This is a genomic window from Gilliamella sp. W8123, from assembly GCF_016101085.1.
Lineage (GTDB): Bacteria > Pseudomonadota > Gammaproteobacteria > Enterobacterales > Orbaceae > Gilliamella > Gilliamella apis.
Genome location: NZ_JACFRE010000005.1, coordinates 115344 through 172488, shown reverse-complemented (window position 1 = coordinate 172488; position 57145 = coordinate 115344). Strand labels below are relative to the sequence as shown.

The window sequence follows — 57145 nt, the reverse complement described above, 5'->3', positions numbered from 1 at the left end:
ACCTTTAATGACTTTAGCGCACAGTGGTGATTTAACGATAGAAGGACAAGAGAACGTTACCCATTTTAACTCATCACAATGGGCGGAAAGAGCATTTTGTAAAGAGTGTGGCTCTCATCTTTATTATCATTTAAAAGGTACGCAAAATTATTATATTGCTGCTTGGATCTTTGACGATATTAAGGATTTAAAATTCACGGCTGAAGTCTTTATTGATAAAAAACCAACTTGCTATGCGTTTGCTAATCAGACTCACAAATTAACTGAAGCAGATATTTTAGCAATGGCTGAAGGAAAGGCTTAAAAAATAAATTATAATTTAATCTATTTATAAAAAAAGACGAGCATTGCTCGTCTTTTTGGTTATTGATAAAGTGCCTGTAATGGTATCACACTGTGAGCAGGATCGTAATCCAGTGCTGATGTTGTGGCATAAGCAGCATTCATAGTGGTATCGTAATGGACTTTATATTGAATAGCACTACGGCGCAGGATTTTAGAGGCTTCAATGGCAGCTCGCCCTGAGGTTGTGTTAAGAATATAACTGTATTCACCATTTTTGATATGATCATGAATATTTGGCCGACCTTCATTTTCTTTCTTGACAATTTGACAGGCAATTCCTGCTTGTTGCAATGCTTTTGCTGTGCCAAGTGTAGCATCAATACTAAATCCATGAGCGATTAATCGTTTAGCAACTTCTAATAAACGTGGTTTATCTTGTTCACGAATAGAAAGTAATGCTTTGCCGGATTTTTTCATATTCGACAAGCTGCCAAGTTGTGCTTTGGCAAAGGCTTCGGCGAACGTTTTACCAATTCCCATGACTTCACCGGTTGAGCGCATTTCAGGGCCTAAAATAGGATCGACACCACTAAACTTATTAAATGGTAATACCACTTCTTTAACTGAGTAATAAGGAGGCAGCACTTCTTTAATCACATTCTGTTGTGCCAGCGATTTTCCTGTCATCACCCGAGCTGCAATTTTGGCCAATGGTAACCCTGTGGCTTTCGAAACAAATGGCACCGTACGGGCTGCACGCGGATTAATTTCAATTAGATAAACTTGATTATCTTTTACAGCAAATTGCCCATTCATTAAACCTTTTACATTAAGTTCAAACGCCAATTGTTTCGCTTGTTTTCGCAGTTCAGCTAAAATTTCAGGGCTTAAGGTATGAGTTGGCAGTGAACAAGCGGAATCGCCAGAGTGAATACCCGCTTGTTCAATATGTTCCATAATGCCACCAATAACGATTTGCTCGCCATCGGCAATCACATCAATATCCACCTCAATGGCATCATCTAAAAAGTGGTCAAGTAGTACTGGCGCATTATTGGATTCACTTACTGCGGTTTTAAAGTAGCGTCGTAAATCTTGTTCATTGTATACAATTTCCATTGCTCGTCCGCCTAATACATAAGATGGACGCACCACAAGTGGATAACCGATTTGCTCTGCCTTGATTACCGCTTCATCAATATCGGTTACGGTGGCATTAACAGGCTGTTTTAATTTTAATTTATCAACTACTTCTTGAAAGCGTTTGCGATCTTCGGCTCTGTCTATGGCATCAGGTGAAGTACCAATAATTGGAATTCCGGCAGCTTCAAGAGCCCGCGCCAATTTCAGCGGAGTTTGTCCACCATACTGCACTATCACGCCATCAGGTTTTTCAACGTGGGCAATTTCAAGCACATCTTCAAGGGTAACTGGCTCAAAATAGAGTCGATCGGAAGTATCATAATCGGTTGAAACCGTTTCGGGATTGCAATTTACCATAATGGTTTCAAAGCCGTCTTCGCGTAAAGCTAAAGCAGCATGTACACAGCAGTAATCAAATTCAATGCCTTGTCCAATACGATTAGGCCCACCGCCCAAAATCATAATCTTTTTACGATTAAATTGTGGGTTGGCCTCACACTCTTGTTCATATGTTGAGTAAAGATAGGCTGTATCGGTTGAAAACTCGGCTGCACAGGTATCCACACGTTTATAAACTGGGTGAATATCATATTGTACGCGCAGATCTCGCACGGCTTGTTCTTGAGTATTAAGCAGTTTAGCAATACGAAGATCCGAAAAGCCTTTACGTTTAAGTTGCCATAATGCCTCTTGATCAAGATCATTAATGGTTTGTTGCTTTAAGCGATTTTCTATTTGCACTAACTCTTCAATTTGTACTAAGAACCAACGATCAATATGGGTTAATAAAAAGATTTCATCCAGCGTGAAACCAGCACGAAACGCATCAGCTAGATACCAAATACGCTCACTACCAGCTTCCTGCAATTCATAACGAATTTTAGTTAGATTCTTTTCATCACTATAATCATCGATTTTTTCGTCCAACCCACTGGCGCCAACCTCTAGCCCTCGTAGTGCTTTTTGCATCGATTCTTGGAATGTTCGGCCAATGGCCATCACTTCACCCACCGATTTCATTTGCGTGGTTAAGCGATCATTACAACCAGCAAATTTTTCAAAATTAAAACGTGGTATTTTAGTAACGACATAATCAATAGACGGTTCGAAAGAAGCAGGCGTTTTACCGCCAGTAATATCATTGCAGAGTTCATCAAGTGTATAGCCAACCGCTAATTTAGCCGCGATTTTAGCAATAGGAAAACCAGTTGCTTTAGATGCTAACGCTGAAGAACGAGATACCCGAGGATTCATCTCAATGACAATTAATCGTCCCGTTTGTGGATCAACCGAAAATTGCACGTTTGAACCGCCAGTTTCAACGCCAATCTCACGTAATACCGCAATTGAAGCATTACGCATAATTTGATACTCTTTATCTGTTAAGGTTTGTGCCGGTGCAACCGTGATTGAATCGCCAGTATGGATCCCCATAGGATCGAAATTTTCAATCGAACAAACAATAATACAATTATCGTTTTTATCCCGCACGACCTCCATTTCATACTCTTTCCATCCAATCAATGATTCATCAATAAGTAATTCATTAGTCGGCGATAAATCAAGGCCTCGAGTACATATTTCCTCAAATTCTTCTTGATTGTATGCTATACCGCCACCGGTTCCCCCCATTGTAAAAGAAGGACGAATAATACAAGGAAATCCGACTTGTTCTAGTACCGCATAAGCCTCTGTTAATGAGTGAGCAATACCAGAACGAGCTGTATCAAGACCAATTTTTTTCATCGCCTGATCAAAGCGTTTGCGATCTTCCGCTTTATCAATCGCATCGGCAGTAGCACCGATCATTTCAACATTAAACTCTTTTAATACACCCTGTTTTTCAAGCTCTAATGCACAATTTAATGCCGTTTGCCCCCCCATTGTCGGTAAAATGGCATCAGGTCGCTCTTTCTCAATAATTTTACGCACACATGTCCAGTGGATAGGCTCAATATAGGTAGCATCAGCCATTTCTGAATCGGTCATAATGGTTGCCGGATTCGAGTTAACTAAAATAACTCGATAGCCCTCTTCACGTAATGCTTTACATGCCTGAGCACCGGAATAATCAAATTCACAAGCTTGACCGATAACGATTGGCCCTGCGCCAATAATTAGAATACTTTTAATATCTGTTCGCTTAGCCATGTTATTGCTCCTGCTTATAAATTTTAATTAATTCAATAAAGTGATCAAAAAGTGGCGCAGCATCATGAGGCCCAGGACTTGCCTCTGGATGGCCCTGAAAACTAAATGCTGGTTTTTGATTGTGATGGATACCTTGTAATGAACCATCGAATAACGATTTGTGTGTGGCGCGTAAATGTGCTGGCAAGGTGTTCTCATCGACAGCAAATCCGTGATTTTGCGCGGTAATCATGACACGATTATTTTCTAGATCCTTAACAGGATGATTACCACCATGATGACCAAATTTCATTTTGATCGTTTTAGCACCACAGGCTAGCGCTAACAATTGGTGCCCCAAACAGATACCAAAAACAGGAATATCGGTAGTCAGAAACTGCTTAATCGCTTCAATGGCATAAGTACAAGGCGCCGGATCTCCTGGACCATTTGATAAAAAGATACCATCCGGATTCAGTGCCAGCACTTCATTTGCTGGCGTTTTAGCGGGAACAACAGTTAACTTACATCCACGCGCAACTAACATCCGTAAAATATTTTGTTTAACACCAAAGTCATAAGCAACAACATGATAAGGTAATTCACTTTCTGCTTTTGGAGTTGGATGCTCTTGTTGAATTGTCCATATACTGCTGGTCCATGTATAACTTTTACTGCACGTCACATCTTGAGCCAGATCTAAACCACTTAAACCCTTATATTCTACTGCCTGCTGTTTGGCATTTTCTGCTTTATCAAGTAAAGTCTGTTTATCATTTGCGGTAATAATCACGCCATGTTGTGCCCCTTTTTCACGTAAAATACGTGTTAAACCACGTGTATCAATATCAGCAATAGCAATCACATTATGTTTTTTTAAATAACTTGAAAGATCCATTTCGCTACGATAATTACTTGCGATTAATGGTAAATCTCGAATAATCAATCCTTTTGCATAAACTTGTGTTGATTCATCATCAGCACTATTGGTACCAACATTACCAATATGCGGATAAGTTAATGTCACTATTTGTTCACAGTATGAAGGATCGGTAAGAATTTCTTGATACCCTGTCATAGAAGTATTAAACACAACTTCACCAACAGTCTGACCATCAGCACCAATTGATTTACCAATAAATTGCGAACCATCTTGTAAAATAAGGAGGGCATAAGTTTGCATGATTAAACGACCTTTTGATTAAATAATCAATAACTATGAATAAAAATTCAATTAATTATTTTCTAAAGAGACAATATTTAGTCATTTTATTACAATTTTTTAAACAAAAAAAGCGATATTATAAAAAATAATTAAACAATAAAGTCTAATTTTTTAGACTATTTCATAATTTAAAACTAATATCACATAAATATGAAATGTTTAACTTGAAATTGCATAATTATTCAAATAGAATCTTAATAATTTTTTACGGCTATTAGGAGCTCTGTATGCACGGTTTTTATCAACGTCATTTTTTACGTTTACTTGACTTTACTCCAGCAGAAATTAATCAATTAATTAATCTAGCTATTGAATTAAAAAAAGCCAAAAAACAAGGTACTGAAAAACAACATTTAGTTGGTAAAAATATTGCGCTTATTTTTGAAAAAGACTCAACTCGTACTCGCTGTGCATTTGAAGTTGGTGCATTTGATCAAGGTGCACAAGTTACCTATTTAGGGCCAAGTGGTAGTCAAATCGGACACAAAGAGTCGATTGCCGATACCGCTCGAGTATTAGGCAGAATGTATGATGGCATTGAATACCGTGGCTATGGGCAAGAAATTGTTGAAACCTTAGCTAAATATTCTGATGTTCCAGTTTGGAATGGTTTAACCACTGAAGCACATCCAACTCAAATTTTAGCTGATTTTATGACCATGCAAGAACATATTGGTGAGCGAGCATTAAGCAGTGTTAAATTTGCTTATTTAGGTGATGCTCGTAATAACATGGGTAACTCATTAATGGAAGGTGCAGCACTTATGGGCATGGAAATTCGTTTAGTGGCTCCTAAAGCTTGTCAGCCAGAAGCAGAATTGGTACAAAAATGCCAAGAAATAGCCAAAACCACTGGCGCAAAAATCATTTTAACGGAAGATGTTGCTAATGGTGTTAAAGATGTGGATTTTCTATATACCGATGTATGGGTATCGATGGGCGAACCAAAAGAAGTTTGGGACGAACGAGTCAAATTATTAACACCATATCAAGTAAATCAGGAAGTCATCAATTTAACTGGTAATCCAGAAGTCAAATTTATGCACTGTTTACCGGCTTTTCATGATATGAATACCACTGTTGGCAAACAAATGGCTGCTCAGTATGGTTTAAAAAATGGTTTAGAAGTGACAGATGAAGTCTTTGAATCTAAACATAGCATCGTTTTTGATGAAGCTGAAAACCGTTTGCATACAATTAAAGCTGTAATGGTTGCAACGTTAGCTAAAGATTAATAATATATTTGATTATCATCATTGCTTGGCTTGGCTAAGCAACTTTTTGCCGACCTAATGTCGGCATAATTTTATCAAAAGATTTTTATCATAATGACAAAACAAGAGCGAAATAGAGACTTTAAAAAATATGTCCAATTAACAAATCCTATCCATTTACTTGCGGTGGGTTTAGGATCGGGAATGTCACCTATTATGCCCGGCACAATGGGATCAGCAATGGCTATTCCACTTTGGTTACTATTTGATGGTTTGCAACCGTATTTATATTGGGTGTTAATAGTTGTCGCCTTTATTTTTGGTTGTTTTTTATGTCAAAAAACCTCGGATGATACCCACACCCATGATTCAGGGCATATAGTATGGGATGAATTTGTCGGTATGTGGATAACTTTATTTTTTATTCCACAGATTTCGATTTTATGGGTAACGATTGCGTTTGTCGCATTTAGAATCTTTGATATGGCCAAACCTTGGCCAATCCGTTGGTTTGATAAACGCGTACCAGGGGGATTTGGCATTATGGTTGATGATGTGATCGCCGCAATCTTCTCATCATTATCGGTTTATCTGTTAACCTTTATCATTTAAAGATAAATCTATCTTTAAATGATAATTTCAATATGAAAATAAGAGTTACTTAGCATAGCAACCCTTAAAACATTTTTTGTGACCAACCTAACTTACTCGATAAATTATTAAAATAATCATAGTCTTTAGTATGGATTAGATTAAATTCATAATTGGAGCGACGGATTATCACATCTTGGGTTGGCCTAACCGGTAAAATAATTTGGCTATCACAAGCAATATTAAGATCCAAAGCGGTAGTTGGAAATTTAAGATGAATCGGATCATCACTCTTAATCACTAAAGGTCTAACTGCCAAAGAGTGTGGAAACATTGGTGTAATAATTAACGCATCTAAATGTGGTGCAAGAATTGGACCACCGGCCGATAGTGAGTACGCGGTAGAACCAGTCGGTGTGGCAATAATTAAACCATCAGCACGCTGCGAAAATGCATTACGCTCATTGATATACACATCATAATCGATCATATGAGCAACCGTATTGGGGGTAACCACTATTTCATTTATCGCAAAACCAGAATTAATTAACTGACCATCACTATAGATTGATACTTCCAGCAAAAATCGAGGATCATCATCATATTCACCTTTGATAACTGGGGTTAATTGTTCGATGACATGATCATGAGAAATATCAGTTAAAAATCCTAAATTACCTCGATTCACCCCAATTACTTTGATTTTATAGTGTGATAAGTGACGAGCGGAACGTAACATATTGCCGTCACCACCCACCACAATAGCTAAATCAGCTTGTTCACCGATAGTATCGAGAGACGCATAGACATTGCTAGGTAATTTAATATATTGCGCTAATCGATCTTCTACTAAAACAGCAATACCCAAGTTAACTAGCCAGTCATAAAGTACCTGATGAGTTTCTATCGCCTCTAATTTACGTGGAATCCCAACCAAACCAATACATTTAAATGGTCTACCCATAAAATATCCTTGTTCATTTTTGACTTAAGTATCATTATTTTTTAGTTATCAATTAAAAAACACGATATCATCTTATCGTTAAACTTGTAATAATAAAATTTGTCCCCATAATAACTGTTATTCACTAAGTTTTCGACTAAATTTGGAGTACCGTATGACAGAACAAGAGAACAATATGTCAGAAAATGAAACAAACATTGAAACCCCAACTGAGCAAAGTACTGAAGAGCAAAGCCCATTACAACCAAGTGTTGAAGATCAGTTAAAGGCTAAAGATGCTCGCATTAGCGAACTTGAACAAGCACTGCAACTTGCTAAGAAAAACGAGAGTGAAGCAATGATTCGTGCTCGTGCTGAAATTGATAATGTACGCAAACGTGTTGAACAAGATGTTGATAAAGCACGTAAATTTGCTCTTGAAAAATTCTCAAATGAACTTTTACCGGTGATTGATAATCTTGAGCGGGCATTAGAATCTACTGATAAAAATAATCCTGAACATAAAGCAACGGTAGAAGGATTAGAGTTAACTCTTAAATCATTTTTAGATACGGTCAAAAAATTTGGTATTGAAGTTATCAATACAGCTGATTCACAGCTAAATCCTGATCTGCATCAAGCAATTAGTATGGTTGAATCACCAGAACATCAATCAGGACAAATTGTTAATACTATTCAAAAAGGCTATACACTTAATGGCCGATTAATTCGACCAGCAATGGTGATTGTAGCTAAATAACGTTAGGCTATATAGTAAAAACCGCCAAATTAGTGGCGGTTTTTACTATCGATTCTTTTGCTCTTCACGAGCTAGTTTTTTCATCTTTTGTTCAATACGTTGCCGTTTTAATGGTGAGAGATAATCAACAAACAGTTTACCTTTTAAATGATCCATTTCATGCTGAATACAGATGGCTAACAGTTCATCAGCATCGATTTCGTAAGGATTACCATTACGATCTAACGCTTTAATCTTGATTTTTTCTGATCTTGGCACAAATCCACGGCAGTCAGGTATCGATAAGCATCCTTCTTCAATGCCTGTTTCACCCTCTTGACTAATCACTTCAGGATTAATAATCACATAAAGTTGGCTTTTATCTTCTGACACGTCAATCACAATAATTTGCTCATGCACATCAACTTGCGTTGCAGCAAGCCCAATGCCATGTTCAGCGTACATGGTTTCAACCATATTATCGATAATTTCTTGTAGCTCAGGTGTAAAATTAGAGACAGGCTTAGCAACTTTGCGAAGTCGTTCGTCTGGGAAACGTAATACCGGTAAAATAGCCATAAATTCTTCGATCTACTCCTCAATTTGGTGTTTTCTCAATTTCGTATACATTGTAAACATTTATTATGCCCATGAATAGCCTTAGTTGGCTATTGATAAAATATATCTAATCAATTCTAGATATGGTTCAAGCGAAAGATGTATATAAAAGGGCTGTAATGAGTAAATATGAATTTTTATTGCGAATTTCAATGCTTGGCCATAAAAGAATGGGATATTTTGAGAAAATAGGGCTATATTTTAGCTCCGGTCTACCTAATAAAATAAATAATGTTCCATTATTATTGGAAAAGATAGGCATTTGTAAAACACTTCAAAGTCATTTTTTTGCGATTTCCTATCTTCATTTTGAACCCATCCTTGATTGGTTAGCTACCACTACCCCGGCTAAACATTTGATTGCTTATTGTGATTCAGATTATCCAACATTACTTAAACAAATCAGTTCACCACCGTTATTGCTATTTGTAATGGGAAATAAACAACTATTACATTCACCACAAATTGCGATGGTAGGTAGTCGTGAATTTAGTGAGTATGGTGCACAATGGGGACGATATTTTGCTGGCGAATTAGCCATTAATGGTTTAACAGTGACTAGCGGACTGGCCCTCGGGTTGGACGCTATTTGCCATCGCGGTGCACTTGAGGTATCAGGAAATACTATTGCTGTTTTGGGTAGCGGTTTAGCGCAAATTTCGCCACGTTCAAATGTTAGATTAGCCAATGATATTTTGTCACAAAATGGGGCTATCATTTCAGAATTTTATCCATTTGAAAAAGCAAGATCCGAATACTTTCCGCGCCGCAATCGTATTATTAGTGGATTAAGTTTAGGGACATTTGTGGTTGAGGCATCGGAAAAAAGTGGATCACTTATTACTGCTCGTTATGCGCTTGAACAAAATCGTGATGTTTTTGCTTTGCCGGGTGATATTGATAATCCAAATAGCCATGGAAGCCATTATTTAATCCAACAAGGCGCTTATCTGGTTACCAAACCAACCGATATTTTAGAACATTATAGTGGCTTTTTATCATCACTTAATCGACAGAATAATCATGAAAACAAAGAGAGTAATACCGTTTTATATCCAGAAATTTTTGCTGTTATTCATCATCAGCCTATTGCTGTTGATACAATCGCTACGCTAGTTGATTTACCCATTCCTGAGTTAACCATTAAATTATTAGATATGGAAATAGCTGGCTTAATTATCACCGTCACCGGAGGCTATATTCGTAACCGCACGATATAAAATTATCAGAAAAAATTGAGGAACGGGGTTTTTCAACATAAAAAACCGCTGTAAAGATACTGCGGTTCCTTAAAAAGAATAACTAAAAAGAATAACCAAGTTATTTATCGTCTACTTCAAGTGCAATTTCAGATAAGATAATGCCAGTATTATCAGCATAGATAAAGTCGCCAGAGAAGAACGTCACGCCACCAAAGTTAACGCGAATATCTATTTCACCAACACCTTGATCATCAGAGCCGACAGGAATTGCCGCTAGTGCTTGCACTCCAATTTCAGCATCGGCGATATAATCAACTTGGCGCACCGCTCCATAAACAATGATACCTTCCCATTGGTTTTGTAGGGCAATATCAATTAATTCGGCATCTATCAATGCTCGACGCACCGAACCACCGCCATCAATAACCAATACTTTCCCAGCACCATTGGATTGTAACACTTCGTACAAAATGCCGTTATCTTCAAAACATTTCACGGTGACAGCTTGGCCAGAAAATGAAGCCACACCACCAAAGTTACTAAATATCGGTTCGACAACGTTCACATCTTCTGGGTAGTAATCGCAAAGAATTGATGTATCAAATTCCATGGTCGAGTCTCCTTATACTGTAATATCTATTCGGTTCTAGTATAACGCTAATATGAAGTAAAACGATATAAATTTGGAATAAACGTGAGCTAGCTCAAAATAATACCTAAACAATAAAGTAAATTAGTCAATAAAGCAAGTTTGACCATTTGTACTAATAGTGGTACAGCGTCTTTATTCGTATTAAATTTAAACACCATGTACATATGTTTGAGATACAACGGCAATGTTAATAAAAAGATACCACTGCAATAAGTATGTAACTGTTGATAAGCAAATAAACCAAAAAAACATAATGATACAATTAATAAAACTAACTGATAACAACAACCATAAGTTTTGCCAATCAGCACAATCAAAGTCCGTTTATGATGTTGTTTATCACTTTCATAATCACGCAAATTATTAATATTTAGCACTCCCACAGCCAACAAACCACTAGCTATTGCAGGAAAAACGATTGATGCTGATAAAGTTTTAGTCTGTAAATAATAACTGCCCATCACACCAACTAAGCCAAAGAAGATTAACACCGATAGATCACCTAAGCCAATATAGCCATAAGGTTTTTTACCGACGGTATAAGTAATTGCTGCGATGATTGAAGATAAACCTAATAAGATAAAAATTAATAATTGATAAGCGTTATTACAGGCTAACCAAAGTAGAGTCAATCCTGAGCAAACACACAATATAATGGTGATCCAGATAGCTATTTTTAACTGATTAAGAGTGATTAGACCTAGCTGTAAACCACGTTGATGGCCGATTAAATTGTGTTTATCGCCACCTTTAACCGCATCACCATAATCGTTGGCTAAATTTGATAAAATTTGTAACAGCGCTGCAGTAATCATTGCTAACAACATAATTATTAGATCAAAAGAGTGTTGCCAATAGGCAAGCGCATTGCCCAACAAAATAGCAGAAAACGATAAAGCTAATGTTTTCGGACGTAAACTAATAATCCATGGATAACATTTATTGGCCATATAACTGTTTTTTTGCGAAAAAATCAATCATTCATCATATCAGTAATTGATAGTATATTCATCCATTAGCACTAACTAATTGATGGTTTATTATCAATTTTTTTATTATTGGAATGCATAAATTTCTTTATTTTTCTGATGTATCCTCTGACTTTACCCTCTCGTAATGCAGCAATAAAAAAGCCTAACGAACCATAAATTGCACCAAGAAATAGAATCATAAAGATATTAAATAAATTATCTGATAAACCTAATCCCATCTGATTTACTCCAGCAATCATATTGGTTGCCCAAGTTGATGGTAACATCCGTGATACCGTTTGTACCCATAACGGCATGGCATCAAGTGGCCATATGGTACCGGATAGATAAAATACCGGTGTTGTCAAAAAAGCTAAAGTTAAATAAATCATCTCGGTTCGATGTAAACATTCAGTCAGTAATTTACTTAAGCCTAATACTCCTAATAATAGCGGAAATGTCATCACCAAAATCGCTGGTATGCTAGCTAATTGCCGATAACCAAGCACCCATGGCCATAATCCAAACAGGACTAAAGACAAAAATAACCATATCGGAATAAGACCACACAAGCTACCAAATATGACAATTTTTGGCGGTTTGCCTTGTGGCAGTGAATGCAAAGTTAGATTAGTTCGTGTTGAAGCTATTAAAAAGGTATGTTGCAATAACATAACTAACAAACCAGGAAACGTTATCGCCGCAAAACTGATACCAGCATTATAAAGCGGCATAGTTTGCCCTTTAATTGGTGATAAGATGATATTAATCTGTGGATCAGAAAAACCACTATTCCGCATCACCCGCGTATTATATTCGGTCAATATTTGTTGATATATTCCTCTAATATCCACCTGTATCAGACCATTTGCTAAACGGCTAGAGGCATCACCATAAGCTGGGATTGTCACATCCTCACCATTCAATAGTCGCTTTTCAAAATCCCGTGGAATGGTGAACACCGCAAATAACTTACGGCTGTTAATATCATCGTAGGCTTGCAATGAATTTTCATAAGTAAGCACATCAATTTTGGAACTGGTATTTAAAGAACGAATCAGACTTCGACTGGTGGTAGTATGATCTTGATCAACAATCGCAACCGGCAAATTGGTGATGGTACCATTTACATAGACTAAACTCATTAACGAGACAGACACTAACAGCAACAGCCACATTGGTCGCATTAGCATATAAAAAAACATTTTTACTGCTGAAGATAGAAATAGCTTAAGCATGCCAACATTGCCTCTTACTGTGAATGTAAACGTTTGACTAAACGTTTTCTTACTAATACTGTAATAATTATTGGATAGATCATTAAAATAGCGCAGGTTTTCAATACGGATAGATAACTAGAATGCCGTAAAAATAGATCGAATAATTTATTAAGCGCATAGGTTAAAGGTTCAAGTGACGAAATAAATCTCGCTATCCACGGCATTGACAGTTCTGGCACAACTACCCCCGAATAAGTTAATGCCAATCCAACTAATACCCCAATATAGGTATAGGCATCTAATACATTTTTGGTAAACGTATAAAGTAAAATACCGATACTTTGTGCTGCAATCACATAAAAAAACACCACCAGCATCATGGCGAATGGCGAACCTGATACCCGAGCATCAGAAAATAACACCAGCATTGCAATTTCAAACATTAATAACATAGTATACCAAATGGTATAAGGTGCTAATTTACCCAAAACAAACGGATAATTAGGTCGAGTTCGTTTAGGTAATTTTGATAAAATATAAATAGTTGTCGTTACAACAAACAATTGTAATAAATGTACCACTGCAGAAAACTGCTGAAAGTACATTGAGTTACCACTGGCATTAAATAGCCCATCATAATTGAAATTAACTTGTGCAAGTTTCGGTACCGGCAAACCAATACTCGTCGCCATTGTGGTACGATATTGAGTGTTTAATGAGGCTATTAAACCTGAATAATCCATTATAGAATAGAGGCCGGCACTATAGTATAAAGCATTATAATAGAGCATCGGCGTTGGTTGACGACCCGCTAACACATCAGCTTCAAAATTCGGTGGAATATATAAAATAGCGTAGATTTTTGCTTTTTCTAAATCTCGTTCTGCGCTCTCAAGCTGATTATCATAATTGAATAAATTTGCATGCGCACCAGCATTAAGATCGCGAACAATTTCACGAGATAAAATACTTTTATCTTGATCGACATAGCCTACTGGCAGATCAAATAATACACCGCGATAAAAGATACTACTGATGATCACAAAGATAATCAGCGGTAAAATCCACATTAACCAGTGAAAAGTAAAGCGCTTAAATATATCTGGGATTTCATCGTTAAATGCGTCTTTAAAGCGATGCCAGAAGTCTAAAATTAGTCGTCGATTTTCCATAATGTACTCATACCTGCACGTAAGCCTTCTACAGGTTTAGTTGGATAAAGTCTAATTTCAAACGTTTTTAAATCAAAATCACCAGTCGCTCGCGTTGCCCGTTTAGTAGCATAATCTCCCATTGGTGCAATAAAACGAATTTCAGCTTCAATTTCTTTATTACCAAGCGCAGGAACTTCCAGCTTAACATGATCACCTTTGTGAATATTAGGCATAATATTTTCACGCAGATTAAACACAAAATAAGCTTGCGGTAAGCGAATAACCGTTAATAGTGGACTATTAGGATTAAATAGCTCGCCAACTTCAGCAGGAATTGAACCTACTTCCCCATCTACTGGCGCTTTAACTTGCAAATCATCGTATTGGATCTGTAGTTGTTTAAGCTGTTCTTCGGCTTCTTTTAATTTAGCATTATAGATTTCTCGTTGTTCAACCCGATCGCCATTTTTGGCTTGATCTAAATTAGCTTGAGCTGACAACACTTGTTGATAAGCCGCATCGCGAGTTTTTAGCGCACTATCTAATATTGATTGAGAGACGAAGCCTTTGGCCGAAATCGCTTTGTTCCGATTGTATTCTTTAGAGGCGTTATCGTAAGCAACTTTAGCTTGTTCAAGTAATGCTTCATAATAACGAATACTCTCTTCACGAGTACCATTTTGAGAAAGTTGCACTTGTGCTTGTGCTTGCTCTCTGGCTGCTTCAGCGGCTTTAACTTGCGCTAACAATTCAGGACTATCGAGTGTAATTAAGATGTCATTTTGCTTAACATCATCACCTCGATTGACATGTATAGTCTGCACTCGCCCCTTTGCTTTTGAGGAAATGCTAACATTAGGTGCATCCACTTCACCTTGCAAAATTAGCTGGCTACTATGAGCACGAATTAAAATCGTCATTGAAATTAAAATAACAATCAATGCAATTACAATAAAAATTTTTTTATTCATATATTTTTTAGATTAATAAGTATCAGATAAGACCTAAATAATTAGGATAATTGTATGTAATAAAGAATTAGCATACTTCAATTACAAATATTATATCATGGGATATCGTGCTGAATTTAAACAATCAAAGCTATATTTTATGCTCAAATAACAATTAGAAGGAATTATTTACAACTATATTACAGATTATTCTATTTTAGCCTTAAATAAATTTCAATAATTGTAAACCATCATTTTAATAGATTTTATTTATAAATGTTATCAGTCAAAAGAAATAGATAAAAACCTACTTATTTAGTATGATATTTTTTAATTGAAATAATAAGGCTTAAAATATGCAAAAAATAATTATTATTGGCGGTGGTGCTGGCGGTTTAGAGCTTGCTACCGACCTAGGCGATAAATTAGGCAAAACTGATAAAGCTCAAATTACCTTAATTGATAAAAACAGTTATCATTTATGGAAACCACTATTACATGAAGTAGCAACTGGTGTACTTGATGAGCAAGTTGATAATATTTATTATGCATCGCAAGGACAACAGCATAATTTCGAATTTACTCAAGGTACCTTCACCAACCTTGATCGCAACCAAAAGCAAATTAGCATTATCAATCATAACGATGAAACTGTTCTTGTTGATTATGATATTTTGGTTATCGCTATTGGTAGCACATCTAATGACTTTGGTACCCCTGGTGTGAAAGAACATTGTATCTTTTTAGATGACCAAAATGCCGCTATTCGCCTACGTGAAACTTTAATTAATAAATTTACTGGTTTTTGTTCGATCATTGATGACGATCAATCCAAAAAAGAAGATAAAATTCATATTGCTATCGTTGGCGGTGGTGCGACAGGAGTTGAATTAGCTTCTGAACTACCTCATATGGTGGAAACGTTTGGTGCTTGCGGTCGAAATAAAATGTGTTCCGATCTGTTAGATGTTTCAGTTATTGAAGCAACCGATCGTATTTTACCGGCTTTACCAGAAAAAACCGCAGCTAGTATTACTAACACACTAAAAAAACAAGGGATTCATGTATTAACCAATACAATGATCACTAAAGCCGAGAGTGATGGATTTTATCCGAAAGGAGGCGAAACCATTAAAGCCGATATGATGATTTGGACTGCTGGCGTTAAAGCGCCTGATTATTTAAAAGAGATTGCTGGTCTAGAATCAAGCCGATCAAATCAATTAGTGGTAAAACCAACATTACAAACATCTCGTGATGACAGTATTTTTGTTATTGGTGATTGCGCATACGCAATGCAAGACAATGGTCATGCTTCACCACCTACCGCTCAAGCAGCTCATCAAATGGCAAAAATTTGCTATGAAAATATCGTTAGATTATTAAATAACCAATCATTAAAAACATTTAAATATACTGATAAAGGTACTGTGATTTCATTACATGATACCGCTGAAGGTGTAGTCAAATTAATTGGTAATAGTGAAATGGGAGTGAAAGGATTTTTCGCTTTAATGATCCACAAACTACTCTATCGTATGCATCAAGCAAGCTTACTTGGTATTTTTAAAACTATTCGTTTTGCCAGTGCTAGCAAATTTATGTATAAAACCAAATCAACTTCGATTTTTAGTAATCGTGATTAATTGCTAAAAAATATTTAACAGCTACTGAAAAATTTTATTAAGTAGCTGTTTTCGCTTATACTATTATCATAATTACAATTTTTAGATAATAGATGATGCGTTTTATTTTCATTTTTAGTTTACTTTTCGCTAGTTACACAGCTATAGCAAATTATCAGCCACATGATGGCGATGTCATTTTCCAATCTTCTCAATCAAATCAAAGTAAAGCCATTGAGCAAGCAACAAATTCACCTTATAGTCATGTAGGAATCATTTTTATTAAAAATGGCAAACCTTATGTTTTTGAAGCAGCAAGTAAAGTTATTTATACCCCGTTAGATAAATGGATAAATCGTGGTAAAAATAAAACATATGTGATTAAACGGTTAAAAAATCATTCTTTATCTCAGCAAGAAATTACCAGTTTAAAACAAGTTGCCCATAAATTTGAAAACAAACCTTACGATATTTGGTTTGGTTGGGATGACAAATATATTTATTGTTCAGAATTAGTGTGGAAAATTTATAATCGAGCGCTTAAATTAAAAATTGGTCAATTACAAACAATTAAAGATTTTAATTTATCATCGCCAGCGGTTAAACAAAAACTAAAAGAACGTTATGGTAATAACATTCCATATCAAGAAACGGTGATATCACCGGTTGCGATATTTAATTCAGCACTACTTATCACTGTTGATAAGCGGGATTAAATTAGTAATAATCTTTTTATTGGTGCAAAGCTTTTACGATATAGATGATTCACGCCATGTTGTTCAATGGCGTTTAAATGATCTTTGGTTGGATAGCCTTTATGTTTAGCTAAACCATATTGAGGGTATAACTTATCAAGCTCAACCATTTCACGATCACGGGTCACTTTGGCTAAGATCGATGCAGCACTAATTTCAGCCACTAACAGATCACCTTTAACCACTGCTTGGGTTCGAATACCAAAATTAGGGCACCGATTACCGTCAACTAACACATAATTTGGTTTAATGTTTAAGCCAGACACGGCTCGTTGCATTGCCAGCATGGTAGCATGTAGGATATTGAGTTCATCAATTTCATCAACCGATGCTCTAGCGACACACCATGCTAATGCATTTTGTTTAATAATATCAAAGAGTGCTTCACGTTTTTTTTCTGATAATTTTTTAGAATCAGTTAATCCCTCAATCGGTTTATTCGGATCTAAAATCACCGCAGCAGTTACGACATCGCCACAAAGTGGTCCGCGACCAACTTCATCAACACCGGCAATTAATGTCGCATCAGGGTAAGTAAACTCTAATAACAAGGGGAATCCTCTAATACATCTAATACCGCCTGGGCAGCTTGTTCATCAGCATTACAGCGAATTTGTTTATGTAAAGCTAAAAATGTTGCTTTTAGTTCGGTGTTGTCACTTTCTAAAAAAGGTAAAACATGATTAGCGATATTTTCTGGTGTACAGTCGTGCTGTAATAATTCAGGGACGATTTCTTTACCCGCTAGAATATTAGGTAGAGAAACATAAGGGGTTTTGATAAGTTTTTTTGCCAACCAAAAGGTGAAAGCTTTCATTTTATAGCCAACAACCATTGGGCATTTAGCCAGCATACACTGAAGTGCCACCGTCCCTGAAGCTAAAATTGCAGCATTACTGGCAATCATCGCTTCCCGAGCATGACCATCTAATAATTGCAGCTTAAGCTCTGGTGCAATCTCTGCCTTTATTTGTTCAAATTCTGCTCTTCTTTTGCTATTCACTAATGGAACTACAATATGTAAATCAGGGAATTTATCACGTAACAATTGCGCTGCTTTTAAAAAAGGCTCAGATAATAATGTCACTTCGGCATGGCGACTGCCAGGCAATAAGGCTAAGCATTGGCAATCAACAGGAATACCTAACTGTTGACGCATAGCTGTTTGATTGGGTTCGAGGGGAATATCATCAGCCATTTTATGACCAATAAATCGACAAGGTACATCAAATTTATCATAAAAGGCTTTCTCGAAAGGCAGAAAAGCTAAAATTAAATTTGTATTGCGTTTAATCTTAAACACCCGCTTTTGCTTCCAAGCCCAAACAGAAGGACTGACATAATGAATCGTTTTAATACCAGCTTGCTTAAGTTTACCTTCTAACGAGAGATTAAAATCCGGCGCATCAATACCAATAAAAACATCGGGTTTGAGATCAATCAAACGTTTAGTAATATCACGACGAATAGCTAAAATACGCCGTAGCCGACCTAATACCTCAACAATCCCCATCACTGATAGCTCATCCATTTCATACCAAGCTTGGCAACCTTCAGCTTGCATTAGTGGACCAGCAATACCGACAAATTTAATATTAGGATGGTGTTTTTTAAGAGTGCGAATTAAACCGGCACCAAGAATATCGCCAGATGTTTCACCAGCGACCAGAGCAATAGTTAACTGCTTATCTGTCATTAACGGATAATGCCTCGGGTTGAACGAGCAAAAAAGTCGTTAAACAGCTGTACTTCTGGATACTGTTTAGCTAGCATTGCAATTTCAACTTTTGCATCGTCAAGCGTTAATCCATTTCGATATAGAATTTTGTACGTGTTACGGATGGCTTGTAGTGCTTCTTTACTGAAGCCACGACGTTTCAAGCCTTCATAATTGACGCCATGTGGTGTTGCGTGATTTCCTTGAGCAATAACATAAGGAGGTACATCTTGAGCAACGCCAGAACAACCGCCAACCATAACGTGAGAACCGATTACACAAAATTGGTGTACTGCGGTCATACCGCCAATAATCACATGATCATCTAACTGAACATGACCACCGAGCGTGGCATTATTAGCCAAAATACAACGATCACCAATGATACAATCATGCGCAACATGGGCATTAATCATCAATAAATTATCACTACCAATACGGGTTAACTCACCACCTTGAACTGTGCCACGATGAATCGTCACACTTTCACGAATCATATTGCGATCACCAATTTCGGTGCGAGTTGGTTCACCACGATATTTCAGATCTTGGTTAACTTCACCAATTGAAGCAAATTGATAAATTTGATTATTTTGACCAATTTTGGTGTGTCCATTAACGACAACATGTGATTTTAAAAAGGTACCATCACCTATTTCAACATTTTCACCAATATAACAAAAAGGCCCGATTTTGACATTATCACCAATCTTTGCCCCCTTTTCTATTACTGAACTTGGGTGTATTTCCGTTGCCATAGCAATTCCTTAATACTTTTGGGATATTTCAAAAATCATTATTATTTACGAGCACACATCATTTCAGCTTCGCAAACTAATTTGCCATCGACAGTTGCAACACCATGGAACAATGCAATGCCTCGACGCTCTTTAATATATTCAACATCAAGCATAATTTGATCACCTGGCACCACTGGTCGTTTAAAACGAGCTTTATCTATTGAAGCAAAATAATAAAGTTGTCCTGGTGACAATTCTTCAATACTTTTAAAGGCTAAAATTCCAGTTGCTTGCGCCATCGCTTCTAAAATTAAAACGCCTGGGAAAATAGGTTTATTCGGGAAGTGACCTTGGAAGAATGGTTCATTTACAGTTACATTTTTAATGGCTTTTAATGTTTTACCTTTCTCATAACTAAGTACACGATCAACCATCAAAAACGGATAACGGTGTGGAAGTAAACTAATAATTTCTTCAATATCAAGGGTATTAAGTTCGGTAGTCAAAATAGCTATCCTTATACATTATTTGCTATAAATTATTTGTATTATAACTGAGGATACCACTTTCACTCAAGGAGTGATTTAAGCCACAAATTTTAAAATTCCTAATGACTAAAAAATCAAATAAATGCAATAAATTATCTAAATGATATGTAAATACTATTTTATACTATATTAGATCATATATAATATGTTCAATATTTAGCTAAAAAGATATTTAACTTGGAGAGTAGAATGAAATCATTTATAAAAATGACATTAGTAAGTAGTGCTATCGTATTAGCATTGGCTGGCTGTGATGACAAAAAAACCACTGAAGAAAACAAAGCACCAGCAACAACAACCACTGCACCGGCAAATAGCACTGAAAATGCTAATACCAATGCGACAGAAAGTAAAACTGAAGCAACGACTGCGCAAAACTCAGCGGATAAAGTGACAATATCAACTGATGCGCAAAAAGAAGCTTACGCATTAGGTTCTTCATTTGCTAACTATATGAAATCAAATTTAGAACAAAATGAAGTAACTGCCGATCAAGAATACCTAATCAGTGGCTTTAATGAAACCATGCGTGGTGCCTCACAACTTAGCCAAGATGAAGTTAAAAATGTATTAGATGCATTTGGTAAACGAATTCAAGAAGAAAGCCAAGCTCGTTTTGAAAAACAAAAAACTGAAAATACTGCTGCTGGTGAAAAATATCGCGAGGATTTTGCTAAGCAAGAAGGTGTAATTAAAACTAAATCTGGTTTAATGTATAAAATTCTTAATGAAGGAACCGGTCGTCATCCGTCAGCAGAAGATACCGTTATTGTTCATTATGTTGGTACATTAACAGATGGCCGTACATTTGATAGTTCTTATGATCGTAACGAACCTGCAACTTTCCCGCTTAATGGAGTAATTAAAGGTTGGACAGAAGGGATCCAATTAGTTGGTGTTGGTGGTAAAATTAAATTAGTTGTGCCACCTGAATTAGGATATGGTGACCAAAGCTTCCCGAGTCAAGGTGACAAAGCAAGTATTACACCAGCATCAACGCTAGTTTTTGAAGTTGAACTACTTGGTATTGATGATGATAAGGAAAATAATCCAGCATCATCAACTGAGCCAGAACAAACGCAAGAGCAAAATCAACCAGCAGCTAACTAATTTGATGAAACCATTAAGTTATACATTGGTTATTATGGGTCCCGCTTATGGGACCCAATCTGCTTATTGTGCCTATCAATTTGCTCAAACACTGCTTGCAAATAGTAACCATTCAATTGCTAACATATTTTTCTATGCTGACGGCGTTTATAATGCTAATTGTTATAGTGATCCAGCCAATGATGAATTTGATCTAGTCAAAGCTTGGCAACGCTTAGCAAAACAGTATTCGTTAAAACTGACTGTTTGCGTAGCAGCCGCGCAAAGACGTGGTATCAGTGAAAATAATCTTGCCGAATATTTTGAACTAACCGGTCTTGGCGAGTTGAGTGAAGCAGTAGCAAGTTCAGATCGAGTTCTACAATTTTAAATATAGGCAGATAACATGAAAAAAGTAGCAATCATTATTAGCTCAGCACCACATAGCACTGCCAAAGGTCGAGAAGCATTAGATACCGCTTTAGCCCTTTCAACATTCAATCATATATCTGTCTTTTTTATCGGCGATGGTGTATTTCATCTATTAGCTAATCAACATCCAGAGTTGATATTAATGCGTGATTACATTGCCACTTTTAATATGTTGGAACTTTATGACATTGAAGATGTTTATGTCTGTAAAGCATCATTAGATGAACGTAAATTAAGCCAGACTCCCCTCAATATTGCAAACCAAGTAATTGATAAGAATCAGTTAACTCAACTATTAGCCAATCAAGATGTGATTTTACGCTTCTAAAGCCTGCTAAAAAAACCGTTTCCTCAAAATTTTTATATAATCTTATCAAGATGTTAGTTACTAAAAAATAGATCAATCGTTTTTAAAACAATATAAAAATCCCCATGACTTTTATCATTACTGATTAAGTCACAGGGATAATTTTACTAAAATTTGTTAGATAAAATTTCGATTAAACAAGTTTTTTCATTTGATCTGCAATCTTTTCAGCTTGTTGACCAACTACGATTTGTACGCCTGTTTTACCTAATTTTATAACTGCCATTGCACCTAGTGCTTTAGCTGCTTGTTCATCAATTAGATCGGTATCATGAACATTCAAACGTAAACGAGTAATACATGAATCAATATTAGTTAAGTTTTCTTTACCACCAATAACTACTATATATTGTTCAGCAAGTTTAGATAAATCACCACCAACTGGTGCTTTTTCTTGTGCTGATGTTTCTTCACTAATTTCAGTTGCATTAGCAACATCATCTTCACGACCCGGCGTTTTAAGATTGAATTTCACAATTACAAAGCGGAATACGATATAGTAAACAAAGAAGAATACGATACCTTGTAGAATTAACATATACCAATGTACAGCTAATGGGTTACGAGATTGTAACAACATATCGATTAGACCTGCACTGAATGCAAATCCAGATATCCATTGCATTGTTGCAGCAATAAATAGAGAGATCCCCGTTAAAACAGCATGGATTACATATAACACAGGCGCAACAAACATAAACGCAAACTCTAATGGTTCAGTAATACCAGTAAAGAAGGCCGCAAAAGATGCCGCTAACATGATTGAAGCTGTTTTATCTTTATTACCTTTTTTAGCAGTATGATAAATTGCCAGTGCAGCACCAGGTAAACCAAACATCATAATAGGGAAGAAACCTGCTTGATAACGACCAGTTATACCTGCAATCGCTTTACCAGATTCAATAGAACCTTGTCCGCCTAAGAAGTTAGGAATATCATTAACACCAGCAACGTCAAACCAAAATACTGAGTTTAAAGCATGGTGTAGACCAACAGGAATTAATAAACGGTTAAAGAAGCCATAAATACCTGCACCTACTGAACCTAAATTCTTAATCCATTCACCAAAAGATACTAATGCGCTAAAGACCATAGGCCAAATAAAATATAGCACTACAGAAACAAGTAACATCACAATAGATACAATGATTGGGACCAAACGCTTACCACTGAAAAAAGCTAATGTTTTATGTAGTTCAACAGAACTAAAGCGGTTATATAGTTCAGCAGACATAATCCCAACTAAAATACCGATAAATTGGTTATTTATCTTGAAAAAAGAGGGGGATATCTGTGCCTCCCAACCTTTTACACTGGTATCAACACCTTCAAATAGGGCAATAGTATTTGGTGATAATAGTGTAGTAATGATTAAAAAGCCTACCAATCCAGATAATGCTGCTGCGCCATCTTTATCTTTAGACATACCATACGCAACACCGATTGCGAAAAGAATTGGCATATTATCGATAATAGCACTGCCGGATTTAATCAAAAATGCCGCAGCAATATTGTTGGCACCCCAACCATCTGAATCAATCCAATAACCAATACCTAAAAGTATTGCTGCAGCAGGTAATACTGCCACGGGCACCATTAAAGAGCGCCCAATTCGTTGTAAATAAGCTAAAATTCCCATAGTTTTGCCTCATATTATCATTAGGGAGTTACTTAAAAATAATAAAATCTCACATCGTTAAGTAAAAGAAGTAAGTCAAATATATTTGACATTATATTATTTTACTTCGCAAATTAAATGTTTGCTTTTTGTGATTTATATCACGCTTTTTTTTTGCTTAATTAGTTTAATATAGTAAAATAACTACAACATATTTTACTTTAAAAAAAAAGATTTATTTCATTATATCAGAAGAGATTATATTTTATGAGACTTATTCCTTTAAAAAATGCGCAAGAAGTTGGCGCGTGGGTTGCTCAGCGCATCGTAAACAAAATTAATCAATTTAATCCAACTGCAGATCGTCCTTTTTTACTAGGTTTACCAACGGGAAGTTCACCATTAGTAATGTATCAACAACTAATTAAACAGTACCAAGCGGGTAAAGTAAGTTTTAAACATGTCGTGACATTTAATATGGACGAGTATGTCGGTATTCCTGAAGATCATCCACAAAGTTATCACACTTTTATGTATGAAAATTTCTTCAACCATATTGATATTGATAAAAACAACATCCATATATTAAATGGCAATGCAGCTGATATAGAACAAGAATGCCAAGAATATGAAGAAAAAATCAAATCCTACGGCAAAATTAATATTTTCCTTGGTGGGGTAGGCCAAGATGGACATATTGCATTTAATGAGCCAGGTTCTTCACTTTGTTCACGAACTCGTATCAAAACCTTAACTGAAGATACCATTATTGCCAATTCACGCTTTTTTGATAATGATATCAAACAAGTGCCAAAACATGCATTAACCATTGGTGTTGCAACATTAATGGATGCCGAAGAGGTAATTTTATTAGTTTGTGGACACAACAAAAGTTTGGCATTGCAAGCAGCGGTAGAAGGAAGTGTTAACCATTTATGGACTGTTTCCGCATTACAAATGCATCCAAAATCAATTATTGTTTGTGATGAGACAAGCACTGATGATCTTAAAGTAAAAACACTAAAATATTTTAAACAAATGGAAGCAGATAATCTTCAAGTAACCATTTTATAAAGGATAACTCAATGTACGCATTAACCAATTGCCGTATTTACACTGGTTATGAAATTCTTGATAATCACGCTGTTATTATTGACGGTGATAAAATTGCAAAAATTTGTAAACAAGAACAATTACCAGCCGACATCACCATTAAAGATTTACAAGGTGCTAATGTTGCACCAGGCTTGATTGATATCCAAGTCAATGGCTGTGGTGGTGTGCAATTTAATGAAACACTTGATGCACTAAGTATTGAAACCTTAGAAGCTATGCAAGCAACTAACCTTGTGTATGGTTGTACTAGCTATTTACCAACCTTAATCACCTCAACTGACGAATTTATGATTAAAGCAGTAAACGTGATGCGTGAATATTTAGCTAAGCACCCTAACCAAGCATTAGGTTTACATCTTGAAGGACCTTATATTAATCCTGAGAAGAAAGGTATTCATAATATAAATTATATTCGTCAACCTTCACAGGAGATGATCGACTTTCTTTGTGCAAACGCCGATGTAATTAAAATTATTACTCTAGCCCCAGAAAAAGTTGATGCTAAACATATTAAACAATTATGCGATGCCGGAATTCATGTTTCAGTTGGACATTCTAACGGCCACTATGATGATTGCCGTCGTGGTTTCAATGCTGGTATCCGCCTAGGTACGCATCTATTTAATGCTATGCCTTATATTACTGGTCGCGAACCGGGTGTTGTTGGCGCAATTTATGATGAACCAGAAGTGTATGTCGGTATCATTGCTGATGGCCAGCATGTAAGTTGGGCGAATATCCGTAATAGCCACAAAATTAAACAAGATCATTTAATTTTGATTACTGATGCGATGTTATTAGCTGGTTCTAATTTAACTTCAGGAGTATTTGCTGACAAAACTATCTATTATAAAGATGGCCGTTGTGTTGATGAAAATGGCACGCTAGGTGGATCAGCATTAACCATGATTGAAGCAGTAAAAAATGCAGTAGAGTATGTTGGTATTGCTTTAGATGAAGCATTAAGAATGGCAACACTCTACCCAGCCAAAGCGATTGGTGTAGATAAACAACTAGGTACAATTAGTGAAAGCAAAATTGCCAACTTAGTTATTTTTAATCGTGACTTTTCAAATGTGAAAACTATTGTTAATGGAGAGATGAGCCGTTAGAATGTCGGATAGTTAATGAAAATATTGAGATAAAATATGACCTTTAATTACCTACATCTAGTCGGCAATGCTGAACTAATCAAGCAATTAAATTATGCAATGATTTATCGTTTGATTGTTCAGCAAGCGCCCATTTCACGTATTCAACTCGCCGAAATTAGTCAATTAGCACCCGCTAGTATCACCAAAATAACTCGCCAACTTCTTAAAAAAAATATGATCAAAGAAGTTGATGCCCAACAATCAACAGGGGGCAGACCTGCGGTTTCAATACAAGCAAAATTTAGCTATTACCAGACAATTGCTATTCAGTTGAGTCGTTCACATGTCACAATTGAACTTTATGATCTAGGAGCCAATTGCTTAATATCTGAAGTTTATCCATTGACTACTTTTACCGAACAGTTAGCACAAGAATATTTAATTGCACTAATTAAACAGTTCATCGAAAAAAATAATAAAAAAGTTAAACACCTTGTTGCCATCTCAGTAGTACTACCGGGCTTAATTGACTCAGTTCGCGGAATTATTCGTTATACGCCACATATTCAAGTTAAGGCATGGCCTTTAGCGGATGTATTACGTGATCAGTTTAATGTTTCGATTTTTATTGGTAATGATATTCAAAGTTTGGCATTAGCTGAGAGCTATTTCGGTTCAACTCAAGATGTTGATGATTCAATTTTAATTCGTGTACATCGTGGTGTTGGTTCAGGAGTAATTATTAATCAACAATTACTTACTAACCATAACCAAACAGCTTGTGAAGTTGGACACATCCAAATTGATGCATTAGGTGAACGTTGCCATTGTGGAAATTTTGGCTGTTTAGAAAATCGTGTAGTTCACAAGGCCATCGAGGCACGAGCAAAACAGATGATAGAGCAAGGTTATCCGACTAAATTAAGTTTAGATAACATGAATATCAGCAATATTTGCAAATATGCCAATCAAGGAGATGAGTTAGCACTTAAGTTAGTTAAAGATGCCGGTGAAAATCTGGGTAGAGCTGTCGCGATAATGGTGAATATTTTTAACCCACAACGGATTGTATTAGCTGGCGAATTAACAAAATCACCCGATGTATTATTAAATGCAGTAACTAGTGCGTTAAATGCTCAAAGTTTAGAAGAGTTAAGAAACAATCTAACTATCAATTGTTCAACACTTAATGACCGTTCAGCAATTGGTGCATTTGCCTTAGTACAACAAGCATTATTTAACGGTTCGCTGTTAATGACCTTGTTAGAAACGATCTAATAAATTGCTTTACAATAAAAATAAAAGCCCATAAATAGGGCTTTTGTTATTCATCATTAAGCTAAGATGCGTAGCATTCTTCGTAATGGTTCAGCAGCACCCCATAATAACTGATCGCCAACTGTAAAGGCTGATAGATACTCTTTACCCATATTCAATTTACGTAACCGTCCAACAGGCGTACTTAAAGTACCTGTAACCGCAGCTGGAGTCAGTTCTCGCATAGAAAGTTCACGATCATTTGGTACAACTTTAACCCAATCATTATGAGCAGCAAGTAGTTTTTCAATCTCAGGAATGCTGATATCTTTCTTCAATTTAATCGTGAACGATTGACTATGGCAACGTAATGCCCCAACTCGTACACAAAGTCCATCAACAGGGATAATCTGACTCGTTCCTAGAATTTTATTGGTTTCCGCTTGGCCTTTCCACTCTTCACGACTTTGACCGTTATCAAGAGCTTTATCAATCCAAGGAATTAAACTGCCCGCTAAAGGCACACCAAAATTATCAGTTGGTAAACTACCATCACGCATTTTTTGTGTCACTTTGCGTTCAATATCTAAAATAGAAGAGTTAGGATCTTGGAGTTGTTTAGCAACTTCAGCGTTTAACATTCCCATTTGAGTAAGTAATTCACGCATATGACGTGCACCACCACCAGAAGCAGCTTGATAAGTTGACACAGAAACCCAATCGATTAAGTTTTCAGCAAATAATCCACCAAGTGACATCAACATTAAACTTACTGTACAGTTACCTCCAACAAAAGTTTTAATGCCTCTATCTAAAGCTGATTGAATGTTAGCTTTATTCACTGGATCAAGAACAATAATTGCATCATCTTCCATACGTAAAGTTGACGCAGCATCAATCCAATAGCCTTGCCAACCGGTTGCACGCAATTTTGCATAAATTTCAGAGGTATAATCACCACCTTGGCAGGTAACAATAATATCTAATGCTTTTAAAGCATCAATATCATCGGCGCTTTGTAATATTCCTGTTTTTCCACCAAACGAAGGAGCTGCTTGACCAGCTTGAGAAGTAGAAAAGAAAACAGGATTGATATAATCAAAATCATGTTCTTCAACCATACGTTGCATAAGAACAGAGCCCACCATTCCTCGCCAACCGACAAAACCAACATTTTTCATATTTTATTTCCAAAAGTAGATGTTATATAAAGAAATATTCATTTACTATTAAAGCAAAAAATCACCATAAAACAAGTCAGATAAGAATTATTTTTGTAGTCGCGGATATGATAACGTGGTGTTATATATAATTTTATCGACAAAACTGAAGGTGACACAAAAACTAGTACATCATAAACTAGTCACTAATATTTGTTTTCCACATAAAAAACACCATCATATCGATAAAATAATTAATAAAATGGCCATCTTCTTGGTTAGCTATAATAAAGACGTTTTCATTTTGAGAACGATTTATCTCACCGAGTCGGGCTGCAAATTTGGCACTCTGCCAAGGAGATACACGTGCATCTTGTAAGCCAACTGAAAGCATCACAGGTGGGTAGTTAACACCTTCACGTAGATTAAGATAAGCATCGATAGTTTGCAGATTTTTAAATTCCTGTTTATTGAAAGGCGAACCAAATTCCGCAAAATTCACACTACCAATTGGTATTTGATCTAAGCGGCTCATATTCAACATACCTGAGGTAATTGATGCGGCGGCAAAAAGTTCTGGATGTCTGGCTAATGCAGAGCCAATTACAATACCACCTGCACTGGCGCCACTTATGACTAGCTTGGATGAATTGGTGTAACGATGATCAATAAGATATTTTGCGCATTTAATAAAATCATTGACTGAATTTATCTTATTTTTTCCCTTTCCATCATAATGCCATTTAGGCCCTAACTCACCACCACCACGAATATGGGCAATGGCAATAATACCACCTTTCTCAAGCCAAATTAAACGAGTGGTATCATAATAATTAGGATAACTATTTTCGCCATAAGCGCCATAAGCCGTTAACCAAGTTGGATTATTGCCATCAAGTTTAATTCCTTTTCGATGAATAAGTGTAAGAGGAATAAGTTCGCCATCATTGGATTTAACCCATTTTTGCTCTGATTCATAATCTGCAAATAGTGATGCATCAGTCTTTATTATTTTAGAATCTTCAATTAACTGACTATCAGGGTCATATTGCCATATTTTTGGTGGTATATTCCAATTTTGTTGGGTAAATAAAATCTCTTTATGATCTGAACTAGAAAAAATAGCCGTTACCTCATTACCATCACTAACAGGAATCATTTTGATGTTATGCAGATCAGCAAAAGGAATAGTCACAAATTTATACTTTCCAGAGTCATAATAAGCAAGATAAATAGCATCTTTACTGACTGTAAACAGATCCAATTCGCCTTTTTTCCATTCAATTATTTTTTCTTCTGGAGAATGGATATGATTAAGGTTTAGTCGAGAAATGGTATAACCTGAAAAGTTATTATATTTAGCCAAATAAAGCCAATTATCTCGTACAAAAAAATCCTCTACATTTTGTTTTCTATCGATGATCTTTTTCCAATGTTTGTTTTCCAGATAAAGAGAGTTAGAGTCGGTTAAATACAAATCTATGGTATCACCGGATATTGAAGATTCCACTGAAGCAACGGCCCAACTAGCAGATAAAGATAAATTGATATTTTGGTCAGTATTAGCTTGATAATCCTCGATATTGGCTTTGCCAAAAATAGCCGAATCCTTGTCACTATTGGAGCCTAAACGATGAAGATAGAGTTCTTCTGTTCCTAACTTTCGATTATTAGAATTAGCAAAATTATTACGATGATAGAAAAAAGATAAATTATCACTCGCCCATACTATATTTGAAGCAGTTATGCCGGATAAGCTATCGGCTAGATGTGCTCTAGTTTTTACATTAATCACTTTGATTGATGAAATTTCAGAATCATTTTCAGAAATAGCATAAGCAACATACTTACCTTCATTTGAAGGGTACAAATTATATATATAACCAACTGGTGGGTCGACTAATAATCTTTCTTTGCCGAATCGATCTTTAACAAACAAACGGTTATAAGGATGCTTATTTGTTCGTTTCAAGTAAAAAGTATTATCACCCTTTAGTCTAATATTATGAATTATTGGTTCAGTTCCATAATCTGTTAATTCACTGAATCGTTTTTCAATCGATGAGAACAAATCGAGTTTTTCAAGAATTTTCATTGAACGATTTGATTCAGATAATAACCAATTATTAGTTAGATCCTTTTCTGTTTCCATCCAACCATAACTGTCAACTGAGGAATAAGAATTATTCGATACACAACTAATGCAGTTTACTAATGATAAAAAGACAATAATGATAAAAAAAATTTTTTTTAACCAGAACATTATTGATTTCCTTTTATCATGCTCTATAAAAAATAAAACTAGAATAATTATCTAGTTCTATCATTTATATCTTAATGTATCAAATGATTATTATTCATTCGTTTTGGCTTACTCTTCGTCTAAAATATAGATTATTATTGCAATTTAGATAATTAGTTTTTGATAAAACAAAGCCCGAATTATCGGGCTTATTTTAGTTTTGTGCGTTGTCAATTTTAGAAATCTTCATCACTTGGTTCATCTACTGCCATTGCTGCCATATTATACCGCTCAATCCCTTGAGTTCCGGCTTGTATAATATCTGGTAACAATGTTACTAGATTTGCGTCAGTGCGTTGCATAAAGGTTTCTAACAACATAGGAACATTTACACCAGTGACTATTTCTATAGTAGGAAAATCAGCCATCAATCTAACTAAAGTATTAAATGGTGTGCCACCTTTTAAATCAACAAAACAGACAATTTCTGAGCCAAAATGTTGTAACTCTTCTAGCTTTTTTTGCAGTTGTTGTTGAAAATCATCTGTTGATTGCCCCATTGCAAACGAAACCGCTTCACACTGAGATTGTTTACCACAAATCATTTCAGTCGTTTCAATTAAGCTTTTCGCTGTTGAACCATGTGTACTGACTAATACAGAAATCATCGATTTAAGTTCCTATTTTAGTAATCTAAACAACGATAATAACGACGGATTGACATTGGATGACGATTTAAATGTTCAACATAAGCATCGATACGATTATTGATAGCACGGAAAACAAATGGTGAAAGATTTCCACGATATTTTTCTGATATACCTGGTAATTCATAATCTTTGGTATCAATAATAGTATAATTACCACAAATTTGCGGTAAGAATTTAGCGACTCTTTCACTTAATGGGCGTTGAGTATCTTCACCGACATAAACGGTTACCGCAGTATCACGATCAATAACTTCTAATGTACCATGGAAAAATTCCGCTGACTCAATTGATTTTGAACGTAACCAATGTTGTTCTTCCCAATAACACATAGCATGAGAATAAGTTGCTCCCCATTGATTACCCGCGCCAACAAAATAGTGCATTGGATCATTATGATGTTTTTCAGCAACTTCTTGACCAAATTTATCTGCTTTTTTCGCAACGGCAACAATATTTTTAGCAAAATGTTGATCCATTTGTTGGTAGAACTCGTCATAATCAGGAAATTCTCCAGCTAAAAACATTAAACGATCAGCAGTCATAAAGAATTTTAATTGTTCATTCATTGGATAAACAACTACATGATCAGCCATATTTCCTAATGGAGTATCAGCTTTATCCATGAAAGCAAATACAGTTGAACCAACTTCTTTTTGAATTTTTTCAATAGCAGCAACCACTTCTTGTGTCGTACCAGTTACTGATGAAATAATGATAAGCGTATCTTTAGTGATACGTTTGTTGCCAGTTACTAAATATTCAGCAGCGTGTTGCACAAAGGTCTCAATCGCTGTTTTTTCTTTCATATGTACAACTGCTTGCATTGATGATGCATAAGTACCACCAATACCTAACCAACAAACGTTGCTATAACCACGCGCGTGGATTTTATCAATAAATTCATTGATTTGTGGTCTTAATGCTAATGCACCATTCATGCTGTCTAATTCTTTCTTTTCGTCATATTTTCTCATTTTTAAATCCTCTTAATTTTCGAGCTAGTTATTTCATCAAATTCTGGATAGGTTGATTTTTCAAGGTTATGACCTTTTAATCGTGAAACTTGGTAACTTAATAGATGAATCGGTATTGTCATAAATAGTGATGCGTACAATTCATCTATATCAATATTAAGACACAAATCGTCTTGTTTAACGTTGCTACTGTTATTGGCGTAAATCGTAGAAATATTTTTAACATGTTTAGTTAAAAATACTTTTAACAATTCAGCACGGTTAGATAACACGCCATGTGGTTCAAGAAAAACGATATTATCATTCTCATGTAAACCTAAATATGGGCCATGCATATACTCTTCGAGCTCTTTACCAAAAGCACTATTACGTATAGTTTCGGTAAACTTTGTTTCACCTTCTCGAGCAATACCATAGGTTGCACCGTAGCCAATAAATATGACTCGTTGAGAATGATAAAATTTGTGTTGATATTGATTTACCCAAGCTTGCGATTGTTCAATAACTTTAGGTAGCAAACCTGCAACTTTTCTAAGTTGATCGAAATAACTAGCAAATTGTTGATCATCCATGCTGCCATTTTTTTGTGCAATGACTAAAGCAATAATTATCAAATCAAGAATCGTAACGCTATAACCAGCACTGACATAAGGCATTTCCTCAATAGGAATGCCCATAGATAACACATTATTACTAATTTTATATAATGGACTATCAGGATTGCTGGTAAGCGTATAGATAATTTGATTATTCTTGATAAACTCTTCAACTAAATGAATCGTTGAATAGCTTTCACCCCCTTGTGAAATAGCAAAATAGAGGGTATTAGGATCGCTGTAATGTAAATAATTAGCAGCGATTGAAGGATCTTCAATATAAACGGGAACCTTTAAGATTTTACTCATTAAAGGTCTCGCTCCATAAGCTGCGTTAGAACTTGAACCTGTAGCAAAGATAACAATTGAGTTAAATTGTTTAACTTTACTTGAATCAATAGTATCAACAAACAATGTTTGATAATTGTCTAAAATACTTTGATAGTATTCAGGTTCTAATGCTACATAATCAGCAATACTTTTCATTACATCTTCCTTTTTATTAACCTAGTAATCCACTCCAAGCACCAAAGACACCAATACCTGCAATCATTAATAAGATCCAATGTGCTTTTAGTCCTTTTCTGTCTAATAAAAAGATAAATAAAGTAAATAATAACGGCAATATTTGCGGAACAATACCATCGAAAATATCCTGTAATGACGTAGCATCAGAGCCTGAGCCAATGGTTAGTGGCATATTTAATGTCACCATCGTCGCCACCATGGCCCCTACCACCGAGAGCCCCAAGATAGATGCGCCATAAGACAATTTATCCATCAAGCCAGTTTTTTGTACTTTTTCAATAAAAGATGCACCAATGTTATAACCAATAAATAGACCAAAATAACGAGCAATAATGGCTGGAATATTGAAAATTAATAAAAATAGTAGTGGCCCTAAGATATTACCTTGCATCGCCAGTGAAGTACCAATACCTGTTGCAATAACCCGTAATGTTCCCCAGAAGAATGAATCTCCCAAACCACTTAGTGGTCCCATTAATGCAATTTTGACGTCATTTATTGAACTTTCATCAAAATTTTCATTTACGGCATTTTGCTCTTCCATAGCAATAGAAATACCTAATGGGAAAGTAATTAACCATGGCGTAACATTATAAAATTCTAAATGTCTTTGATAAGCAGTAGTTAATTGTTCTGGTTTTTGGCTATAAATTTTTTCTAAAGCAGGACGAATCGCAAAAGAATAACCTAGATTCATTTGTCGTTCATAGTTCCATGACCACTCAGCAGTGAAAGAGCGCCAAAATGTTCGCATTAAATCCTTTTTAGTAATTAAATTAGAATTCTTCATCTTCATAATTGATCTCCTGTCCTACTAAAGCATTGCCTGATTGATTATTAACTTCTTGATTGTCTGAGGTGGTAAGTTTTTTGCCGGTAAATGAAGAGTAACCGGTAAGAATTAACGCCATACAAGCGCCAAAAACGGCAACACCAGTGACAGGTACTTTCATATATACTGCTACAGCAAAACCAAGAATAAAGAATGTTGCATTGGTTTTTTTGATCATAATCTTCATTAACATAGCAAAACCAAATGCAGGTAATAAGCCTGTTGCAATTCCTAAACCGTTAATGACAAACTCAGGGATCACATCAAGTAAGCCTTTTATTGCTTCACTTCCAAATAAGTAAGAAAAACCAACGACTAAGCCAATTGGTAGGTTGATAGAAAAGAAACCGCCGAAAATATTCATGCGATCAACGCCTTTACCATTACCTTCACTAGCATACTTATCTGCTTTATGCACAAAGTAAGGTAAAATGAACAAGAAACATAAGTTTTTAACCACTAAAACCAAAGAAGCAATTGGAATCCCTAAAGTTAAGGCAACTGCCGTACTTTTACCGGCACCAATCGCAAACGCGGTTCCTAATACACTACCTGAAATAATTTCTGGAGGGATAGATGCACCAATAGAAAAAGAACCAACAAACGCCAACTCTAATGTCGCACCGATAATAATTCCTTGTGTAACATCCCCCATTACTAGCCCAGCTAAGGTACAAGTAACTAAAGGTCTTGATAACATAGATGAACCTAAAAAGTATTCACCATTGGCTAACATAGCAATCAAGGCCAAAATAATTGCTGTAATAACAATACTCATTTTGTATTCCTTTTTGTCTATTTTTCAAATTTTTGCTTAGATTCACTTGGGATCTGTTGTATATACACTTCAACACCATCTTGTTGTAATCCAGCTAATAAGTCTGCTTCTAACTCTGTCAAATTAATTGTTTTAGAATAATTTTTGGTTCCTTCACGAGGTTTAGTTCCTCCTAAATTAAGACTAGTTATTTGTCCCTGAGTTCCGCGGATGAGTTTTTCTGCATCTTCTACCGATTCCACCACAATTAACATCTGATATTTATCTGTTACACCAGAATTAATAGCACCAATACTGTCATCAATTGACTTCATGACTAGTTTGGAATTTTCAGGTTTAGCTAATCGAATCGCTGATTTACGAAATTCATCATTAGCAACAGCATCGTTGGCAACTAAAATAGTATTAGCTCCAACATTATCGAACCATGAAACAACAACCTGACCATGCAATAAGCGGTGATCGACACGTAACAATTTAATCATTGGTTTTCTTCCTCCTAGGTGAAATCCACCACATATTTGGTATTACTAGCGAATTTGTATTCAATAGCAATCGGTTCGCTATTTATATCAAAATAGTGATTAGACACTTTAAATAATGGTTCATCAATTTGGCAGCGTAATTGCTTAGCCAATTCAGCATTGGCAACAATTAGCTGTAAATCTTGTTCTAATTTATCGACTTTTTTCTTACCCGAATTAGTAATTTCAAGCGCTGATAGCACTTTTATTATTGAAACTTGAAAATCAGGAAAATAGTGAAGGGGTAAAAGAAAAATCTCTTTTACTACACTAGTTTTAGCAACTTCTAAAAAACTAATATAATAAATTAGTGCTGACGGTTTTATCTTTAATAATTGGCTATAGTAAGGGCCAGCTTTTCTTAAATAATTCTCTTTAAGAATTTTTTTATGATGTTGATAAGTGCCCGGTTTAATAATACCAGTCATCTCAAGAATATTTTGGGTAGACAGCATTGGTGCAACAAATAAACCAACCCCTTTTTTTCGTACAACCAAATTTTTTTCTACTAATAGGTCAATGGCTTTACGAACAGTAGTACGACTGACATCAAAATCTTTTTGTAATTGAACTTCTGGGGGGAGCTCCGCACCCACACCATATTGACCCGAGTTGATCTGCCCCATTAAATGATCGGCAATTTTTTCAAACAATTTCATAATTGTTTTTCTCCATAATTGAAGATATTTTTCGCCGATAGATGATATTTAAATCGTTTTCCTGATAGATATTGCTCGGTATGTTCAAATGGTTGAAAGTTAATATCAAAGCTATTACTCGATACTTTATAAATGGGTGTTCCTTCAATAACCTCTAAATATTTGGCTTTATCTTCGGTTGCTGACTCATAAGTAATTTCTTCACGACCGTGACTTGGCTTGAATGGATAATTCTCTTTCAAAAATTGATAAAGAGAAACATTATTTAAATCCACTTGTTCTAAGCCTTTAAATCTATTAGATGGTAAATATGTTACTTCGTAGGAAAGCGGAGTTTTGTTTAATATCCTTTGCCGAACAATTCTAATCAATTTTTCATTTGTACCAAAAAAAGATCTCAATTCAGCTGGCATATTAATAATTTGATTGGTAAGTACTTTAATATTAAGGTCAATATCGTCTTCTTTTTTAACTTCTTCACTGAAAGAAGACATTTTTAACATATTAATTTCAAAAATTTTATTCGGTTCCACATCAGTATCGTTTTGGAATACATAACCTTCCATAGCTAAATCATTTAAAGCGTTTCTTATTGTTGTACGACTTACACCAAAATGTTCTGCTAGTGCTCGTTCTGTCAATTTCTTACTGACAATAGTCGGATTAGCTTTAATCTGTTCTTCAACATAAGTTTTTGAAGCTATTTCACGATATTCCAAAAAACACACTCCATTGATGGACTTTTTTATAAAATAGATATACGTTAATATAACGTAAACATTGTTAAAAAATAAACAAAAAAATACATGTTGTCAATTTTAAGTACCAAATTTGTTGTATAGATCACAGTTTTTATTATTATTTACAATTAAATCAATACGTTATATTTAAAATATGTATGTGTTTATTTGATTTGCAATAAAGGAAGACTTGAAGAAAACTCAATGTAAAAACGCAATTTTATCAAGTCATAAGAAGGAGCGGAGTATAAAGCCTTTATAGAGTTAATTATAAAGGGCATGGTAAACATGCATAGTTACAGCTTAGCTAATTTAGAAGGATAAAAATGTCTAGTCGTTACTAAAGTAACGCTGTCTTGTGCTACTCGGCTCGAACCTCTTATCGGCTCGAATCAAATGCACCGTTGTAGTAATAAAAAAGCCCACTCAAATGAGTAGGCTTTCTTATTAAATTGGTCGGCGAGAGAGGATTGACTCGCATTTCATGCTCGCCCTACGGGTCGTTGCTAAAGCAACGCTGTCTCGTGCTACTCGGCTCGAACCTCTTATCGGTTCGAATCAAATGCGTCGGTGTAATAATAAAAAAGCCCACTCAAATGAGTAGGCTTTCTTATTAAATTGGTCGGCGAGAGAGGATTCGAACCTCCGACCCACTGGTCCCAAACCAGTTGCGCTACCAAGCTGCGCTACTCGCCGTCAGAAATTGCTTCACATTCTAAATATAAAATGGGGTGGCTAATGGGACTCGAACCCACGACAACTGGAATCACAATCCAGGGCTCTACCAACTGAGCTATAGCCACCATAGAAGCAGGACGAAATATTACGCATAAAAAATAATATTGTCCAGCATATTTTTTAAAAATAATACCAATTGGTTATATTAAAAGCGTTAAAAGGTTATTCTTTTAGCGTTTCCCCAAAAAATTAGGCTTTATGCGACATAATATCAATTATCTGAGTGTCAGTTGCTTTCATACTATTACTAACAATCGCCCCTAAATTATTAATTGAAGTTTCAACACTATCACAAACAATACCTTCATTACCTGTAACACGAATTCGGTTTAGTGCCATTAATACAGCTTTAAATCCGGATGAAACCGAAGTTGAAACTTTCATTGCACAACTATTTGATGCACCATCACAAATTATTCCAGACAAATCACCAATCATGTTACATATGGCCATATTAACTGGCTCATATTGGCCTTTACCCAGTAACCACGCCATACCGGCAGCCGATCCCATGGCTGCTGTTGAGGCTGCACAAAGTGCAGATAATGGCGGAAATTTACTATGAATATAAATGGCAATGGTATGCGATAAAATAAGTGCTCTCGCTAATTGCTCTGGCATTGCCTCTAAATAATCGGCAACAACAACGACTGGCATAGTTGCAGTAATACCTTGATTGCCTGAACCTGAATTACTCATAGCCGGTAACGTTGCACCTCCCATACGAGCATCTGATGCAGCAGTAGTACGAATAATTACTTTAGACAATAGATCATCGGCTAATAAGCCATTTTTAGTTTGTTCATGTAATGTCGCCGCAATACTTAAGCCATAATCTCGTCTTAATCCTTCCTGAGATAAGGCATCATTTAATTCTGCTGAGTGTAAAATAAATTCGATATCAGCAAAATCAGCCTGCGAGGCAAACTCATATATCTGTTTTACCGACATTGATTTGATGATAACTACATCTTTCGAATCATCTTGCCTTTGGTTATCGGCTTTAAAAATTATTTCACCATTTTTTTCAATCAAAATCACATTAGTATGTGAGTTTTCAATACAGACGCGGACATGATCGCGACGAGTATAAATATTAGCTTCAGAATAAATAGCAGTATTATTATTGGCCATTTGCACATTAACTTTATGCTCATTGAGCATCGTTTTTGCTTGTTCGATCTGTTGTTGAGTAATATTTTTAAGGACTTCAAGACCAGCCTCAGCATCACCACCAATGGCACCAATGGCCGCTGCAATAGCTAATCCCACCATACCAGTACCCGGAACAGTAACACCCATGCCATTTTTCATAAGATTGGGGGAGACATAAGCATCAATGTGGCTAATTTCGTTTTTATCAATATATTGAGTTGCCGTAGCAGCAGCTAAAGCAAGTGAGATAGGTTCAGTGCAACCAAGTGCCGGCAAGACTTCATGTTTCACCAATTTGATTAATTGTTGCCACATTACTTGTTGTTCCATTTTTTATCTCCATATTACTAACCGTAATGTTAGCAAGTGAAACATTTAGCCACAAAATTAAGTGATTATTTTATTCTATTTAACTTGAAAACTAAATGTTAAGCTCACATATTAAAGAGTAAGTGAACATAATTTATCAGTTTTATACTGATTTTATTAATACGTTATACCACTATAAACAGATTTTTATTCAACCATTTTTTGTTTAAAATATATACGACAAAAATATACTAAATCTGAAACATCTATACTTAACTGCATAGTAAATAAATTAATCAGGAATAGTTCAAAATATGTAATATTTTAGTAAAACCACCTGACTTTTTTTTTATTATTGCAATAATGTAACTATCAAAAATTAAATAATAATGGCGAGATATGATAAATATTTTATTAATTGATGATGATGTAGAATTATCACAAATGCTTAGCGAATATTTAACCAATGAAGGTTTTAATATTAAAAGTGTTTATTTAGGTAAGGATGGTATTGATGAAGCGCTGTCAGGTAAATATCGTGCAGCAATTTTAGATGTTATGTTACCTGATATTAATGGCATTGATGTCCTAAAAAGCATTCGTCAACAATGTAATATGCCAGTTATTATGCTAACTGCCAAAGGCGATAATATTGATCGCGTATTAGGGCTAGAATTAGGTGCTGATGATTACATTCCAAAACCATGTTATCCTCGTGAGTTATTAGCGAGATTAAGAGCGGTATTACGTCGATTTGACGAACGTTCAGTCGAATTAGTCGATGAGAAAAAATATCATTTTAATGGCTTAACTTTAGATCTTCCACAACGACTTTGTACTTGGAATGGTCAACCAATAGATCTCACCTCTACTGAATTTAACTTGTTAGTTTTACTGGTTAAACATAGTGAACGAGTGGTAACTAAAGAAGAATTGTCTGAAATAGGTCTGGGTCGTGCTCGAGAATTATATGATCGTAGCGTCGATGTTCATATCAGCAATATTCGCCAAAAACTACATCAAGTAGCACAAAATGATGTGACCATTGAAACAATAAGAGCGGTTGGCTATCGTATCCGTTAATCAAACCATAGGTTTGCTATGAATCGTCGATTATTTTGGAAAATATTGGTTATATTTTGGATAATTTTTTATCTTACCTTCCAATTAACTTGGATTGCTTTCTCTTATTATATAGAAAATAGAAATCAACGATTCTTAAATCATATGCCAACTAAAGTGGATATGATTGCTCAATTATTGCATGTTGCCGGTGAAGATGAAACACTCAATTTTATTGCCCATCTACCCGAACGTGAGCGAGTTTTATTGTCAATAAAATTGGTGTCTCCGCAATATGATCAAGTTAATATCATCACAGATGAATTAGAACCTAGCACTTATGTATATCAAAGGATGGCAGTAGCACCTGATGGCACCCTCTATTCGGTATCATTTAAAGACGATAAAACAGATCACAGCAATAGCAAAAATAAAACTTTATTTAATATGCCGACCCCTATTTTGTTAATGGGGATCTGTGTTGGTTTAGTATTCAGTCTATTTTTAGCATGGAACTTAACTAGGCCAATGAAATTACTAAGACAAGGATTTTTCCGCGTCTCGCAAGGCGATCTGTCGGTTAGGTTATTTAAAAAGTTAAAACCTCGTCGTGATGAACTGAGTGAATTAGGTAAAGATTTTGACATGATGGTTGAGCAACTCAACATCTTAATATCTGATCGACAAGCGCTACTTCATGATGTTTCTCATGAACTCAGAACCCCTCTGGCCCGCTTACAATTGGCAATCGGTCTTGCCCAACAAAATAAACAAAATATCGATACAGCTTTAGCTAGAATTGAGTTAGAGTCGGAACGATTAGATCAATTAATTGGTGAAATTCTCAATTATTCACGGGCTGAAATGAATAATCGAACCGATGAATACTTTGACTTAAAAGAGTTAATTGGTGTAGTGGTTAATGATGCCAACTACGAAGCCAATCACCAATCTATTGAAGTAGAGTTTAACTTATCATCCATTAATCACTCTATTGTTAAAGGTAATTCTGAACAGATACGACGCGCAATTGAAAATATTATTCGTAATGCTATCCGCTTTTCTAATGCAGGCCAAACGGTTGAGGTATCATTAAAAGAAGCAGGAAAATATTTACAAATTGAAGTTAAAGATCGTGGTCCGGGTGTCGATGCCAGCAAATTATCGAGTATTTTTGAACCCTTTGTCCGTATTCAGTCAGCACAGTTAGGTAAAGGCTATGGACTAGGTCTAGCCATCGCCAGAAAGACCGTTATTATGCATAACGGTACTATTCAAGCTAATAATCGCGATGGTGGTGGTTTAGTGGTAACAATCAAACTACCTTATTGGCGAAAAAATTAATAACAATCCGGATTAACGGTTAATACATATTCTTTTACCAGACTTTCTAAGGTAATTTTATCGTAACCAGTAAAATTTAGATTTTGCATAATCATCTGTGGATTGCTGTCAAGTATTGCTTTATATTCAGCAATATATTGTTTGGCGATTGGTTTATATGACCAATGCCACTCTTCTGGTAAATAGCCCCCTTTTCGCCCCTCATTGAATGGTTGGCAAAAACCATATTTCGGTAAGTTTTCACGAAGCCATTTATATAAAATAATTCCCTGTTTATCATTTTTAAAATATTCAGATGATACACTAGTAATATCAATATCTGTTCCCCAATGATGTCTTGATGTACCAGGCATTGAAGATAATTTTAAAATTTGTTCGGCAATTTTTTGTGGATTATTCAACTTAGGTACTAATGCATCCCACTTACGTTGCCAAATACCATTTTGATAGGTGTAATTACGCGTAGCACTCACTACAATAAAAGGAATATTAGGATAAGATTTTTTAAAATCATTATAAGCCTTAATCAACTGCTCAGTTGGTTCCTTCTGTAAATACATACCTTTTTTGTTTACTGGTAATATTGTTGAGTCGAGAGCAATATAATTACTATCTTTTTTTTCATCAAATTGCCCAGTAAGTTTATTTAATGGAATAGATTGTGCCATAGCAAACGTTGAACATAAGAGTAAAGTTAAAGTTGAGCTAAAATGAGTAACTGTTTTCAATGTTATTATTTTTTTCATCGTTTAGATTCTAATTAATATTATATTAGCCAGACAGGGTGAAAACCAGTATAATCCTTTCCCTAAAAATTGAAATAGCCATAATGTGTAAAAACGAGGCCATATGTTAACATCAGCTACACACAAATCGTCTGATAATTGTTTGGACGTGACAAATACAACTAATCAAAACACCACCAATCCAACTAACGAAAAAATAAACTTACTTAACTTTACCCGACAACAGTTAAGAGAATTTTTTATTTCGTTAGGAGAAAAACCATTTAGAGCGGATCAAGTGATGAAATGGATCTATCATTTTGGGATAGATGATTTCGATCTTATGACCGACATTAACAAAAAATTACGCGAGCAATTAAAAAAATTAGCTGAAATTAAAGCGCCTAAAATCGCCATCGAGCAACGTTCATCCGATGGCACTATAAAATGGGCTTTAGATGTAGGCAATAATCAAATGATTGAATCGGTTTATATTCCTGAACGTGATCGTGCGACCTTGTGTGTTTCATCACAAGTAGGCTGTGCTTTGGAGTGTAAATTCTGTTCAACAGCGCAACAAGGTTTTAACCGTAATTTAACCGTATCTGAAATTATTGGCCAAGTTTGGCGCGCATCAAATGCCATTGGCGTAACAGGTAAATTAGCCGATCGACCTATCACTAACGTTGTTATGATGGGGATGGGTGAACCTTTACTTAATTTATCCAATGTCGCACCAGCAATGGAAATTATGCTAGATGATTTTGGTTATGGTTTATCAAAAAGACGCGTGACGCTTTCTACTTCTGGTGTTGTACCCGCTTTAGATAAATTAGCTGGCATGATTGATGTAGCATTAGCTATTTCATTACATGCACCAAATGATGAAATTCGTAGTGAGATTATGCCAATTAACCAAAAATATAATATGGCAATGTTACGTGATTCAATTTTACGTTATCTTTCAACCTCGAATGCTAATCATGGTAAAGTGACCATCGAATATGTATTACTCAACCAGATCAATGATAGTGTCGAACATGCCCATGAACTAGCTAAATTCCTGAAAAATGTACCAAGTAAAATCAATTTAATTCCATGGAATCCTTTCCCAGGTGCGCCTTATGCGCGTTGTTCAAACACCCGAATTGATCGTTTTATGAAAACATTAATGGGTTACGGATTTACAGTTATCGTTCGGAAAACTCGTGGCGATGATATTGATGCAGCTTGTGGTCAACTTGCAGGCGAAGTTGTAGATCGTACCAAACGAACGCTTTATAAAAAGCAAAATCTTGTTCAACAAATCGCCTAAAATAACCAAGGAGTTGTACATGAAAAACGCATTAATAGCATTAAGCAGTTTGGCCATGCTGATGCTAACAGGTTGCCAAATGAATGGTCGTGAGGATTTTGATCCAGAAACCGCTGCATTAGCAAGAATGCGATTAGGTTTAGGTTATTTAGCCAAAGCCAATGAATCTGAAGATAACGTTAAAGCGGCACATTATAATCTAAAATTGGCCGCGCAGTATTCACCCAATAATCCTCAAATCATGCTAGCAATGGCAATGTTTGATCAACATGTTGGTGAATATAATGAAGCTGAGATGATTTATAAACGAATCACATTAATGCAACCAGGTAATGGTTTATATCGTGTGCACTATGGATCCTTTTTATGTGGTAGAGATCGTTACCAAGAAGCGAAACAACAATTTGCCAAAAGTCTAGAACTAGATCGACACCGCTGGAAAGCAGATACCTACGAGCAATATGGTTATTGTGCTATCCAAAACGGCGATAAAAAAACTGCAGATCTAATGTTTAAACAACTTTTTGCATATGATGCAAGTCGTCGAAGTAATGTAGCAAAAACGGCCGAACTTTATAAAAATAAAGGCGACAACAAGATAGCTAACTATCTATTTTTAGTATCAAAAAAATAAATTATAAATGAAATAGAACATGATAAATAATAACAGAATGAGGTGATAAATGGGATATAACAAAATAAAAGGGGAAATAATGAAATTGTTTTTTGAAAGAGTGTTACAAAATATGAAATAAAAAATTGCCTAAAAATTTTTGCTCTAAATTTGATTAGGCATTGTTGAAATCAAATAAGGTTGGTTGTTTTTCTTTTAACATTCTTTTGTGAACTCGGTCAATTACCTTGCGAATGCCTCGCTCTGTCATATTATACTTTTGACTAAGTTCTGCGTAGTTATTACCTTTGAATGAATCATAAATCTGCAAGTCTCGCTGATTTAATTTGAAAATGTAATCGCGTGGAAATGTGAAATTTTGACCACCAAATAATTCTGAAATAGTATTTGCTATGCTATCCCCTAATTGATTGGCAATGTCTTCAGGTAATCCATAATCCATAGCTTCGTTAGCAACAGATAATGATACATGTGTTAGTAATTCATGACGTTTAATAGACATTGCAGACTTAGTCATAATTTACGCTCCTGTTTTCTTCTTATACCAATCTAGTGCACCGGGTATATTTTTTTCTAATTTATTAAAATCGATACCGGCTCTATACATCTGTTCAAAATACTCTTCATTACTGCTACGAGCTGGTTTGTCTTCTTCTTTATGTTCAACGTACGCAAATAAATGTTTAGTAGAATCATAAACTGACTTTAGATAATTATGATTTTTAAACGGTTTGTATTCACCCAATGCACGCTTTGAGTGAATATTATTAACGGTTTCTTTTAATGCGTGTGCTAGATGTCTACTTGGTTGAAAAAGTTGTAGTACTTCATTTATTAAATTTACTGCTCGTGAGTTACTCAAATTTGATTTTTGAGTACGAAATAACCCAATATAGGCAATCATCGGTTTAGCACAGCTATAGCTTAAATTGCTTACCAACATAAGGAGTTCTCTGCCAGAATCATCCTCGACTAATGCTTCTAAATTAATTTCGTTATGACAAATTGGGCAACGTGTTAATTTCATGCTTCTTCCTTTATATGCGTGATTGCCAACTTTTTAGGCTTTCAATTACAACCATTGCTTGTTTTTGAGTAAGCCAATTCATCACTTCAACACCAGTAATACGTTTTACATAAGAATTGATAGCTTTTTCGGAGCGGTTTTTTACTTCACCTGCATCAGCTAGTTCTAGCCATAATGAGCGTATTTTTTTATGAACTGGTTCTGTAGCAGTTATCCTTCCCGCTTTTTTTGATGATTTAACTTTAAAACCTTTTGATTTAAGGTGATTTAGAATTTTTTCCAGTTCCCAAGCTGTCATATCCTTGGTGCTAGTTTTTTTAGTTATAGTCCGTAATAGATGACGATAGGTATCGTCATCCAGATTAAGTTGAGATTTTGCAATATGAATCAGCCTGATGTATTTAGATTTCATCTATTTACCCTCTATTAATGATGGAGAATAACCTGAACTTGATACACCATGATTCAATTGAGCGGTTTTACCTTGTAAGTAACCAATAAATTGTGAAGAGTCTGAACCATTACACTTTTTAGCATCTCTAACCTTAGCTGGTGATAAATCTTTGGTCTTTCTATATTCAGCTAATAGATTTAGTTCCTCATCAGTCGTTGCAAAATCTTCAATTAATTGATAAACACCATTAACCCAGCCAACACAGAACTCATCAGCTCGGTTGATTTTAGTGATTTTTTTACAATTACCATTCTGTTTCGATAAGAATTCTTTCCGAGCTTTAACTAATTGAACACTTAAAACATCAAAGGTATAAGCTGCTAGTTGTGGTCGTTCTCTAAATCCATAAAATGAAACCTTTCGTTTATTGTTTTCCCAAATTAAGTAAGCCCGCACGCCAAATGCGCTTGAAATTATACTTACTAATATTGAAAAATATCTTGGTGGTTTTTCTGCATTAGAAGGGGCATGTTTTGCCACTTTTTCCACAATTTGGGATAATTCTACATCTTTATTACTAATATTATGTTTTGCCATTAATTTGATGGCTTGATTCATAGCTATAGCTGCTTCGTGAGGATTTGTTGATTTTGCTAAAGCCAACAATTTTTTTATTTTTTCCAGATATTTTTCATTATTACTTGTCATAAAATTTCCTTAAAAAACTATCAATATACTGTTTCAGTGTTTTGTTGGATTTCAACTTCATATATTCTGCATAAAGTTCATCATATAACTTACCATCAACATAGCCCTGACCATTCACTTCACGCATAAATGAATGTTCATGACTGATTGAAATATAATGGTCGGGCATATAACGTTTAGGACTAGAGAATTTGCTCATTTGCTAATTCCTCGAGCTCGTCAATGATTCGGTCAGCTTCGCATTCTGATAATCCGCGTTCTTTGCAAATCGCTATAAAATTAGCAATGTTGCTTAATATAAATTGATGTAAAATATAAAAATCTTGTGTTTGCATGATTAGATAACATCCTGTTCAAATGGCACTATCGCAAAATCCTCTACATCTTTTTTGATAGTGATGCCCGGAACATGTGCTACTACATTTGGTTCGTTTAAAATAGCTTCTTTATTAACTTCTTCTTTTGTACGAATAAATCGTTCCAATTTTAGCTTTTTCAGTGTTTCTATAACCGTTTCTAAACCACGAATAACACAAGATGGTGGACGATTGCGCCACTGTATTTCACCTGTAACAAGATTAGCTGATTTAACTTTACCATTGTTGGTTAATTCATCACGGTTTGCTTCGCACCAAATTTGGATACCTTTTTGTATTTCTGCTGACTTCTTTTTTAATGCTTCAATATTTGATGAATAACTTGCAGTAATTTCAGCGATTTTATCGTTCATTTCGGTTTCTAATCGGATTAATTCACGCTGTATATCGCCTAAATATTTAATAGCCTCTGTTGCTTGATCTTTTGATTGCACAACATAGATTGATGCGGTAGCTTTAATACGTTTTTTAGTCTTTATCATTTCTATAGCTCCTATTCGATTAATGCAAGCGACTAATATCACGCTCTTTCCATACTATCCGGCAACCGTTTAGTTCAAATTGACCAAAGCGATAATAGCCTTCATGTCTGTAATATGTTGCTTTACCAGCTGCTATAAATTTAGTGCATTTAGGGTGGTGTTCAATTTCAATTGTAGGTTTTGATAGCGAGTCATGATAAAAACCAACAACAGTTAATTCTTCATTTTCTAACGTGTTGATTGCTGTATTGACAGCATTTATTGCATTATTGATTACTTGATTATTTACCATTTTCATTACATATCTCCCCGATCCTTAATGCACTCGACAATTATTTCGCCTGTTACCTTTTCAGCTCCGATACGCGCGGCTAGATTTAATGCATTTGAAACTAAGTTATTTACCGCAAGTGGATAACATAGTGATCTCACTTGCTTTTCGCCTCTGCGATTTGATACTACACGTAATCGACTGATAATTTCATCAAATGCTGATGCGTCAAATAATGCTGTATAGTCCATATCAACACGTGCAAATTTATGCTTGATATACTCTTCGACTTTGAAATCTAACGGTTTAATATTTACCACTTCACAACGTTGCACAACTTCACGCACTTCAGGGTTATACTCTGATAGTTTGGTTTGTAACTCCGTTTGTCCAATTAGGATGATTGAGAGTAGTTTTTTAAACCCCTCTTGGAGCTCATAAAACCTTTTTAGATGTTTTAATGTTGGGATCGGCAATCCGTGCGCCTCTTCAATTATCAGCAGATGTTTACGGCCAGATAGCGCACTGTTCTTGAGTAGTTCGTGCATTTGGCGAGCACGTGCTTCTGCACTTCGACGTGGTTTTGCTTGCGGGTTAATGGAGCTAATAATCGCACTACTAATATCCATACTTTTTAGCGATTTCCCTTTAACCTCATTGTCTTCTAAACCTAGTACATACGGCTCGATAACTGTTATTGGTTCATGATTAATATTGATCCAATCAATTAAATCATGGCGTAGTGTTGATTTACCGCTACCTGATTCACCAATAACAGCTAACATACCGCCGTGCTGAGCGGTTTGACGCATCGCTGCACGGACGTAGCGAATATCGTCAGAAAGATAAACGTCCGCATCTTGTGTCATTTCATCAGTGAATGGGTCGCGCGGAATGCGAAAATGAGCACGTGCATCTCGATTTATTGTTTGTTTTCGTAGTAACATATATGCTGACTCCTTTGTTAATTTCTCATTTGAGTCAACTGGCGCGGACTCATCCGCCAAGACGTTTTCTGCGCCAGTTTCTTCTTCAAAAATATTTAGCAAATAATCGTTATTTAAACCTAATTTAATTAGTGCTTTTCCAATTTTCTGCTCTAACTCATCACGTTCAATTGAGCGTGGCCAAATATTGCGATTAACAATTAAATTAATAACTGCCTGACTAATGCAATTTCCTCTAAATTCAATATGCTTGGCTAATTGCGCTTGCTTAATATTGAATTGCTTCATTACATTTTTTAATTTCAACATTATTTAACACTCCTGAATATTCCTGTTGTACCATCACCTACAGCAATAGGTGTTTTGAATGTATGAATTAACGAATCCAATGAGTCTTCTGGCACACCATCTTTGTAACGTGCTGATAACCATTTGTTTTCATCTGTTGTTAATTTGCGACCAATTTCACTAGTAATTCGCATCAAAGCAGCAGTTAGTGTTAATATTGGAATTGATGGTTTTAAATGTTCCGGTGTATCAATCTCTTTGCCTTTTTGTTCAAAATATGCAGGGTGATTAATGTTATCCAGATAACTAAGTGTGTTTAGTTTGCCTTTAAATGGCGCAACTGATTTTTGTTTAGCTTTTTTGATTTCATCCGCAGTCATATCAGGATACGCAACTTGATCTAGTTCTATTGCTGCATGTTCTATTTCGGTATTACCTTTTGATTTATATTCTTCACCTATAACAGGAGCATCTAAACGTTGCCCAAACTGATCAAAGTTGCGGTCGGGTTCAACACGATAAATCAGGGAGTCACCATCATAGCGTGGTACTTCAATTTGAATGGCACAATCACCGTATACCAATGAACGCACACTGACTTTATCTTTCACAGCGATACCATCTAAACCTTTTAAACTATAAATCAACGAACTATCAGCTTGTGGATGTTTAAAACTAATGGTTAGATCAGCTTTAACTTGTCGCTCTTGCTCGCGACTTGCCATTAATGCCTGACAAACTTCTATTGAAGGTAATGTGCGTAATTGTTCTGTTGTAATATGTTGCCAGAGTGATTGACGTGACACGGGTTCTGATAACCCAGCTCTGTGTAATCGCGTATCTTGTCCTGGCAACCTGTTTGAGTTATATGCTTCAGCCCACTTCATTGCTGCATCATTTAATTCATTAATGCTATTAACTGGTTGGAATTTTAGACGGCTTTCAAACTGTGTTTCGATAATGTTGTTTGCATTTTCAACGCCACCTTTAGCTCTTGCATTACCAGCTTCGTGTGCTTCATATTTTACTTCTAAATGATCTAGTAAATTTTTGATTGCGCTTGAAGTATTCGCAGAGCCTTTATCCCAATAAAGTAATTTAGGAACTCCATGGAATAACCGCCCATCTTGCTTACCCCAAGCAAACATTAAAAACTGGAATAATGAATGCTGATTTTCTCCTGCTGCCTCAACATACCATGGAATAATAATGCCCGATGCTCGGTCATACAATGTATAGCGCCAGACTTTGTATTTAACTTTTGCATAGTTTTCTAACTTGTTTTTATAAAAATCACGATCACGCATAATATGTTGTTTATTTTTCATGTAATAAATTAAACATAATGACGGATCGATTTCATGAACATGGTTGGGATACAATGCTCGTAGTGATTGAACTGGATTAGCAACTTTTTGAGCGTTTACATTTAGTTTACGTTGACGCATTAGTCGATTTAGAGTTGCATTACTGACATTAATCTCATGTCCATTTTGCTCTAATATCCCTCTAGCCGTTGTTGTAAACATTGTCTGCTTGCCATTATCTCTAATCGATTCACGATTCATTGCTGCAAGCGCAAACAATGATTCACTTGAAACTGTCATTTTACCTTTATCAGCCCTTGCTTTTCGTTCACTAGACCAACCGCAAACTTGCTTCAAATGCCTGTAAATCGTTTGTCTTGAAAAGCCTAAAAACTCCTGTGCTTCATCTAATATAGGTCCTCGTTGACCGTGACCAACACTATCCAGTTTTTTTGCAATATTATTTAAGTAATCACGAATCGATGGCGTTATCATACTTATCACCTTAAATTAATAATTCATTGCAGTTTCATTGGGGTCTATTTCAATATCATCACTAAAATTATTCCAAAAATCGAAATATATGCGTTTACTTTGTGATGATGTTAATTTTAATGATTGATACAATATTGTTAGTGTTACAACTAACGATTCGGGTAGTTGATAGTGTTTCTCTGGGTCGTAATTTGGATCATTGTCGATAATTTCTCTTTGTAAATTGTCTACAATTTGCAAATATTGTCGTTGTTGTTCTAATAGCTCATCGATATGCGATTGAGTTTTTGCAATTTGTTCTTTTAATGGGCTTAAACGATCGTCAAGCGGAATTGTTTTCATTTCAAATTGAGCCAATTTTATCGCCAGCTCTTCTTTTTCTTGAGCTACATCAGCATTACGTTTGCTAAGCGCCTTGTAGTCAGCTTGTAAATTGCTGTTTTCTTTTTTGAGTTGCTCTTTTTCTTTAGTATTTTTAGCAATAAATTCTTCTGCTAGTTCAACCAGCGTTTCTTTATCACCCGCTTTTGCGACTTCAATCAGTGCAGTTTTTTGGTCTTCTGGAAGCTTACGATATTGACGTAATTCGCGATATCCAATACCCATTCGGGACATTGATTCTAATGCTTCTTCTCCAAGTGAATGTAAATTTGCTATCGCTTCGTTTGCATGTTGTGGAGTCCAACCTAGCAACTTGCAAAAACCTTCCCATGTGTTTTTTGAAGACGCATCTTCACTTTTATTATTTGTAATATACTGATATAGCTTATTTTCTTTTACATAAGATAATTTAGAAATGAAGACGGTATTCGAAAATTTAGCAAACGCGTCAGCCATCTGGGATTGGCCTAACAATTGATTAACTAGGTCACGTTCTTCATTATACTCACTTTGAATAGTTGTAAGGGTATTCATTGTGTTATTAATGCTTTGCTCATTGATTGTCGGTAGTTCAACAGCTTCTTTTGTTTGTTTTGCGGTTCTTGCCATTTTTGTTATCCTTATCTTGCACCAGCCGTAATTCGTTGGTTTATTTCTGTTATTTGGTCTTGCATTTTCGTAATGTGGATAGCATGAGCTTGAGCAATCTGTAACATTTGTACACTATGAGCAAACAATCCGTTATCAAGCTTAATAACTAACCCTTCTTCGATTAGCGTTTGTAACGACCGTGTAACATTTACTGGTGATTCATTTATCATTTTTGCAATATCACCATTTGATAAGCCAGTCAAAGTATAGCCTTTCAATGCTTTTAGCACCTTTAAGATTCGTGTACCGGAAGTGGAAATTTGTAATTTATGCATGTTTTTCTTCCTTTTGCTGTATATGAAAAACTGTTACAATCAATATTAGCCAGCTTGTTTTAGACCAAGTTTTACTGCTATATCATGTGTTTTACCACGATGAGCACGGCTTAAACCATTTAGAACGTTATAAACAACAACAGGGTGGTAACCATTTTCAATCGCCCAAGATTTGATGGTTTTACCTCTTTGTTGAAATTGTTGTTTAACTTGTTCGGGAGTGAGAACTTTTGGCATTTTTATCTCCTTTGATATAAGTTATTAATAACTAATTTATAATTTATATGATATATTTTGTGACTTTTAAATCACAAAGTCAAGAGGTATTTTGTGACTATTACATCACCAAAAGATAGAATTAGAGAAGAACGAAAAAGATTAAAATTAACTCAGGCTGTAATTGCTGAGTTATTTGGTATTCAGCGTGAAACTTGGAGTAGATACGAATCAGGAGTAATTAGCCCCGGAATGGATGTCTTGATTGCGTTTTCGAAACTTGGTGCTGATATCCAATATATTTTAACTGGTGAAAAACAATTAGGATTAATCCTAACTAAAGAAGAAAAAGAATTATTAGATTTATATCGCAATGCGCCAATAACAATTAAAGCAGCCGTGCTAGGGGCGCTAACAGCTGGCACAGCGCAGCAAAATTCTAAACAAACTATTGGAAGCGTTAGCGGTGGTCAAGTTTCGGCGGAAAATATCACTAATTATAACATTGGGGTAAAAAGGAAAAGGTGATGATATGGAGCAACGTATTAATAATGTTTATGATGGCCAAGTGGCTAATAATATCTATAATATCAGTATAGAACCGAAAACTAAGAAACTGGATGTGAATCAATTATCATTGAAAGAACTGTTAGATGAAGCATTGCGTTTAAAGGCAGAAAACAGAAAGATAATAAAGAGAAAATATCTTAATGTTCCTTCGATTTCTATTGTGTTTCTCTCCTTATTTTTAATTTTTGTTTCGCTATTAAATGTGAAGTCTATTCTAACAAACGGTATTTCAAACCCTTTATTTTCCAGCAATACTTTATTTGCTATTGTTCTCATTTCTATGATTTCGCTTTCAATTTTATCAAGAATGTTATATTCACGAACTAAATTTTTAAATCCTTTATTTGTTGAAAACAACAAGGTGATATATGAATTAGAGCTTGAAATTCAAAGAAGAGAATTGCGTGGTGAGAATTAATATTATAAAAGGAAAAAATAAAATGAAAAAAATGGTTTTATTAGTATTAGTTATTGCATTTGGTTTAACTTTAACGGGGTGCGCGACGAAGAATTACGGGCGCCAAGGTGAATTGACTCAATACGAGAAAGACACAATGACGTGTCGTGAGTTAGCACTAGAACAAGCCAAAGTGCAGGGTTTTATTGAGCATGTCGAAAAGGAGAGTAAGTTTGACGGCCGTTCTGTTTTATCGTTTCTAGGCGATTTTGGTGTTGGGAATGTGATTGAGAAAGGCGAAGCATTAAAGAGTGCAAATAAGCGTTTAGATCAGTTAAAAGAAGTTGAAAAGCAAAAAAAATGTGGTGATATCGAAGTAACAAATTAATAGTTTTTTAAGTTTAGAAGAGGAATTTCTTATGCCTTCGATGATAATAAATGGTGAATTAACGCTTCAATTTAAATTAGCAAATTTAACATTAAACCAAGAGAAAAATATTGAAATTGTTATTAAAGGTTCTGAGTTTCTCCTAGAGGAATCTGTTACACCTCCAGAAGGATCCAATGACAATCGTCAAAATTATTTTTATATAGCGTATCGTTATGATTATGATCTTGATATACGTGTAGAGTTAACTATTTATGTCTGGGCTGATGGAAGTATTAGTTATGAGATAGAAGAACCTATTGAGTTCAAAGACAAATCAGAGCTTGGTGATGAATATCAAACTAAAGCGTATCTAATTAATCAATTTGATAATTTAGAAATAGAATTTAATCCCAATTTTCCGGAAAATGACGAATTTTATTAGTAATTCAAAAATTAGCATTTGTTCATCAATAATAATTAATCTGTCCGTGTTCAAATTACAGATTAACTAATCAAGATCATAATAACCTCATACGTTAATTTATAACTTATGAGGTTTTTTTATGAAACATCCAGTCAAAAAATTATCCCAAATTCGTCTGTTTAAATGGTATTTAGTCGCTATTACTTTATTTGCAATTATTACATTACTCTCACCTCAACAGTTGCCTGTTGTAGCTTATAAACTATCTCTTGTTTTACTTTCTGCTGTTGTTGGTTATCACCTTGACCGTGCGCTTTTCCCTTATGCATCTCCTGGAGGTTATTTATATAACGATTGGAAAGAGTTTGGTCCTGATTTTTATACCAAGCAATATATTGAGTCTTTAGAAAACAATGAACAGCCCGAGGCAATGGATTCCAAAATGTGTGCGGAATACCCTGTTCTTGATGAGTATCGAACCCTGTTTGCGGTTGTTCTGATTCGTCGGGCGTTGATTGTTTCCGCTGTGATTCTTGGCGTAACACTTGGATTGTAATTATGCGTTACTTAAATTTAATTATTGTGTTTATGTTATTTAGCTGTCATTTGTCGCCAGCATTTGCATCAGTACCCCCAGAAGCTAGACAACATCAACGCGAACTAACACGTAATGCTCGCGCTATCTTTGGTCTTGATGCGCCTGTATCACTGTTTGCCGCTCAAATTCACCAAGAGTCACGCTGGAAAGTGAATGCGAAATCACACGTAGGTGCACAAGGGCTTGCTCAATTTATGCCAGCAACTGCAGATTGGATTTCTGGTGCATACCCTAAAACATTGGGCAACAACGAACCCTATAACCCATCTTGGTCGCTGCGTGCACTTGTTCAATATGACTATTGGATATATCAACGTATTAATCAAACTGCCAGCGATTGTGATCGCTGGGGGTTTACTCTATCTGCATACAATGGTGGTTTAGGATGGGTTAATCGTGATCGTCAACGAGCAAAAAGAGAGCATCAAGATTCAACCCATTATTGGGGGGTAGTCGAAAATATTAATGGTGGTCGCAAAAGTATTAATTTTAAAGAAAACCGTGATTATCCGATTCGCATTATCTACCGTTGGCAGCCTGTTTATATTGCTGCGAATTGGGGTTTAGGAGTTTGTGATGATTAAAAATATATATAAATTAATCAAAAAATTTTTTGTGAGCAATAAAAACTGTTTTTTAGTAATTGCGTTAGTAATTACATCCGTCATAACAGCCTATAGTTTCGGTGTCAGTAATGGAAAACAAAAACAGGCAATAACACAAGCTACACAAACAATTAATGCATTAAATCAATTGATTAATAGTACTGAACAGCTAACTAAAAATGCTGTTGACGCCAGCTCAGCATTATCACAACAAATGGCAGAAAGGAAACTATATGATGAACAATCAACAAATGCGCTACGTGATGCACTTAATTCCACTGCTACTAACCGCAGTAATTGTGTGTTTGATGATCGTGTCTTGCAATTTATCGACTCAGCACGCACCCGTGCAGCTGAAGCAACAACCCATGGTTTTACCAGCACAACTGACGGTACCATGCGAATTACCCGTAAAACGACGAAATAATACCGCTGATGGTTTAGCTGAAGTACTAAAAGAATTATACGACCAATATGGACAATGCTCTGGTCGTTTTATTGAATTACTAAAATATATTAATGAGGTAAATAGTGGACAACGCTGATATAGCATCAACATTAGAAAACGATGCGCGTGAACGAGCCCTCGCTCAGCATCACGCAAAAACAGGGATATCAAGTTTATATTGCAGGCTATGTGAAGAACCTATCCCTGAAGCTAGACGAAAACTATTAGTCACTGATTTATGTGTGGACTGTGCAATGATTGAGGAAAAAAGGAATCGGATATGAATTTTAATGAACTTACCTTTAACTGGCAGTTTTTACAGTGGGTTGTGATGGCTGTTGTTGGAGTCTATTCATGGTTAATTGGTCGCCAATCCGCAAGTCAAAAAGAACTACTAGACTTACGTATTCGGGTAACACAAATTGAAGAAACAGTTAAGTCGTTGCCGACTCAACATCAAGTAACAAAATTGATTGAAAAATTAAGTAGTAATGAAGCTACTTTGACACAGTTATCAGATCGTTTATCTGGTTTGTCACATCAGCTTAATAATATTAACCAATTTTTATTGAAAACAAAGTGAGGGACTATGAGCTACGCTGAATTTTTAAAAGAGGATCAACGTTTAGTTATTCTGCGTATTCTGAACGAAATGCCAAGTTACAGCAGCAATTCTAGCATTATCTACAGCGTGTTAGATCACTATGGCCATGCGATTAGTCGTGATCAAGTTAAAACCCATTTAAGTTGGCTTGGACAGCAAGATTTAATCAAAATCGAAACAATCGGTAGTGTTATTGTTGCACGTTTAACCGATTTTGGTGCTGATGTGGCTACCGGTAAAGTTGTTGTGCCTGGTGTAAAACGTCCAAGCGCAGGAGTGTAATTATGGGACGAAAATCAACAATTCATAAACTAGAGCCTGATGTTCGTACGTATATCGAGAAGCTATTACGTGCTGATCAGCTTACACTTGATGAAATGATCTCGGAATTACAAAACAAGTTCCCTAGTGCAACCACACCCAGCCGTTCCAGTCTTCATCGCTATCAAAAAGGCTTTAACGAAATGACTAATAGTTTACGTGAAATTGAAACAGCATCACGTATTCTGGTTGATGAGCTTGGTGACAGTGTTGATGATAAATCAGGAGCACTACTTGCTCAGGCAGTTACAACACTAGCTACACGAGCGGCATTTAAAGCGCATGAATCAGATGATATAACTATAAAAGAAATCAGCTTTTTAGCTAAAGCCGCTAAGGAAGCTATGCAAGCTCGCCAGCTCAGTTTTAAAGAAAGACAAGAAATCGAAAAAGCAGCGCGTGAAAAGTTATTGCGTGAGCAAGAATCTAATTTAAACAGTGTCGCAAAAGCTCAAGGGCTTGATGAGCAGTCAATCTTATTCTGGAAAGAAAAAGTACTGGGAATTAAATAATGAAAAAATTGGCGACAACGGTTAGAGAGGTTGAATGGGATGAGTTACCACCAAGAG

General features: G+C 35.5%; 68 protein-coding genes, 2 tRNA genes and 1 other RNA gene (2 of these 71 only partly in view). 30 read left to right on the top strand and 41 right to left on the bottom strand.

The genetic code is table 11. The features are described 5' to 3' along the window. Positions 1 to 304, top strand: partial view of a GFA family protein gene (locus H3T56_RS07875; protein WP_025316813.1) — the 3' portion only. 116 nt of this gene lie to the left of the window's left edge; only the last 304 of its 420 coding nucleotides appear in the window; the start codon falls outside the window, past its left edge; it ends in the stop codon at positions 302 to 304. A 59-nt stretch (positions 305 to 363) separates the two neighbouring features. Here H3T56_RS07875 and carB read toward each other — a convergent pair whose 3' ends face one another. Both carB and carA read right to left on the bottom strand, forming a co-directional pair. Then, entirely contained in the window at positions 364 to 3579 is a 3216-nt protein-coding gene (carB, locus tag H3T56_RS07870; protein WP_198192469.1) for a carbamoyl-phosphate synthase large subunit, read from the bottom strand. Position 3580: 1 nt separating this feature from the next. Beyond that, a complete protein-coding gene (gene carA, locus H3T56_RS07865; RefSeq protein WP_198192467.1) occupies positions 3581 to 4741 on the bottom strand; it encodes a glutamine-hydrolyzing carbamoyl-phosphate synthase small subunit in 1161 nt (386 codons plus the stop codon). A gap of 269 nt (positions 4742 to 5010) precedes the next feature. Between carA and argF the strand changes: the two genes are divergently transcribed. Next, on the top strand, positions 5011 to 6018 hold the full coding sequence (gene argF / locus H3T56_RS07860) for an ornithine carbamoyltransferase (RefSeq protein ID WP_198192465.1): 1008 nt from the start codon (positions 5011 to 5013) through the stop codon (positions 6016 to 6018). 93 nt (positions 6019 to 6111) lie between these two features. Then, positions 6112 to 6609: a phosphatidylglycerophosphatase A gene (locus tag H3T56_RS07855; protein ID WP_086361481.1), complete on the top strand. Its 498-nt coding sequence runs from the start codon at positions 6112 to 6114 to the stop codon at positions 6607 to 6609. Positions 6610 to 6673: 64 nt separating this feature from the next. Here H3T56_RS07855 and nadK read toward each other — a convergent pair whose 3' ends face one another. Further along, a complete protein-coding gene (gene nadK / locus H3T56_RS07850; RefSeq protein WP_198192463.1) occupies positions 6674 to 7552 on the bottom strand; it encodes an NAD(+) kinase in 879 nt (292 codons plus the stop codon). A 154-nt stretch (positions 7553 to 7706) separates the two neighbouring features. Here nadK and grpE point away from each other — a divergent pair, with 154 nt between their 5' ends. Then, positions 7707 to 8291: a nucleotide exchange factor GrpE gene (grpE, locus tag H3T56_RS07845; RefSeq protein ID WP_065652041.1), complete on the top strand. Its 585-nt coding sequence runs from the start codon at positions 7707 to 7709 to the stop codon at positions 8289 to 8291. Positions 8292 to 8336: 45 nt separating this feature from the next. Here grpE and def read toward each other — a convergent pair whose 3' ends face one another. Beyond that, positions 8337 to 8849, bottom strand: coding sequence for a peptide deformylase (gene def, locus H3T56_RS07840; RefSeq protein ID WP_034903137.1), 513 nt, complete (start codon positions 8847 to 8849; stop codon positions 8337 to 8339). 158 nt (positions 8850 to 9007) lie between these two features. Between def and dprA the strand changes: the two genes are divergently transcribed. Further along, on the top strand, positions 9008 to 10108 hold the full coding sequence (gene dprA / locus H3T56_RS07835; RefSeq protein WP_198192461.1) for a DNA-processing protein DprA: 1101 nt from the start codon (positions 9008 to 9010) through the stop codon (positions 10106 to 10108). Positions 10109 to 10208: 100 nt separating this feature from the next. On the opposite strand, the gene rraA is transcribed toward dprA, so the two are convergent. From rraA to H3T56_RS07810, 5 genes are all read right to left on the bottom strand, one after another. Then, complete coding sequence (gene rraA, locus H3T56_RS07830) at positions 10209 to 10700, bottom strand: ribonuclease E activity regulator RraA (RefSeq protein WP_065579104.1); 492 nt, start codon at positions 10698 to 10700, stop codon at positions 10209 to 10211. Positions 10701 to 10789: 89 nt separating this feature from the next. Continuing rightward, complete coding sequence (locus tag H3T56_RS07825; RefSeq protein ID WP_198192459.1) at positions 10790 to 11692, bottom strand: 1,4-dihydroxy-2-naphthoate polyprenyltransferase; 903 nt, start codon at positions 11690 to 11692, stop codon at positions 10790 to 10792. Between the two features lie 71 nt (positions 11693 to 11763). After that, on the bottom strand, positions 11764 to 12951 hold the full coding sequence (locus H3T56_RS07820; protein WP_065579103.1) for an ABC transporter permease: 1188 nt from the start codon (positions 12949 to 12951) through the stop codon (positions 11764 to 11766). Between the two features lie 14 nt (positions 12952 to 12965). Next, positions 12966 to 14105 (bottom strand): ABC transporter permease, encoded by a 1140-nt coding sequence (locus tag H3T56_RS07815; RefSeq protein ID WP_198192458.1) that lies wholly within the window; start codon positions 14103 to 14105, stop codon positions 12966 to 12968. Then, a complete protein-coding gene (locus tag H3T56_RS07810) occupies positions 14087 to 15058 on the bottom strand; it encodes an HlyD family secretion protein (protein ID WP_086357103.1) in 972 nt (323 codons plus the stop codon). Before H3T56_RS07810 ends, H3T56_RS07815 begins: the two co-directional genes overlap by 19 nt. A 335-nt stretch (positions 15059 to 15393) precedes the next feature. Here H3T56_RS07810 and H3T56_RS07805 point away from each other — a divergent pair, with 335 nt between their 5' ends. Both H3T56_RS07805 and H3T56_RS07800 read left to right on the top strand, forming a co-directional pair. Next, complete coding sequence (locus tag H3T56_RS07805) at positions 15394 to 16683, top strand: NAD(P)/FAD-dependent oxidoreductase (protein ID WP_198192455.1); 1290 nt, start codon at positions 15394 to 15396, stop codon at positions 16681 to 16683. 95 nt (positions 16684 to 16778) lie between these two features. Beyond that, positions 16779 to 17378: a YiiX family permuted papain-like enzyme gene (locus H3T56_RS07800; RefSeq protein ID WP_370545539.1), complete on the top strand. Its 600-nt coding sequence runs from the start codon at positions 16779 to 16781 to the stop codon at positions 17376 to 17378. Here the strand turns inward: H3T56_RS07800 and rnhB are convergent. From rnhB to fabZ, 4 genes are read right to left on the bottom strand one after another with little or no spacing between them, the layout of a single operon-like run. After that, positions 17375 to 17968, bottom strand: coding sequence for a ribonuclease HII (gene rnhB, locus H3T56_RS07795; protein WP_065613672.1), 594 nt, complete (start codon positions 17966 to 17968; stop codon positions 17375 to 17377). The two genes, H3T56_RS07800 and rnhB, sit on opposite strands and share 4 nt — an antisense overlap. Next, positions 17959 to 19113 (bottom strand): lipid-A-disaccharide synthase, encoded by a 1155-nt coding sequence (lpxB, locus tag H3T56_RS07790; protein ID WP_198192452.1) that lies wholly within the window; start codon positions 19111 to 19113, stop codon positions 17959 to 17961. The genes rnhB and lpxB overlap by 10 nt, the downstream gene beginning before the upstream one ends. Beyond that, entirely contained in the window at positions 19113 to 19892 is a 780-nt protein-coding gene (lpxA, locus tag H3T56_RS07785; RefSeq protein WP_034903735.1) for an acyl-ACP--UDP-N-acetylglucosamine O-acyltransferase, read from the bottom strand. The genes lpxB and lpxA overlap by 1 nt, the downstream gene beginning before the upstream one ends. Positions 19893 to 19933: 41 nt before the next feature. Beyond that, positions 19934 to 20380 (bottom strand): 3-hydroxyacyl-ACP dehydratase FabZ, encoded by a 447-nt coding sequence (gene fabZ / locus H3T56_RS07780; protein ID WP_034903732.1) that lies wholly within the window; start codon positions 20378 to 20380, stop codon positions 19934 to 19936. Between the two features lie 231 nt (positions 20381 to 20611). Here fabZ and fkpA point away from each other — a divergent pair, with 231 nt between their 5' ends. The 3 genes from fkpA to tusC are packed head-to-tail and all read left to right on the top strand — an operon-like array spanning position 20612 to position 22271. Beyond that, positions 20612 to 21532: an FKBP-type peptidyl-prolyl cis-trans isomerase gene (gene fkpA / locus H3T56_RS07775; protein ID WP_065579097.1), complete on the top strand. Its 921-nt coding sequence runs from the start codon at positions 20612 to 20614 to the stop codon at positions 21530 to 21532. A gap of 4 nt (positions 21533 to 21536) precedes the next feature. After that, a complete protein-coding gene (gene tusD / locus H3T56_RS07770; protein WP_065613667.1) occupies positions 21537 to 21902 on the top strand; it encodes a sulfurtransferase complex subunit TusD in 366 nt (121 codons plus the stop codon). Between the two features lie 15 nt (positions 21903 to 21917). Continuing rightward, positions 21918 to 22271, top strand: coding sequence for a sulfurtransferase complex subunit TusC (gene tusC / locus H3T56_RS07765; protein ID WP_065613665.1), 354 nt, complete (start codon positions 21918 to 21920; stop codon positions 22269 to 22271). A 172-nt stretch (positions 22272 to 22443) separates the two neighbouring features. Here tusC and nagE read toward each other — a convergent pair whose 3' ends face one another. Next, complete coding sequence (gene nagE, locus H3T56_RS07760; protein ID WP_198192451.1) at positions 22444 to 23949, bottom strand: N-acetylglucosamine-specific PTS transporter subunit IIBC; 1506 nt, start codon at positions 23947 to 23949, stop codon at positions 22444 to 22446. 246 nt (positions 23950 to 24195) lie between these two features. Here nagE and nagB point away from each other — a divergent pair, with 246 nt between their 5' ends. From nagB to H3T56_RS07745, 3 genes are read left to right on the top strand one after another with little or no spacing between them, the layout of a single operon-like run. Beyond that, positions 24196 to 25002, top strand: coding sequence for a glucosamine-6-phosphate deaminase (nagB, locus tag H3T56_RS07755; RefSeq protein WP_065579093.1), 807 nt, complete (start codon positions 24196 to 24198; stop codon positions 25000 to 25002). An 11-nt stretch (positions 25003 to 25013) separates the two neighbouring features. Beyond that, complete coding sequence (gene nagA, locus H3T56_RS07750) at positions 25014 to 26156, top strand: N-acetylglucosamine-6-phosphate deacetylase (protein WP_034903256.1); 1143 nt, start codon at positions 25014 to 25016, stop codon at positions 26154 to 26156. 36 nt (positions 26157 to 26192) lie between these two features. After that, complete coding sequence (locus H3T56_RS07745) at positions 26193 to 27416, top strand: ROK family protein (RefSeq protein ID WP_086353963.1); 1224 nt, start codon at positions 26193 to 26195, stop codon at positions 27414 to 27416. A 56-nt stretch (positions 27417 to 27472) separates the two neighbouring features. Here the strand turns inward: H3T56_RS07745 and asd are convergent, their stop codons facing one another. The 14 genes from asd to H3T56_RS07675 all read right to left on the bottom strand — a co-directional run bounded on the left by asd (position 27473) and on the right by H3T56_RS07675 (position 39361). Then, positions 27473 to 28576, bottom strand: a complete 1104-nt coding sequence (gene asd / locus H3T56_RS07740; protein ID WP_065579092.1) for an aspartate-semialdehyde dehydrogenase — start codon at positions 28574 to 28576, stop codon at positions 27473 to 27475. Positions 28577 to 28754: 178 nt separating this feature from the next. Continuing rightward, entirely contained in the window at positions 28755 to 30818 is a 2064-nt protein-coding gene (locus H3T56_RS07735) for a prolyl oligopeptidase family serine peptidase (protein ID WP_198192449.1), read from the bottom strand. Between the two features lie 215 nt (positions 30819 to 31033). Continuing rightward, positions 31034 to 31465: a PTS sugar transporter subunit IIA gene (locus tag H3T56_RS07730; RefSeq protein ID WP_086357098.1), complete on the bottom strand. Its 432-nt coding sequence runs from the start codon at positions 31463 to 31465 to the stop codon at positions 31034 to 31036. Positions 31466 to 31482: 17 nt separating this feature from the next. Then, positions 31483 to 32481, bottom strand: coding sequence for an SIS domain-containing protein (locus tag H3T56_RS07725; protein ID WP_065613650.1), 999 nt, complete (start codon positions 32479 to 32481; stop codon positions 31483 to 31485). Positions 32482 to 32483: 2 nt separating this feature from the next. Beyond that, positions 32484 to 33563, bottom strand: coding sequence for an SIS domain-containing protein (locus H3T56_RS07720; RefSeq protein WP_034903238.1), 1080 nt, complete (start codon positions 33561 to 33563; stop codon positions 32484 to 32486). 16 nt (positions 33564 to 33579) lie between these two features. Further along, entirely contained in the window at positions 33580 to 34401 is an 822-nt protein-coding gene (locus H3T56_RS07715) for a PTS system mannose/fructose/sorbose family transporter subunit IID (protein ID WP_034903235.1), read from the bottom strand. Continuing rightward, positions 34382 to 35215 (bottom strand): PTS sugar transporter subunit IIC, encoded by an 834-nt coding sequence (locus H3T56_RS07710; RefSeq protein ID WP_034903231.1) that lies wholly within the window; start codon positions 35213 to 35215, stop codon positions 34382 to 34384. The genes H3T56_RS07715 and H3T56_RS07710 overlap by 20 nt, the downstream gene beginning before the upstream one ends. Positions 35216 to 35232: 17 nt before the next feature. Next, positions 35233 to 35700 (bottom strand): PTS sugar transporter subunit IIB, encoded by a 468-nt coding sequence (locus H3T56_RS07705; RefSeq protein WP_065579086.1) that lies wholly within the window; start codon positions 35698 to 35700, stop codon positions 35233 to 35235. 14 nt (positions 35701 to 35714) lie between these two features. After that, positions 35715 to 36398 carry a GntR family transcriptional regulator gene (locus H3T56_RS07700; protein WP_034903862.1) on the bottom strand — a complete coding sequence of 228 codons (684 nt, stop codon included), beginning with the start codon at positions 36396 to 36398 and terminating at the stop codon, positions 35715 to 35717. After that, positions 36395 to 37117 (bottom strand): GntR family transcriptional regulator, encoded by a 723-nt coding sequence (locus tag H3T56_RS07695; protein ID WP_133052190.1) that lies wholly within the window; start codon positions 37115 to 37117, stop codon positions 36395 to 36397. Before H3T56_RS07695 ends, H3T56_RS07700 begins: the two co-directional genes overlap by 4 nt. Before the next feature lie 475 nt (positions 37118 to 37592). Beyond that, positions 37593 to 37723: non-coding RNA, RtT sRNA (locus H3T56_RS07690), on the bottom strand. A gap of 34 nt (positions 37724 to 37757) precedes the next feature. After that, positions 37758 to 37834, bottom strand: a tRNA-Pro gene (locus tag H3T56_RS07685). A gap of 31 nt (positions 37835 to 37865) precedes the next feature. Further along, positions 37866 to 37941: transfer RNA gene (locus tag H3T56_RS07680), tRNA-His, on the bottom strand. A gap of 124 nt (positions 37942 to 38065) precedes the next feature. Next, positions 38066 to 39361, bottom strand: coding sequence for a serine dehydratase subunit alpha family protein (locus tag H3T56_RS07675; protein WP_198192447.1), 1296 nt, complete (start codon positions 39359 to 39361; stop codon positions 38066 to 38068). A 381-nt stretch (positions 39362 to 39742) separates the two neighbouring features. Here H3T56_RS07675 and H3T56_RS07670 point away from each other — a divergent pair, with 381 nt between their 5' ends. Beyond that, positions 39743 to 40423 carry a response regulator transcription factor gene (locus tag H3T56_RS07670; RefSeq protein ID WP_034901087.1) on the top strand — a complete coding sequence of 227 codons (681 nt, stop codon included), beginning with the start codon at positions 39743 to 39745 and terminating at the stop codon, positions 40421 to 40423. 18 nt (positions 40424 to 40441) lie between these two features. After that, positions 40442 to 41746 (top strand): ATP-binding protein, encoded by a 1305-nt coding sequence (locus H3T56_RS07665; RefSeq protein WP_198192443.1) that lies wholly within the window; start codon positions 40442 to 40444, stop codon positions 41744 to 41746. Here the strand turns inward: H3T56_RS07665 and H3T56_RS07660 are convergent. Further along, positions 41743 to 42492 carry a M15 family metallopeptidase gene (locus tag H3T56_RS07660; RefSeq protein ID WP_198192439.1) on the bottom strand — a complete coding sequence of 250 codons (750 nt, stop codon included), beginning with the start codon at positions 42490 to 42492 and terminating at the stop codon, positions 41743 to 41745. The genes H3T56_RS07665 and H3T56_RS07660 overlap by 4 nt on opposite strands. A 103-nt stretch (positions 42493 to 42595) precedes the next feature. Here H3T56_RS07660 and H3T56_RS07655 point away from each other — a divergent pair, with 103 nt between their 5' ends. Beyond that, positions 42596 to 43786, top strand: coding sequence for a bifunctional tRNA (adenosine(37)-C2)-methyltransferase TrmG/ribosomal RNA large subunit methyltransferase RlmN (locus H3T56_RS07655; protein WP_086321081.1), 1191 nt, complete (start codon positions 42596 to 42598; stop codon positions 43784 to 43786). A 19-nt stretch (positions 43787 to 43805) separates the two neighbouring features. Then, entirely contained in the window at positions 43806 to 44420 is a 615-nt protein-coding gene (locus H3T56_RS07650) for a hypothetical protein (protein WP_198192436.1), read from the top strand. A 154-nt stretch (positions 44421 to 44574) separates the two neighbouring features. Here the strand turns inward: H3T56_RS07650 and H3T56_RS07645 are convergent, their stop codons facing one another. From H3T56_RS07645 to H3T56_RS07590, 12 genes are all read right to left on the bottom strand, one after another. Continuing rightward, positions 44575 to 44937: a Mor transcription activator family protein gene (locus H3T56_RS07645; protein WP_198192435.1), complete on the bottom strand. Its 363-nt coding sequence runs from the start codon at positions 44935 to 44937 to the stop codon at positions 44575 to 44577. A gap of 3 nt (positions 44938 to 44940) precedes the next feature. Then, positions 44941 to 45447, bottom strand: a complete 507-nt coding sequence (locus H3T56_RS07640) for a hypothetical protein (RefSeq protein ID WP_198192434.1) — start codon at positions 45445 to 45447, stop codon at positions 44941 to 44943. A 10-nt stretch (positions 45448 to 45457) separates the two neighbouring features. Next, a complete protein-coding gene (locus H3T56_RS07635) occupies positions 45458 to 45859 on the bottom strand; it encodes a gp16 family protein (protein WP_198192433.1) in 402 nt (133 codons plus the stop codon). Continuing rightward, positions 45860 to 46549 (bottom strand): DUF2786 domain-containing protein, encoded by a 690-nt coding sequence (locus H3T56_RS07630; RefSeq protein WP_198192432.1) that lies wholly within the window; start codon positions 46547 to 46549, stop codon positions 45860 to 45862. It abuts the gene before it with no gap. Further along, positions 46539 to 46748, bottom strand: a complete 210-nt coding sequence (locus H3T56_RS07625; protein WP_086320607.1) for a hypothetical protein — start codon at positions 46746 to 46748, stop codon at positions 46539 to 46541. Before H3T56_RS07625 ends, H3T56_RS07630 begins: the two co-directional genes overlap by 11 nt. 138 nt (positions 46749 to 46886) lie before the next feature. Next, entirely contained in the window at positions 46887 to 47408 is a 522-nt protein-coding gene (locus H3T56_RS07620; RefSeq protein ID WP_198192431.1) for a host-nuclease inhibitor Gam family protein, read from the bottom strand. A 19-nt stretch (positions 47409 to 47427) separates the two neighbouring features. Continuing rightward, positions 47428 to 47706 (bottom strand): hypothetical protein, encoded by a 279-nt coding sequence (locus H3T56_RS07615; protein WP_198192430.1) that lies wholly within the window; start codon positions 47704 to 47706, stop codon positions 47428 to 47430. Beyond that, positions 47706 to 48935: an ExeA family protein gene (locus H3T56_RS07610; RefSeq protein ID WP_198192429.1), complete on the bottom strand. Its 1230-nt coding sequence runs from the start codon at positions 48933 to 48935 to the stop codon at positions 47706 to 47708. Before H3T56_RS07610 ends, H3T56_RS07615 begins: the two co-directional genes overlap by 1 nt. Next, on the bottom strand, positions 48935 to 50716 hold the full coding sequence (locus tag H3T56_RS07605; RefSeq protein ID WP_198192428.1) for a DDE-type integrase/transposase/recombinase: 1782 nt from the start codon (positions 50714 to 50716) through the stop codon (positions 48935 to 48937). The genes H3T56_RS07610 and H3T56_RS07605 overlap by 1 nt, the downstream gene beginning before the upstream one ends. Before the next feature lie 15 nt (positions 50717 to 50731). Beyond that, positions 50732 to 51706, bottom strand: coding sequence for a hypothetical protein (locus H3T56_RS07600; RefSeq protein WP_198192427.1), 975 nt, complete (start codon positions 51704 to 51706; stop codon positions 50732 to 50734). An 11-nt stretch (positions 51707 to 51717) separates the two neighbouring features. Then, positions 51718 to 52023 carry a helix-turn-helix domain-containing protein gene (locus tag H3T56_RS07595; RefSeq protein ID WP_198192426.1) on the bottom strand — a complete coding sequence of 102 codons (306 nt, stop codon included), beginning with the start codon at positions 52021 to 52023 and terminating at the stop codon, positions 51718 to 51720. Between the two features lie 45 nt (positions 52024 to 52068). After that, positions 52069 to 52260, bottom strand: a complete 192-nt coding sequence (locus H3T56_RS07590) for a DNA-binding protein (protein WP_086320614.1) — start codon at positions 52258 to 52260, stop codon at positions 52069 to 52071. A gap of 93 nt (positions 52261 to 52353) precedes the next feature. Between H3T56_RS07590 and H3T56_RS07585 the strand changes: the two genes are divergently transcribed. The 13 genes from H3T56_RS07585 to H3T56_RS07525 form a co-directional block, all read left to right on the top strand. Next, positions 52354 to 52767: a helix-turn-helix domain-containing protein gene (locus H3T56_RS07585; RefSeq protein WP_198192425.1), complete on the top strand. Its 414-nt coding sequence runs from the start codon at positions 52354 to 52356 to the stop codon at positions 52765 to 52767. A gap of 4 nt (positions 52768 to 52771) precedes the next feature. Next, positions 52772 to 53227 (top strand): hypothetical protein, encoded by a 456-nt coding sequence (locus tag H3T56_RS07580; protein WP_086320615.1) that lies wholly within the window; start codon positions 52772 to 52774, stop codon positions 53225 to 53227. A gap of 22 nt (positions 53228 to 53249) precedes the next feature. Continuing rightward, on the top strand, positions 53250 to 53594 hold the full coding sequence (locus H3T56_RS07575; protein WP_198192424.1) for a hypothetical protein: 345 nt from the start codon (positions 53250 to 53252) through the stop codon (positions 53592 to 53594). A gap of 31 nt (positions 53595 to 53625) precedes the next feature. Beyond that, positions 53626 to 54018, top strand: a complete 393-nt coding sequence (locus tag H3T56_RS07570; protein ID WP_086320616.1) for a hypothetical protein — start codon at positions 53626 to 53628, stop codon at positions 54016 to 54018. A 121-nt stretch (positions 54019 to 54139) separates the two neighbouring features. After that, entirely contained in the window at positions 54140 to 54556 is a 417-nt protein-coding gene (locus H3T56_RS07565) for a putative holin (RefSeq protein ID WP_198192423.1), read from the top strand. 2 nt (positions 54557 to 54558) lie between these two features. Then, positions 54559 to 55182, top strand: a complete 624-nt coding sequence (locus tag H3T56_RS07560) for a transglycosylase SLT domain-containing protein (protein WP_198192422.1) — start codon at positions 54559 to 54561, stop codon at positions 55180 to 55182. Continuing rightward, the gene (locus H3T56_RS07555; protein WP_198192421.1) at positions 55175 to 55630 is read left to right on the top strand and encodes a hypothetical protein; all 456 of its coding nucleotides are present in this window, start codon (positions 55175 to 55177) and stop codon (positions 55628 to 55630) included. Before H3T56_RS07560 ends, H3T56_RS07555 begins: the two co-directional genes overlap by 8 nt. After that, complete coding sequence (locus tag H3T56_RS07550; protein WP_198192420.1) at positions 55572 to 55748, top strand: hypothetical protein; 177 nt, start codon at positions 55572 to 55574, stop codon at positions 55746 to 55748. Before H3T56_RS07555 ends, H3T56_RS07550 begins: the two co-directional genes overlap by 59 nt. Further along, complete coding sequence (locus tag H3T56_RS11770) at positions 55735 to 55935, top strand: TraR/DksA C4-type zinc finger protein (protein WP_198192419.1); 201 nt, start codon at positions 55735 to 55737, stop codon at positions 55933 to 55935. Before H3T56_RS07550 ends, H3T56_RS11770 begins: the two co-directional genes overlap by 14 nt. After that, the gene (locus tag H3T56_RS07540) at positions 55932 to 56234 is read left to right on the top strand and encodes a DUF2730 family protein (protein ID WP_198192418.1); all 303 of its coding nucleotides are present in this window, start codon (positions 55932 to 55934) and stop codon (positions 56232 to 56234) included. Before H3T56_RS11770 ends, H3T56_RS07540 begins: the two co-directional genes overlap by 4 nt. 6 nt (positions 56235 to 56240) lie before the next feature. Continuing rightward, the gene (locus H3T56_RS07535; RefSeq protein WP_198192417.1) at positions 56241 to 56537 is read left to right on the top strand and encodes an ArsR family transcriptional regulator; all 297 of its coding nucleotides are present in this window, start codon (positions 56241 to 56243) and stop codon (positions 56535 to 56537) included. Positions 56538 to 56539: 2 nt separating this feature from the next. Then, a complete protein-coding gene (locus H3T56_RS07530; RefSeq protein ID WP_198192416.1) occupies positions 56540 to 57088 on the top strand; it encodes a phage protein Gp27 family protein in 549 nt (182 codons plus the stop codon). After that, positions 57088 to 57145: the beginning of a hypothetical protein gene (locus H3T56_RS07525; protein ID WP_198192415.1), read on the top strand. Its footprint extends 1622 nt past the window's final position; the window shows 58 of its 1680 coding nt (coding positions 1-58); it begins with the start codon at positions 57088 to 57090; its stop codon lies off the right edge, out of view. The genes H3T56_RS07530 and H3T56_RS07525 overlap by 1 nt, the downstream gene beginning before the upstream one ends.

Bases quoted from the DNA above. Each gene is read 5' to 3' on its own strand.
- H3T56_RS07800 (WP_370545539.1), top strand. From the start codon at position 16,779: ATGCGTTTTATTTTCATTTTTAGTTTACTTTTCGCTAGTTACACAGCT.
- nagA (WP_034903256.1), top strand. From the start codon at position 25,014: ATGTACGCATTAACCAATTGCCGTATTTACACTGGTTATGAAATTCTT.
- H3T56_RS07540 (WP_198192418.1), top strand. From the start codon at position 55,932: ATGAATTTTAATGAACTTACCTTTAACTGGCAGTTTTTACAGTGGGTT.
- H3T56_RS07630 (WP_198192432.1), bottom strand. From the start codon at position 46,549: ATGACAAGTAATAATGAAAAATATCTGGAAAAAATAAAAAAATTGTTG.
- H3T56_RS07825 (WP_198192459.1), bottom strand. From the start codon at position 11,692: ATGGCCAATAAATGTTATCCATGGATTATTAGTTTACGTCCGAAAACA.
- H3T56_RS07605 (WP_198192428.1), bottom strand. From the start codon at position 50,716: ATGATAACGCCATCGATTCGTGATTACTTAAATAATATTGCAAAAAAA.
- H3T56_RS07620 (WP_198192431.1), bottom strand. From the start codon at position 47,408: ATGATAAAGACTAAAAAACGTATTAAAGCTACCGCATCAATCTATGTT.
- H3T56_RS07715 (WP_034903235.1), bottom strand. From the start codon at position 34,401: ATGAAGATGAAGAATTCTAATTTAATTACTAAAAAGGATTTAATGCGA.
- dprA (WP_198192461.1), top strand. From the start codon at position 9,008: ATGAGTAAATATGAATTTTTATTGCGAATTTCAATGCTTGGCCATAAA.
- carA (WP_198192467.1), bottom strand. From the start codon at position 4,741: ATGCAAACTTATGCCCTCCTTATTTTACAAGATGGTTCGCAATTTATT.
- asd (WP_065579092.1), bottom strand. From the start codon at position 28,576: ATGAAAAATGTTGGTTTTGTCGGTTGGCGAGGAATGGTGGGCTCTGTT.
- H3T56_RS07700 (WP_034903862.1), bottom strand. From the start codon at position 36,398: ATGAAATTGTTTGAAAAAATTGCCGATCATTTAATGGGGCAGATCAAC.
- H3T56_RS07555 (WP_198192421.1), top strand. From the start codon at position 55,175: ATGATTAAAAATATATATAAATTAATCAAAAAATTTTTTGTGAGCAAT.
- H3T56_RS07550 (WP_198192420.1), top strand. From the start codon at position 55,572: ATGGTTTTACCAGCACAACTGACGGTACCATGCGAATTACCCGTAAAA.
- tusD (WP_065613667.1), top strand. From the start codon at position 21,537: ATGAAACCATTAAGTTATACATTGGTTATTATGGGTCCCGCTTATGGG.
- H3T56_RS07655 (WP_086321081.1), top strand. From the start codon at position 42,596: ATGTTAACATCAGCTACACACAAATCGTCTGATAATTGTTTGGACGTG.
- H3T56_RS07535 (WP_198192417.1), top strand. From the start codon at position 56,241: ATGAGCTACGCTGAATTTTTAAAAGAGGATCAACGTTTAGTTATTCTG.
- H3T56_RS07805 (WP_198192455.1), top strand. From the start codon at position 15,394: ATGCAAAAAATAATTATTATTGGCGGTGGTGCTGGCGGTTTAGAGCTT.
- H3T56_RS07710 (WP_034903231.1), bottom strand. From the start codon at position 35,215: ATGAGTATTGTTATTACAGCAATTATTTTGGCCTTGATTGCTATGTTA.
- H3T56_RS07565 (WP_198192423.1), top strand. From the start codon at position 54,140: ATGAAACATCCAGTCAAAAAATTATCCCAAATTCGTCTGTTTAAATGG.
- lpxB (WP_198192452.1), bottom strand. From the start codon at position 19,113: ATGACAGATAAGCAGTTAACTATTGCTCTGGTCGCTGGTGAAACATCT.
- H3T56_RS07650 (WP_198192436.1), top strand. From the start codon at position 43,806: ATGAAAAACGCATTAATAGCATTAAGCAGTTTGGCCATGCTGATGCTA.
- H3T56_RS07645 (WP_198192435.1), bottom strand. From the start codon at position 44,937: ATGACTAAGTCTGCAATGTCTATTAAACGTCATGAATTACTAACACAT.
- rraA (WP_065579104.1), bottom strand. From the start codon at position 10,700: ATGGAATTTGATACATCAATTCTTTGCGATTACTACCCAGAAGATGTG.
- H3T56_RS07705 (WP_065579086.1), bottom strand. From the start codon at position 35,700: ATGATTAAATTGTTACGTGTCGATCACCGCTTATTGCATGGTCAGGTT.
- H3T56_RS07855 (WP_086361481.1), top strand. From the start codon at position 6,112: ATGACAAAACAAGAGCGAAATAGAGACTTTAAAAAATATGTCCAATTA.
- H3T56_RS07640 (WP_198192434.1), bottom strand. From the start codon at position 45,447: ATGAAATTAACACGTTGCCCAATTTGTCATAACGAAATTAATTTAGAA.
- H3T56_RS07675 (WP_198192447.1), bottom strand. From the start codon at position 39,361: ATGGAACAACAAGTAATGTGGCAACAATTAATCAAATTGGTGAAACAT.
- H3T56_RS07590 (WP_086320614.1), bottom strand. From the start codon at position 52,260: ATGCCAAAAGTTCTCACTCCCGAACAAGTTAAACAACAATTTCAACAA.
- H3T56_RS07575 (WP_198192424.1), top strand. From the start codon at position 53,250: ATGAAAAAAATGGTTTTATTAGTATTAGTTATTGCATTTGGTTTAACT.
- def (WP_034903137.1), bottom strand. From the start codon at position 8,849: ATGGCTATTTTACCGGTATTACGTTTCCCAGACGAACGACTTCGCAAA.
- H3T56_RS07720 (WP_034903238.1), bottom strand. From the start codon at position 33,563: ATGAAAAGTATTGCTGATTATGTAGCATTAGAACCTGAATACTATCAA.
- H3T56_RS07635 (WP_198192433.1), bottom strand. From the start codon at position 45,859: ATGAAATCTAAATACATCAGGCTGATTCATATTGCAAAATCTCAACTT.
- H3T56_RS07595 (WP_198192426.1), bottom strand. From the start codon at position 52,023: ATGCATAAATTACAAATTTCCACTTCCGGTACACGAATCTTAAAGGTG.
- H3T56_RS07665 (WP_198192443.1), top strand. From the start codon at position 40,442: ATGAATCGTCGATTATTTTGGAAAATATTGGTTATATTTTGGATAATT.
- H3T56_RS07580 (WP_086320615.1), top strand. From the start codon at position 52,772: ATGGAGCAACGTATTAATAATGTTTATGATGGCCAAGTGGCTAATAAT.
- H3T56_RS07570 (WP_086320616.1), top strand. From the start codon at position 53,626: ATGCCTTCGATGATAATAAATGGTGAATTAACGCTTCAATTTAAATTA.
- H3T56_RS07610 (WP_198192429.1), bottom strand. From the start codon at position 48,935: ATGTTGAAATTAAAAAATGTAATGAAGCAATTCAATATTAAGCAAGCG.
- H3T56_RS07560 (WP_198192422.1), top strand. From the start codon at position 54,559: ATGCGTTACTTAAATTTAATTATTGTGTTTATGTTATTTAGCTGTCAT.
- H3T56_RS07730 (WP_086357098.1), bottom strand. From the start codon at position 31,465: ATGATTTCTGTATTAGTCAGTACACATGGTTCAACAGCGAAAAGCTTA.
- H3T56_RS07725 (WP_065613650.1), bottom strand. From the start codon at position 32,481: ATGAGAAAATATGACGAAAAGAAAGAATTAGACAGCATGAATGGTGCA.
- H3T56_RS07615 (WP_198192430.1), bottom strand. From the start codon at position 47,706: ATGAAAATGGTAAATAATCAAGTAATCAATAATGCAATAAATGCTGTC.
- H3T56_RS07625 (WP_086320607.1), bottom strand. From the start codon at position 46,748: ATGAGCAAATTCTCTAGTCCTAAACGTTATATGCCCGACCATTATATT.
- grpE (WP_065652041.1), top strand. From the start codon at position 7,707: ATGACAGAACAAGAGAACAATATGTCAGAAAATGAAACAAACATTGAA.
- H3T56_RS07815 (WP_198192458.1), bottom strand. From the start codon at position 14,105: ATGGAAAATCGACGACTAATTTTAGACTTCTGGCATCGCTTTAAAGAC.
- H3T56_RS07660 (WP_198192439.1), bottom strand. From the start codon at position 42,492: ATGAAAAAAATAATAACATTGAAAACAGTTACTCATTTTAGCTCAACT.
- H3T56_RS07745 (WP_086353963.1), top strand. From the start codon at position 26,193: ATGACCTTTAATTACCTACATCTAGTCGGCAATGCTGAACTAATCAAG.
- fkpA (WP_065579097.1), top strand. From the start codon at position 20,612: ATGAAATCATTTATAAAAATGACATTAGTAAGTAGTGCTATCGTATTA.
- H3T56_RS07820 (WP_065579103.1), bottom strand. From the start codon at position 12,951: ATGCTTAAGCTATTTCTATCTTCAGCAGTAAAAATGTTTTTTTATATG.
- carB (WP_198192469.1), bottom strand. From the start codon at position 3,579: ATGGCTAAGCGAACAGATATTAAAAGTATTCTAATTATTGGCGCAGGG.
- H3T56_RS07600 (WP_198192427.1), bottom strand. From the start codon at position 51,706: ATGGCAAGAACCGCAAAACAAACAAAAGAAGCTGTTGAACTACCGACA.
- H3T56_RS07735 (WP_198192449.1), bottom strand. From the start codon at position 30,818: ATGTTCTGGTTAAAAAAAATTTTTTTTATCATTATTGTCTTTTTATCA.
- tusC (WP_065613665.1), top strand. From the start codon at position 21,918: ATGAAAAAAGTAGCAATCATTATTAGCTCAGCACCACATAGCACTGCC.
- nagB (WP_065579093.1), top strand. From the start codon at position 24,196: ATGAGACTTATTCCTTTAAAAAATGCGCAAGAAGTTGGCGCGTGGGTT.
- lpxA (WP_034903735.1), bottom strand. From the start codon at position 19,892: ATGGCAACGGAAATACACCCAAGTTCAGTAATAGAAAAGGGGGCAAAG.
- H3T56_RS07530 (WP_198192416.1), top strand. From the start codon at position 56,540: ATGGGACGAAAATCAACAATTCATAAACTAGAGCCTGATGTTCGTACG.
- argF (WP_198192465.1), top strand. From the start codon at position 5,011: ATGCACGGTTTTTATCAACGTCATTTTTTACGTTTACTTGACTTTACT.
- H3T56_RS07810 (WP_086357103.1), bottom strand. From the start codon at position 15,058: ATGAATAAAAAAATTTTTATTGTAATTGCATTGATTGTTATTTTAATT.
- nagE (WP_198192451.1), bottom strand. From the start codon at position 23,949: ATGGGAATTTTAGCTTATTTACAACGAATTGGGCGCTCTTTAATGGTG.
- nadK (WP_198192463.1), bottom strand. From the start codon at position 7,552: ATGGGTAGACCATTTAAATGTATTGGTTTGGTTGGGATTCCACGTAAA.